Raw genomic sequence first — 56,957 nt, forward strand, 5'->3', positions numbered from 1 at the left:
GGCGGCGCATCGGGTATCCTTTCAACTGGGATAACCCGGATGTAACCCATGCAGGCGCAAGGTCAAAGAGCCTCAAGCGCATGTGCAAAGCGCGGCTCCGAAGAGCCGCGCGATGTTTTATTGATCCAAGAACGAGCGCAGCTTGCGCGACCGGCTCGGATGTTTGAGCTTGCGCAGCGCCTTGGCTTCGATCTGGCGGATACGTTCGCGGGTGACCGAGAACTGCTGGCCGACCTCTTCGAGCGTGTGGTCGGTGTTCATGCCGATGCCAAAACGCATCCGAAGAACACGCTCCTCGCGCGGGGTGAGCGACGACAGCACGCGGGTTGTGGTTTCCTTGAGGTTTTCTTGAATCGCGCTGTCCAAGGGCAGCACCGCGTTCTTGTCCTCAATGAAATCGCCCAGCTGGCTGTCTTCCTCGTCGCCAATCGGTGTCTCAAGGCTGATCGGCTCCTTGGCGATTTTCATCACCTTGCGGACCTTTTCGAGCGGCATTTGCAGCTTCTCGGCCAGTTCCTCGGGCGTCGGCTCGCGGCCGATCTCATGCAGCATCTGGCGACCGGTGCGAACCAGCTTGTTGATCGTCTCGATCATATGGACCGGAATACGGATAGTGCGTGCCTGATCCGCGATCGAGCGGGTGATCGCCTGACGGATCCACCACGTCGCATAGGTCGAGAACTTGTAACCGCGACGATACTCGAACTTATCCACGGCCTTCATCAAGCCGATGTTGCCTTCCTGAATGAGATCAAGGAATTGCAGACCACGGTTCGTGTATTTCTTGGCGATGGAGATGACGAGACGCAGGTTCGCTTCGACCATTTCCTTCTTGGCCTGACGGGCTTCTTTCTCGCCCTTCTGGACCTGCTGCACGATGCGGCGGAATTCAGAGATGTCGAGACCGACGTACTGCCCCACCTGCGCCATGTCGGCGCGCAGTTCTTCGACCTTGTCGCTGGAGCGTTCGATGAACATCTGCCAACCGCGACCGGACTTTTCGGACATCCGCTCCATCCAGTTGGGATCAAGCTCATAGCCCCGGTAGTTGTCGACGAATTCCTTGCGGTTGATACGCGCTTGGTCGGCAAGTTTTACCATTGCGCTGTCGATCTGCATGATACGGCGGTTGATGCCGTAAAGCTGGTCAATCAAGGCTTCGATACGGTTGTTGTGCAGGTGCAACTCATTGACCAAAAGCACGATCTCTGACCGCAGCTTTTGATACATCGCTTCTTGGTCTTTGGAGAAAGACCCGTCTTCGTTCAGCGTAGCCGAGATGCGGCTGTCCTGCATCGCGCTGAGCTTTTCGTAGTCATCTGCGATGATGTCGAGCGCCTCTAGCACCTGAGGCTTCAGCGCCGCTTCCATGGCCGCGAGGCTCATGTTGGCCTGTTCGTCCTCGTCATCATCATCGTCCGATGCGATCGGGTTGCCGTCAGCGTCGAGCTCGGTCTTACTCTCTTCGGATTTGCTCTCTGCACCTGCGGTGGGCGCGACAACGGGGGTGGTCTCCTCCTCGTCGCCCATCTGGGTGCCAAAGGTCGCCTCAAGGTCGATCACGTCGCGCAGCAGAATATCTTCGGACAGAAGTTCGTCGCGCCAGATGGTGATCGCTTGGAAGGTCAGCGGGCTTTCGCAAAGCCCCGCGATCATCGTGTTGCGACCCGCCTCGATGCGCTTGGCAATGGCGATCTCGCCCTCGCGGCTGAGCAGTTCAACGCTGCCCATTTCGCGCAGATACATGCGCACCGGATCATCAGTACGGTCGAGCTTTTCGGACGTGCCAGAGGACAGCGCCACATCGCGGTTGGATTCGGTCGTCGCGATCTCGGTCGAGCCTTTGTTCTCTTCCTCTTCGGCCTCTTCATCCTCAATAATGTTGATGCCCATTTCGGACAGCATCGACATCACGTCTTCGATTTGCTCGGAGCTGACCTGGTCAGGCGGCAGCACCGTGTTAAGCTGATCGTAAGTGATATAACCCTTTTCGCGGGCCTCACTGATCATCTTCTTTACCGCAGCTTGGCTCATATCGAGCGAGTGGCCTGCTTCGGAATCGTTGCTCTTTGCGTCTTCGTTCGTGTCTTTGGCGGCCATCTCATGCTCCTCCAGCGCGTTAGCGCGAATCATCCGCAGGTGATTCGGTTCTCCGAATCATGCGGGGTTCTGGGTGATTCTTAAACCCGATACCCTGCATTTTCAAAAAGTCGGGTCAAAAGGTTACGCAGATGCATCAACCGCGGCCTTTCGACTTATCATATCTAATCGTTCCCAGCAGCGCGTCGAGGGCGCTGCGTTCTTCGCGGCTCATGGTCATGCCATTGTCACCAAGGTCAAATTCGCCGCTCTCTTCTTTTGCGCTTCGGCTGGCCATGTCAGCAGCGCGAGCGGCTTCGCTCAGACGCCATGTCACACCTTCATCTGCCGGGCCACTCAGATCTTCAACCGCCTCGGCAATCTCTTCGTTCAACCCCCGCGCAGCGTCAAGCTTGGCCAGTTCCTCGGCCACGGTCATTCGGGTCATGTCCACGTCGCCGGGTTTGCGGATGCAGGGGGTGATGGCTACGTGGCGTTGCGCCTTCATGTTTTCAAGAGCCTCCCAGCCCAGGGAATAGGAAATCTGCTCGTTCAGCACCTCCGCTCCGGCATGGCCATAGCGCAGCAACAGATCGCGCAGGCGGGCGTGATCAAGGTCCGTGCAGGGCATGGCTTCCAGTCCCGTCTCAAAGGTCTCGACCAGTTCCGGGCAGTTGCACAGGGCCACAAGGATCACCGCTTCGCGCAGGTAGATGCCCACCTGATCGTCGCCCATCGCCACCAATGCGGAGGCTTTGGTGCTGGCGAGCGGGGCCTGCGACGCGCCCCAAGCCGGCTTGCCGCCCTTACCACCTTTGCCGCCGCCCCTGCCCCCTACGGGGCTAAAAGCAGCACGCGGCTTTTGCGGGCGGAAGAGTTCCCAGCGGAGGTCTTTGATCTCTTGCCCATAATGGCTGCGGATTGACGGGTCTCGGATCAGTTTAATCTTTTCACGCAGGGACTTGTCGAGTGCGGCCTTGCGCTCTGGGCTGTCGAACACCTTGCCTTCCGTCTCGCGCTGCCACAGCAGGCGCACCATGGGCAAGGCGCCGTCCAACAGCTTTTGCAACGCGCCAGCCCCTTGGGCGCGGAGCAGATCGTCGGGGTCTTGGCCCTCAGGCATCACCGCAAAACGCAGGCTTTGCCCCGCTTCCAGTAGCGGCAGAGCCAGATCGATAAGGCGCAGCGCAGCGCGTTGGCCTGCTGCGTCGCCATCCAGCGTGATGATCGGTTCGGGCGCGATCCGCCAGAGCATCTGCAATTGGTTTTCAGTGATGGCCGTACCCAGCGGCGCGACCGCCCCCTCAAACCCCGCGCCATGCAAAGCGATTACGTCCATATAGCCTTCGGCCACGATCAGCGGCTGGCCCCGCCCTGCGGCAGCGCGGGCGTGTTTAACGTTGTATAGGCTGCGCCCCTTGTCAAAAAGCTCGGTCTCAGGCGAGTTGAGGTATTTCGCCTTATCTTCCGGGTCCATCGCCCGGCCGCCAAAGGCAATCGCCCGGCCCCGCGCATCGCGGATCGGGAACATGATGCGCCCGCGAAAGGTGTCATAGGGCCGCCCGCCTTTGCTTGACGGTTTGGCCAGCCCCGCGCCAAAGATTAGCTCATCCGCCACCCCCTTGGCCTTGAGCGCGTCCCACAGCCCCTGCCAACTGTCGGGGGCAAAGCCGATCTCCCAATGCGCCTGCGCTTGGTCGGAGAGGCCGCGTTTTGCCAGATAGTCGCGTGCCGCGCCCGCCGCACCGGTGCGCAGTTGCAGGCGGAACCACTGCACCGCCTGTTCCATCACCTCGGCCAGTTGCGTGCGCTTGTCGGCTTTGGCCTGCGCGCGCGGGTCTTGCTTTGGCACCGGCATGCCGACTTCACGGGCGATGATCTCCACCGCCTCCATAAAGCTCACGTTCTCCGTCTCGCGCACGAAAGAGATCGCATCGCCCTTCGCGTGACAGCCAAAGCAGTAGTAAAACCCCTTGCGGTCATCGACGTGAAAGCTAGCAGATTTTTCCTGATGGAATGGGCACGGCGCCCACATGTCGCCCTTGCCCTGATTGGACTTTCGGTTGTCCCAAATGACCTTGCGCCCCACCACCTGAGACAGGCTGGCGCGGTCACGCAGTTCTTCTAAAAATCCAGGGGGCAGGCTCATGCCTTCATATACCGGGCGCGGCGGATCAGAGTCCAGTAGGGCCGCGCCTGACGAGCGTCAAAGCGCAGGCTGAACCGGGCCGGATGGCCGCCCGGTTCAGCGCATGCACGGGTCATTGTGCGAGGCACATTTCCTTCCACGCGGCAGCAAGATCGTTCTTTTTCACATCACGCATTTTCATCTGGTACACCCAAGGTGTCACCAGCGGGATCGCCGTGTTGTAATCCTTGGGCCATGTTGCTTTTGCCTCAACCGCGGCAGGGACCTGACGCTCCTTCACCCGGTCGAGCCGCGCCTGCTGCACGGCGGCCACCACAGCGGCCTGATGGGTGCAGCTTACCTCTTTCTTAGAGGCCGCCAGCGCCGGGCCCGAGACCGCCATGCTCATCGCGGCCAAGGCGGCGAAAGTGATCTTGTTCATATCATTGCTCCGTTGTTTACCAAACGGGGATTCGGGCCCCCGCCGAGCAACCTAGTGCGGCGATGCCAGTGCTTCCAGAGCGCGGCGCAATTCATGCGGCGCATTGGCGGTCAGCGTTGATGTGCGCAAAGAGACGAGCGCCGCACCACCTACCGCAACAGTAACGATCGGTGCGTGATTAAAGGCACCACCCCGCAAATGCGAAACGGGGGGCGCGTGGCCCCCCGGTCGATCTTTTACAAACCCTTGGCGCGGTAGCTTTCCGCCACCTTCCCGATCGACACCAGATAGGCCGCCGTGCGCAGGTCATCGACATCATCGCGGCTATGCCAGACATGGGACATGGCTTCATAGGCCGTGCTCATCGTGTCATCGAGCCCCGACCGCACCAGTTCCAACTCTCCGGCACCGCGCAGGTACTTCTCTTTGAAGTTCGGGCTTAGCGTCCAGCCCAAGCCCTTGTCCGCAGAAAGCCGCTCAAGCTCGTCCACCACCAACTGGTGGCGCGCTTCTTCGGCCCGGCGTTGCATACGGCCAAAGCGGATGTGGCTGAGGTTCTTGACCCACTCGAAGTAGGACACGGTCACACCGCCGGCGTTGGCATACATATCCGGCACGATCACGGTGCCTTTCTTGCGCAGCACCTCATCTGCACCGGCGGTCACGGGGCCGTTCGCGGCCTCGATGATCAACGGCGCTTGGACGCGCTCGGCATTGCTAAGGTTGATGACGCCTTCCAAAGCGGCGGGGATGAGGATGTCACATTCCGCTTCAAGCATTTTCGCGCCATCGGCTTCGAATGCCGCGTCGGCATAGCCTTTCACGGTGCCATGTTTCCCGATCCAGCTATGAACGGCTTCGACATTGAGCCCATCGGCGCTGTGCAGCGCACCGTCGCGTTCAATGATCGAGGTAATCTTGCAGCCGTCCTCTTCGCTCAGGAACTTGGCGGCGTGATAGCCCACATTGCCAAGACCCTGAATGATGACGCGCTTGCCTTCGAGCCCACCTTTCAGCCCAGCCTTTTCAAGCCCCTGAGTATCGCGGAAGAACGCCCGCAGCGCGTATTGCACACCCCGGCCTGTGGCTTCCGTACGGCCCTGAATGCCCCCGGCGTTGATCGGCTTGCCGGTCACACAGGCGACGCCGTTGATGTCGGTGGTGTTCATACGTTTGTACTGATCCGCGATCCACGCCATCTCGCGCTCGCTGGTGCCCATGTCGGGGGCGGGCACGTTTTGCGCGGGGTTGATCATATCGCGTTTGATCAGCTCATAGGCGAAACGCCGGGTGATCAGTTCAAGCTCATGCTCATCATAGTCGCGCGGGTCGATACACAGCCCGCCCTTGGAGCCGCCAAAGGGCGCGTCGACCAGCGCACATTTATAGGTCATCAGCGCCGCCAGCGCTTCAACCTCGTTCTGGTTCACGGCGGTGGAATAACGAATACCGCCCTTCACCGGCTCCATATGCTCCGAATGAACCGAGCGGTAGCCAGTGAACGTATGGATACGGCCCCGCAGGCGGACGCCGAAACGCACCGTATAGGTCGCGTTGCAGACGCGAATTTTCTCTTCGAGGCCAGGTGGCAAATCCATCAGCGCTACCGCGCGGTTGAACATCAGGTCCACACTATCGCGGAAACTCGGTTCATTGGCTGGATTCATCAGTCTTTCCTCCTTCTCTCGAGTCGCAATGCTCTTTTTTGGCACGACTCACCTGCTGCCTGCGGCATGCCGCGGCACACTAGGACGCCTCTATGAAAGGTGCGACCTATTTATTCGTTAATTTGCCAAAGATTCACGGCCCTTTTGCTTCCTATTCGAAGCAGCGGCCCAAACGTCTGCCCGGTGATCCCCCTAAGCCGCTCAGAATGCCCCGTTAAACGGCATAGCCTTCACCCGGAATCGCCCCGCTTGCGCCTAATTCTGGACACTTTCTGCAGCGAAAAACGTGCCAAGGCGAAATCCGCTCCCCCGCTTGGCCGATCCGCCGGCTAGGCCAGAAAGGTCAACGAAAATGACAAATGCACATTGCTCAGAGGCAAAGTCTCAGACCGCCCCGCAGGGCTTCTTGTACCGCTTTTTCTACAAAGAAGACGGCTCTATCACGATCTTCGCCGTTTTTCTGGTTCTTATCATGGTGCTTCTTGGCGGCGTCGGGGTCGACCTCATGCGCCACGAGCGCGAACGCTCAAAGGTGCAGGCCGTCGCCGACCGCGCGGTGCTGGCCGCTGCCGACCTTGATCAGACGCTCGACCCCGAAGAGGTGGCGCGCGATTATTTCAACAAGGCGGGCATGTCCGAGTATGTTTCTACTGTCGAAGTGGACGAAGGGCTTAACTACCGACGGGTCACCGTAGACGCATCGCGCGATCTCAACACCCTGTTCATGGACAATCTCGGCACAGATAAACTCTATGTGCCCGCGAAATCCACTGCCGAGGAAAAGATCAACAAGGTCGAAATTTCCATGGTGCTCGATATTTCCGGCTCCATGAGACATAACAGAAAAATCAACAACCTACACTCTGCCGGGGCCGTGTTCATCGATACGGTACTGAAGCCCGAAAACGAAGACCTGATCTCGGTCTCCGTGGTTCCCTATACCGCGCAGGTTAACGTGGGGCGCGATATTATGGATGAACTGAATGTCGATCGGCTGCACAGGTTTTCCTACTGCGTTGATTTCGACGACAGTGAGTTCGACGAAACGGCGATCAGCACCACGCGCAAATACGAGCATATGCAGCATTTCGAAGCGGGCTATAACTGGAATGGCAAAGAGTATGCCAACCAAAATCGTTACAACAATATCAGCAATCCCGGCTGCCCAAAGCGTAACTATGAAAAAGTCTATCCATTTTCGCAAAATGCCACCAAGCTGAAGAACCGCATCGCAAAACTTCAACCCCGTGCAAACACGTCGATCCATTTGGGATTGAAATGGGGCGTGGCGCTGCTTGACCCGTCCTTCCGGGCGATCAACCAAGCCATTGGCGGCGATCCGGCTTTCCAATCGCGGCCTGCGTCTTACAGCGACATCGATACCCTTAAAACGGTAATCTTGATGACGGACGGCATCAACGTGACGACCCGTCGCCTTGTTGCGGAAGCCTATTCTCAAAAGGACTACCGCCGTCATTGGAGCGACTTCCCGCTGTTCTATTGGCTCAATGAAAACGTCCGGTGGCAAGAGCGGCATAAATACTACTGGACCAAATACACCCCTACTCAGGCCGACAACCTGCTTGAAAACATCTGTGACGCAGCCAAAGCCAAGGGCATCGTGATCTGGTCCATCGGCTTTGAGGTCAACGAACATGGCGCCTCAGTGATGAAAGACTGCGCCTCGTCTGACAGCCATTTCTTCCGGGTCGAAGGGGTTGAGATCGTGGACGCCTTTGAAGCCATCGCCCGTCAGATCAATCAGTTGAGGCTGACCCAATGATACATGCCGCAGTCAAAGCCTGGCGCCGTTTTCGCGGTGCCGAAGACGGGTCGGTCATGCTGATCGAATTCGTCATCCTTGTGCCGCTGTTGTTCTCAGCGCTGATCATGTCCGTCGAGATGAGCGTCTACGCCATGCGCCATATGTTTCTGGATCGGGGTTTGGATATGACGGTGCGCCACATCCGGCTTAACACCAATACGCCCATGACCCATGCGCAGATCAAGGACATGATTTGCGAGACTTCGGGCTTTATCCAGAATTGCGATACCACCCTGCGGCTTGAGATGATCCGCATCAACCCGCGCAACTTTGCCGCATTTGATCAGGCCGCCGATTGCGTGGATACATCTGAAGATCCCAAACCGGTACGCGGTTGGACCCTTGGGGTGGAGCACGAGATGATGATGCTGCGCGCCTGTGTCGGGTTCGAGCCGCTCTTTCCCACCACCGGGCTCGGCTATGCGCTCGACAAAGACGGAGCGGGCCGCGTGGCGATGATTTCAACCGCTGCCTTCGTACAGGAGCCGAACTGATGCATCGTTTACTCACCGCCCTGACAAGGTTCTCCCGCCGCGAAGAGGGCAGCATCACACTGGAAACCGTGATCATCATGCCTGTGATCTTCTTTGCCTATCTGTCGATGTATTCGATCTTTGACGCCTACCGGATGTACAACCTTAACCAAACCGCCACCTATACCATCGGCGACGCAATCTCGCGCGAAACGCAGGCGATTGATCCTGACTACCTCGCCGGGATGCAGGGTCTGTTCGAGTACATGACCCGTGGCCAAGGCAAAACGGCCCTGCGCGTCACCTCGATATGGTATGACGAGCCCAATGATCGCTATCACGTTGATTGGTCGCAGGTCCGTGGCTGGGTGACGCCGCTCACAAGTTTTCAGGTGCGGAACTGGCACAATAAGCTGCCGGTCATGCCGAATAAGGAACGGGTGACTTTGGTAGAGACTTGGCGCGACTTCGACCCGTTGTTCAAAACCGGGCTAGAGCAGCGCGAAATCCACAATTTCGCATTCACACGCCCGCGCTATGCCCCGCGCACGGTCTGGTCTGACAGCTAAGGGCTGATGATCATCGCGCTTGACGCTCGGCCAACTGGGCCGAGATCACCTCAGCGATATATTTGGTTTCGCGTGCGGGCGTCATGCCCCCCACGCCGACCCGACGCCCCAACCGCCACCACAGGCCCAAACGCCAGCCGCGCGGTTGGGGCTTGCGGCTTTTCAATAAGAACCCGTTTGAGGGTTTCATCGCGAAATAGCCCATTTCAATGCGCTCAATCTCGTCCAGCCGCAGGATCACTGTGCCATCCGCATCGCGCAGCAGTTCAGACGTCAACTCGATCGAACTGCCGGTTGAGCGGCGCATGAGTTCGGCCAGCGCGAGAAAGGCGAGACCCAAAAGGATCAGGGCCACGCGCCAGCCCGCATCTACCGGCTGGGTGAGCGCCGCATGAAGCAAGACCACCCCAAGCCCCACCAAAGATACCAGCGCGATTGCACGGCGTCCGGTCGACGGCTTTGCCTGCGCGGGCAGGTCGCCTGTTATGGGGGTCTGGTCTTGCATGGGCGGGGTCCTTCTCGCGGGCAAGGCGCTGCATGGCCGCTGCCGTCAATGATGGCCTTTGCCCTAGCCTGATGCTTCCGCAAGGGCAAGCTGCCTGCGGATCAGGGGCTCTTATGTCGCCGCTCCTTGCCCCGCGTTTTCTTCTTCAACTGGTCTTCCAAAGCATCTGCATAGGCGCTGCGTTCCTCTGCCGACATCGCTCTCACCTCCGCCAGCCAAGCGGCATGGGCGGCGGCTTGCACGCTGGCGACGGCCTCGCTTTGAGTTGTCAGTACCGCTTGCGCCGCTGCCGGATCAAAGGGTTCCGCCCGCAGGGTCGCCAACATTTGCTCATAATGCGCACGCCGGGCTTGGCGGTCCAAATGCGGGCCTTGCCGCCCGGCGTGCATCTCGCGGTGCAACGCGCGGCGGCGCTCCTGGGGCAAAGCCTGCACATAGGGCGAAGCATAGCTGCGCAGACGAGGCAAAGTGTCTCGCCCCTGCCCCGGCCCGCCATGACGCCAAAGCGCGCCGCCGATGGCGCTCAGCACAAGCAGGTTCAGCGCCAGTGACAGGCCAAGCGCCCACCGCAGAATGCGCCTGTTGCGCGGGGTCTCGCTGGGTGTCACGTTAACTTTCCTCCATATCCCAACCATAGACGCTCATCAGCGCCCCGGTCTCGAACTCACTGCTGTCCGCGAGGCCAATCTCTCCGGATACGACCTGCCCGGCAAGATCAGGCAACTGCGCAGGCGGCGCGACCCCAAGCCAGACGCCAACCGCCGTGGCCGTTACCAAACCGCTAATCCCCGCGGCCCCGCCAAGCAATTGCCACAGGGCGCGGTGCCATGCGAGCGGCGCTGCGGGCATAAGGGCTGCCGCATCGGCAAGGATACGGGCCTGCAGATCAGGCGGAAGCGGCGCGGGTGTTGCCCGCGCGGCGGCAAAGAATTCCTCTAGCCCGTCTGTGTCAAAATCCGTCATCTTCAAACCCCAATGCGTCCCGCTGCGCCAAGAGCTGCGCTGCCAATGCCCTTTTGCCCCGCGCGGTCAGGCTTTCCACCGCTTCGATACCGACCTCAAAGATCTCTGCGATCTCGGGGTTGGTCAGCCCTTCGATATGGCGCAGCACCACCGCCTGCCGCTGCCGGTCAGGCAAGCTTTGTAATGCCTGCTGCAAGGCGTCCGCCCGCGCCGCCTGCTGCATCTTCTGCGCCGCCCCCGGTGTCGGATCGGCAGGCTCGGCCACCGCATCCAGCCCACCCGATACCGCCCCCGTGTTGCGCCGACGCAGCCGGTCGGTACACAGGTTCGCCACCACCCGGTAGAGCCATGTCGAGACCTTGGCCTCGCCCCTGCGCCAATCGGGGGCCTGCCGCCAGAGTCGCAACATCGCTTCTTGCGCCACATCCTCCGCCTCGGCCCGGTCGCCCAGCACGCGCAGGGCATGGCCGTGCAGGCGCGGTGCCAAACGGGCGGTCAACAACCGCGCGGCGGTGGCATCCCCGTTGGCGTAACGTTGCAACAACTCGGCATCCGCATCGCGCTGGTCGTCCGGCAAAATCTGCATCCCGTGTATGGCTAAGGCCCGGGCGCGCCAAGTCAAGCGCGCCCGGTCTTGGATCTATCCGATTTTGGATCAATCGCGCACAGGCTTGTCATGGCCTTTGCCGTGACGCTTGCCGTGGTGACGGGCGTCCTTGAACTCTTCGGCGCTGATGCTGCCGTTGCCATCCTTGTCCAAACGCTCAAACATCTTGGCCGGGTCATGACGCGCGGTCATTTCTTCGAGCGACAGTTTGCCATCGTCATTGGCATCCATACGCTTGATCATCTTCTCGCCGCCCCTGCGGGATTTCTTACCGTTTTTGCCATGGTGCTTGCCGCCCATCGCCTCCAACTCCGACACGTCAAGGCTGCCGTTGCCGTCCGCGTCGAAACGCTCCAACATCTTCGTGGCCCGTTCCGCGCGGCGGGTATCGCCTGCGGCCTTGAGTTCTTCGCCGGTGACAAAACCATCACCATCAGCGTCCATCTTGGCAAAACGCGCTTCTGCATGGGCCTGCATCTCGGCCTGTGTGATCTCGCCATTGCTGTCAGCGTCAAGACGCTCGAAAAGCCCCTTGCCATCGCCTTGCTGCGCCGTTGCCGCGACGGCACCGAACGCCAGCAAGCCTGTCAAAGCGGCGATCTTGATATTGGTACGAATGGTCATAGTGATACTCCACGTTTTTATAGCGATCGTCTCACGCTTTTGCGCCGCGATCACAGGGTCAAACGCGAACCCAGCGGAGTTCCGTCGCTCAATTCCGAAATTTCTCTGAAAAACTTTCCTGCCCCATCCGCCTGCGCGACATGGCGCCGCAACGGGGGCCTTGGGGCTTTCCTTTTATCCGGGTTGTCGCCATTTAAGAGCCAACCAGAGGATCGACCCATGTCTCAGACCCAGCCCATCTCTTCCGATATTGCAGACACAACTGACACAAACGAGCGCCCGCGCTGGCCTGCGATGCTGCGCGGTTGGCGGGGCAAATGTCCATCCTGTGGCGGCGGTCAGTTGCTGTATAGCTATCTTAAGGTCAACGACGACTGCGCGGTGTGCCGACAGGAATTTCACCATCACCGTGCCGATGACGGTCCGGCCTATTTGACCATTCTCTTCGTTGGTCACCTGCTGGCACCTGCTTTGCATGTCGCCTTTGTCGTCTGGCGGCCTGAGCCTTTGACCCTATTCACGATTTTTGCGGTTGGCTGCACGGCGCTGTCCCTCTACCTTCTGCCTAGATTGAAGGGAGCCTTGATCGGTTTTCAATGGGCCAAGAAGATGGGCGGCTTCGGACGCGCCACCTGATCGGCCTGCCCTTCGGCCCCTGACTGCCGGAGCATCGCCGCATGACCATCGACAAGACCAAAGTTCGCAACGCCGCCACGGTGATCGTGCTGCGTGACCGGCACGTAACGCCGCATATCCTGATGGGGCAACGCGGGGCCAAAGCGGCGTTTATGCCCAATAAATTCGTCTTTCCCGGTGGGGCTGTCGACGCCGGAGACGCGCAGGTGCCGCTTGCGGCTCCCGTCAACGAGCTATGCCACGGCAGGCTCTGCGACGACGCCGACCCCACGCTTGCCCATGCCATCGCCGTCGCAGCAGTCCGTGAGTTATGGGAAGAGACCGGGCTGGTGCTGGGCCGTAAAGGCGCATGGGAGGGCGAGGTGCCGCCCGACTGGAAGACCTTTGCCGCCACCGGCCATTTGCCCGACGCCTCGGCCCTGCAGTTCGTCTTTCGCGCACTGACCCCACCGGGCCGCCCGCGCCGTTTCGATGCGCGGTTCTTTCTGGTGGACGCCGATGACCTTGCCAGCGATCCCGATGATTTTGGCGCCGCTTGTGATGAGCTTTCGCATCTGCAATGGGTGCCGCTAAGCCGCGCCCGGTCTTTCGACATGCCCTTTATCACCGAAGTCGTGCTGGCCGAAGTCGCCGCTCGTGCGCGTGATACCAATCCGCCTACCTCAGTCCCGTTCTTCAAGAACAACGACGAGGAAAGCCTGTTCTTGCGCCTGCATGGCCGCCCGATGACCGGCTAGGTCACCAGCACCAGCATCACAATCGATCCGGCTAGCACCCCCATACCCGCCCATTCGCGGCTTGAGATCCGCTCGCGGAAAAACAGGGTTGAGGCCGCGACGCTCAGCATCAGCTCGACCTGCCCTAGCGCCTTCACATAGGCCGCGTTTTGCAGGGTGAAGGCGATGAACCAGCACAGCGACCCACCCATAGATGTCAGCCCGATCCAGACCGCCACCCGCCGCGCTGCCCATACCCGGCGCATCTGCCCCGGCTCGCGCAGGCGCAGCCAAACGGCCATGATCAGCGTCTGCATCACCACCACTGCCGCCAATGTCACGCCCGCACGCAACAGCGGGTCGTCGGAGGTCACTGCAAGCGACGCGCCACGGTAGCAGACCGCAGAAATGGAAAACAGAAAGCCCGATGCGATCCCCAACCCCGCCGCCCGGTTGCGCAGATCGGCCAAGCGCAGGCCCTTCGCTTCGGCCCCGCCTGACAATAGCAGCAGCCCCACAACCCCAAGCGCAATCGCGGCAAAGCCCAGAGCGGAGACGCCTTCGCCCAAGACGATCCAGCCCATCAGCACGGTCTGGATAACTTCCGTCTTTTTGAAAGTGATGCCCACCGCGAAATTGCGCTGCTTGAACAAAAGCACCACGCAGACCGTCGCCATGATCTGCGCCGTGCCGCCCAAGAGACCATAGAGCCAAAAACCCGGCGTAAGCCGTGGCAGCGCCTGTCCGCTAACGCTCAGATAGATCGGCAGCAGCACGATGACGAAGGGGGCGGAATAGAGAAACCGCGAGAACGTTGCCCCGCCTGCCGAGAGCCTGTCGGTCGCCAGATGCTTTTGCAGCATGAAGCGCCCGGTTTGAAACACAGCGGCAGCAAGGGTGACGAGGATCCAAAGATCGGGTGCGAAAAGACTGTCCATATCCGCCTATAGGCCGAAGTCCTGCAAAGACGCCAGTTCCTTAGCCGCCTAACGTCTGACTTGCAGCGCGCCTATATCATAGCCGTTGAAGTCCAAAATCTCCCGCGCCGCCGCAATACGGTCTGCGCCGCCGGTCATCTGCCGGTCAAGAATCCAGCCATAGCGCCCGTCCGGCGCGCCAACCACCGCGGTCCGGAACCCTTCGTCAACCCAAAGCACCCAAAGCGCGCGTTCGGCCCCGTCCGCCGCCGCGCGGAGCGTATAGCGTCCCGGTCCCTGTTCTGTCGCCTCCCATTGGTCGCGCCGATCCGAACAGGTCCCGGCGGCGTCGCATGACTGTCGATGCTCCACAAAGGTCGGCCCCTGTGGCGCGAAACTGACCGCGCGGAGGTCGCCGTCGCCCGGAAAGGCCGCACGAACCTGCCAGTCGCCGGCAAAACGCGCCGCATCATAGCGGCTCGTTGCACCGATCAAGACTTCGGGGTCACGAAACCCCGCCTCCGGTGGGGGCGTGGCGCTATTACAAGCGACCAATCCGCCAAGCAAGAACGCGGCCAGCGTCAGCCGGGCGTTTTGCCGCCACAACCGCCCCATCAAAAGGGCATCGGGTGGGCTTTATGCACCCTGTCGAGATCGGTCATGACCTCATCGCTCAATGTCAATTCCGCCGCGCCCAGCGCAACCTCCAACTGCTCAAGACTGGTCGCCCCAAAGATGACTGACCCCATGAAGGGCCGTGTGTCGCACCACGCGAGCGCCATCTGTACGGGGTTCAAGCCATGTTTCTCGGCTACTTCGAGATAGGCCGCCACCGCGTCAAACGCACGCGTGGTGACGCGGCCGCCAAGGTCTTCATTGATCGAGAGGCGCGAGCCTTGCGGCACCTTGCCACCCTGATACTTGCCCGAGAGCAACCCAGTCGCCAGCGGTGAAAAGGCCAGCATATCAATCTGTTCATTGATGCAAGTCTCTGCCACATCGGTATCGGCCAAACGGCACATTAGCGAATATTCGTTCTGCACCGAAATCGGGCGCGGCCCTCCAGTGCGCTCGGCCACAGCGGCCCATTGTGTCAGCCCCCAAGCGCTTTCGTTGCTCAAACCGAAGGCTCGGATGGTGCCACGCTCGACCTCGCGTTGCAGCGCTCCGAGCGCGTCTTCCATATGCGCGATGGTCTCGGCGCGGTTCTGCCCGGACGGATCAAACTCCCAGTTCTTGCGGAACATATAGCTGCCCCGGTTGGGCCAGTGGAATTGGTAAAGGTCGATGTAATCTGTCTGCAACCGCTTGAGCGATCCCTCGATCGCTTCGGGGATGGTTTTAGAAGATATTGGTGCACCGTTGCGGGCATGCTGCATCCCTTCGCCGGAATGTTTGCTGGCCAGCACCACCTCATCGCGGCGTTTGCCGCGGGCAAACCATTGACCGATGATCTCTTCGCTCCGGCCCACGGTTTCGGCGCTGATGGGGTTTACCGGATACATCTCGGCGGTGTCGATAAAGTTGATCCCAGCCGCCAGCGCGCGGTCGATCTGCGCATGACCTTCTTCGGCCGTGTTTTGGGTGCCCCATGTCATGGAACCTAAACAGAAATGCGAGACTTCGATGTCGCTGCTGCCAAGTTTCTTCATCTTCATGCCCGGGTTCCTTGCTTGTGATTTGTCCGCAACCTAGCCGCCTGCTGCGCCTTCGCAAGGGCAATCGCCAGCCACTCTTTGCCCAGTCTGCGCAAAAGAGCGGATCACCTGTATTCGCACTTCCGTTCGTCCTGCAATCGGACCAATGTGCGCTCATGCGTTTGCTCATTTCCTTTGCTGCATTGTTCTTTTCGGTCATCCTTCTGCAACTCTCTACCGGAGGGGTCGGGCCGCTGGATGTCCTGTCTGGCCTGCAACTCAATTTCTCGCGGCAAGAGATCGGGATGCTGGGTTCGGCGCATTTTCTGGGCTTTTTCGTCGGCAGCTGGTGGGCCCCTCGGCTGATGGGCAACGTCGGCCACAGCCGCGCTTTTGCCGCCTTTACCGCTGCCGGGGCCATTGGGCTGATGGCGCATATGATGGTGGTAGACCCCTATGCCTGGGCGCTGATGCGGGTCGCCTCGGGGATGTGCGTGGCAGGCTGCTACACGGTGATCGAAGCATGGATGCAAGCCAAGGTCACCAACGAGTCGCGGGGCCGGACGATGGGCGTCTACCGCGTGGTGGATATGAGCGGTTCTTTGGCGGCACAGTTGATCGTCGGGGTCTTGGCCCCTGCTTCTTATGTCTCCTACAACCTGCTCGCCATCGGCTGCTGCGCCGCCCTCTTGCCGCTGACGCTGACCAGAGTCCGGCCACCAGAAACCCCTAGCCAGCCACGCCTGCGCCCCCGACTGGCCTTTGACCGCTCCCCCCTCGCGGCGGCGGGCGTCGTTGTGGCCGCGGTCTCCAGTGCGTCTTTTCGGATGGTCGGGCCGATCTACGGCGAAGAGGTCGGACTTACCGCCACGCAGATCGCTTGGTTCCTTGCAGCCTTTGTGCTGGGCGGGGCGCTGGCGCAATACCCCATGGGCATGTTGGCGGATAAATACGACCGCCGCTGGGTGCTAATCTGGCTGTCTGTGGCGGCGATGGGCGGCTGCGCTGTGACGGTTATGGCCGCTGAATATGGCACAGCGGGGATCATGCTCTCGGCGGGGCTGTTCGGCGCCACCACCTTTCCGATCTATTCGGTCTCTGCGGCCCATGCGCATGATTTTGCAAGCTCGGACGAGCGTGTCGAACTCTCGGCAGCGCTGATGTTTTTCTTTGCCCTGGGCGCGATTGGGGCGCCCTATCTGGCGTCGGTGTTGATAGAGAGCTTCGGCGCGGCGGCCTTGTTTGCGATGATTGCGGTGGCCCATGGTGTGCTGGTGATCTTTGGCCTCGCCCGGATGCGCGCGCGCCCGACACGCACAGAACGCACGCCCTACGTCTATGCGCCCCGCACGACCTTTCTCATCGGGCGGCTATTGGGCCGCGCGCGGGACCGCAAATAGACTAACCCCGTCTTTTGCTGGCAACAGCGCAGCCCTTGCGATATGGCTGCGCCAAGCACCGGGAATATAGATATGACACGTCACCTCATCACCTCCGCGATCCCCTATATCAATGGGATCAAACATCTGGGCAACCTCGTAGGCAGTCAGCTGCCTGCCGACCTCTACGCGCGGTATCAGCGTGGCCGGGGGCATGAGGTTCTGTTCCTTTGCGCCACCGATGAACATGGCACCCCCGCCGAACTGGCCGCTGCCAAGGCGGGCAAACCGGTTGAGGAATATTGCGCCGAGATGTATGCCGTGCAGGCTCGGATTGCTGAAGGCTTCGGCCTGTCATTCGACCACTTTGGCCGATCCTCCAGCCCGCAAAACCACAAGCTGACACAGCATTTCGCAGGGGCGCTGGCCGATCAGGGGCTGATCGAAGAAGTCTTGCAGCGCCAAATTTACTCCCCCACCGATGGCCGCTTTCTGCCGGATCGTTATGTCGAAGGCACCTGTCCCAACTGCGGGTTCGAGGATGCGCGCGGCGATCAATGTGACAATTGCACCAAGCAGCTTGACCCCGAAGACCTGATCAACCCGCGCTCGACCATCTCTGGTGCCACCGATCTGGAAATGCGCGAGACCAAGCATCTTTTCCTGCGGCAGAGCAAGCTGAAGGATGAGTTGGACGCGTGGATCGACAGCAAGACCGATTGGCCCGTGTTGACCACCTCCATCGCCAAGAAGTGGCTGCATGACGGAGACGGGCTACAAGACCGTGGCATCACCCGCGACCTCAGTTGGGGCGTTCCGGTAAAACGCGGCGATCAGGATTGGCCGGGGATGGAAGGCAAGGTCTTCTACGTTTGGTTCGACGCGCCCATCGAATACATCGCCTGTGCGCAGGAATGGGTCGATGCGGGCAAAGGCACCGACTGGGAAAGCTGGTGGCGCACCGACAAAGGGGCGGACAATGTGCGCTATACCCAATTCATGGGCAAGGACAACGTCCCCTTCCATACGCTAAGTTTTCCCGCCACGATCAAAGGTTCCGGCGAGCCGTGGAAGCTGGTGGATTACATTAAATCTTTCAACTACCTGACCTATGACGGCGGGCAGTTCTCCACCTCGCGCGGGCGTGGCGTGTTCATGGATCAGGCATTGGAAATCCTGCCAGCGGACTATTGGCGCTGGTGGCTGCTGAGCCACGCGCCGGAGACATCGGATGCTGAGTTCACATGGGAGAACTTCCAAGCCTCAGTGAACAAGGACTTGGCCGATGTGCTGGGCAACTTCATCAGCCGGATCACCAAATTCTGCCGGTCCAAATTTGGCGAAGCGGTCCCGGACGCCGGAGAATATGGCGAAGCAGAAGAGGCGCTGATCGCTGACATCACCGCCCGCGTCGCCCGATATGAATCCCTGATGGATGCAATGGAAGTGCGCAAATCCGCCGCCGAATTGCGTGGCATTTGGGCTGCGGGCAACGAATACCTGCAAGCGCAGGCACCTTGGACCACCTTCAAGACGGACCCCGATAAGGCCGCGGCTCAAGTCCGCTTGGCTTTGAACCTGATCCCCCTCTATGCAGTGCTATCTGCCCCCTTCATCCCCACAGCTGCGGCGTCCATGCTTGACGCGATGAAGGTTGCAGAGATGCCTTGGCCCGATGATGTCCCCGCCGCTTTGGGCAAACTGCCCGCCGGCCATGGCTTTGAGGTGCCAGAGGTGCTTTTCGCAAAGATTAGTGATGAAGACTGCGAAGCGTGGTCCGAGCGTTTCGCGGGCAAGCGCGACTAAGCGTTTAAGCCGGCGGTCTGCATTGTGTGTTTACAATGCGGACCGCTGTTTCGTTCGTTTTGATCGGCCCTGCGTGCGTGGCAGTCCGGCATAGCTTGCTAGAATTCCTCCCACCCATCAGTCTCCGCTTCCGTCTTGCGGGCCAAGGCCGCGCTGCCATTGGTAACAGGCGCACTCACCGATCTGGGCATTACCTTCTGTGCCGCCGTTGAGGCGGACGCGAGTGGCACGATTGATGTTGCGGGTTCCTTCGACAGGCGAAACCGCGCGACAGCGTGCGCCAGCGCATCGGCCTCACCCGTCAGCGCGTGGCTGGCGGCGGTAGTTTCTTCAAACATGGCTGCGTTCTGCTGGGTCACATGGTCCAGCTCCGTGACCGCGCTGTTGATCTCTGCCAAGCCGCTGGCCTGCTCGCGTGCCGAGGCGGCAATCGCCGAAACACGGTCAGAGATTTCAGAGACCGAGGTTACAATCGCGTTTAACGCCGCACCGGTACGATCCACAAGGTCGACGCCCTGCTTCACTTGATCCCCCGAAGAAGAGATAAGCGTATTGATCTCGCGCGCCGCATCCGAGGAGCGCTGTGCCAAGGCGCGCACCTCTGTCGCAACCACGGCGAACCCGCGTCCTGCCTCCCCTGCGCGGGCTGCCTCGACCCCGGCGTTGAGAGCCAAAAGGTTGGTCTGGAAGGCAATATCGTCAATCACGCTGGTGATTTTTGAGATTTCTTGTGACGACGTTTTGATCCCGCCCATCGCGTCGATGGCTTGCCGCGCCACATCGCCGCCTTGTTCTGCGTTTTTCTGTGCTTCGGCAGACATCGTGCTGGCGTCATCGGCCCCGGCAGCGGCCGAGCGGACGGAGGCGGTGAGTTCATCCAGCGCGGCGGCGGTCTCCTCCAATGTGGCGGCCTGTTTCTCTGTGCGGCGCGACAGATCATCTGCCGCCGAGGTGATTTCTGTCGTTTCGCTGCGGATCGAATCTGCGTTCTGCATCACCGCGCCGATCGCCTCGCGCAGGGATTGCACCGTTGCATTAAAATCGGAGCGGAGTTTTTCGTAGGCTGGTGGAAAGCTGTGGTTGATATCACTGTGCAGGTCACCCTCCGCCAGATTGTTGAGCGCCACGCCAAGATCTTCGACGACGCTTTTCTGCTCAATCGCCACATGGCTGCGCTCAGCCTCTGCCGCGCGCATGCGGGCGTCCGCTTCGGTCACGTCTGCCCCAAGAAACAAGATGCTTTGCACTGCGCCATCCGGCCCTATCACCGGGGTGAAGCTGCCCTCAATAATCCTTGCGCCAGCCTCATGAGGATGCATTTCAAAACGCCCATGCACAGGTGCGCCCTCTCGGACAGAGCGCAGCACGGCGGCGATGGGCTGGTGATCGGTCAGATTGTCCCCAAAGAGTTGACTGATCTCCTGCCCGATCAAGCAATCGCCAAGCCCATTGGTCACGCCGCAGGCGATATCATTCGCTTCGCGGACATGCCCCGCCGCGTCAAACTCAACCCGAATCTGGTTACTATCAATCGTGTTGATCAGAACCGCGTTGCGCTGCTTCGGTCCAATCGGCCCATTCAACCACGGCGCCGATAACGTGACCGTTTGCATCGCTGGCTTGATTGATTTTAATACTAACCACCCGGTCGCCGATACGCGCAGACATCTCCGTCTGGCGACTTGCGGAAAGGTCTGACAAATCCACCTCAAGCCCGCTAAAGCCGTTCAAATCCGCGCCAATCATGGCGTCAGGCTTGATCCCCGGCCAAATTGTCGTCAGGTCTGGCATGAGGCTTTGCAACAGGCTTTGGCACGCGGGGTTAATAAAGATGACCTTCCCAGATTCATCTACCATCATCATAGAGGCCGATGACCCCACGAATGCGGCCCCCCTAAAAGCAGATTCGACGGCGACGGCACTGGCTTCTGACAAAGAGTTTCTAAACTCGTCAAGACGTTGCGCCATTTGGCCAATCTCATCCCGCCGGCCGGTATGAGGGATAGGCCTGTCATAATTTCCCTTTGCAATCTGTGTCATGGCGTTGCGCAAACGCAGCATCGGACGGGTCAAACGGCGCAGCAGGTAATAGCCGGTTACAATCAGCGCGATGACCAGCACGCCGAGCGCCGTCAGGGAGGTTTGTGCCTTCTCCGCAATCAAGGCTGCCGCCCGGAACTTATCCGTCCAGCCGGTGACGACCGCGCCAACGACGGTGCCTTCGCCACCAAAGGTCACGGGCAGCGCCACGGACATCCCGTCTGGGCCTACTGCAACTTGCCCAGTCTCCAACGCCTGTTCGGATAGAGCCAGCGCCCTGTCCTGATCCAGCCCTGTTGAAGAAGTGACAAACATCGGCGCCCCATCGCGGGTCGTGACCATCGCGCCCAACGCATCACGCCCCGCCGCTGCCATGACACCGCTTACGATCTGATCCACCGCGTCGGTGTTGCCGAATTTTACCGAGCCTCCCATCTGCATCGCTAAAAGCCGGGTCACCTCCTCCGCTCGGTCGGTGATCTGGTTCTGCAACTCCCCCCGGTGCGCGAAGAAATGCATCCCCTCGACAATCGTGACGACAAGGATAACGCAGACCGCCACCATAAAGGTGGTCTTGAAAAACAGGCTTCGCAGCGGATTGACCCGCCCGGTGTCAGTATCTGTCAGCGCCATTATGGTTCCTTAACGTTTCCCGCCCCCGACCGGGCAATCTGCCGAGGCTTAAAACATCAGGTCTTACGGCCTGATTAACAGCCCCCAAGGCACACCGAACCCACAGCGCCACAACCGCTCCTAAAAACTTGCGCATTTGTTTCAATGACGCGCCAAATTCTCGCCATATTCGGCCTGCAAAAGAGCAATTCCTGAATAACTTAATAAGATTACAATATGCTCCGGGTTGCCCATACTATCCATTCCGACCACGATCTGGGGCTTGTTTTGCTCGCCGGTCTTCTTTGCACTTTCGGCAGTTGGGTGGTTTCCCGTCTCTACCGTCATGCTTTGGAGCGCCCGCGCGCACAGGCGATGTCTTGGTATTTCTTAACCGCCATGACCGCAGGGGTGACGATCTGGTGCACCCACTTTATCGCGATTCTCGCCTATCAACTCGACGCTCCGGCAAGTTTCCATCTGTCCCTCACCTTCGCCTCTTTGATCATCGCGATCTTGGGATCGACAGTGGGCATCGTGGTCGCTGGCACAAGCGGCGGCGGGTTTCGCATGGCGCTTGGTGGGGTGATCTTTGGCCTCGCCATCTCTGCCATGCATTACACCGGCATGGTCGCCTACCGGGTACAGGGGGTCATCAGCTGGGACCTGTTCTACCTCTTTTTGTCAGTGGTGTTTGCCACGACGCTTTCTGTCGCGGCCCTTTATCTTGCATGTCGCGGCGGGCGTTTCAGTGCGCTCAAGATGACGGGCATGATGACCGCAGCCATTCTTGCGTTGCACTTCACCGGGATGGCCGCGTTTCAGGTCACACCGCTGAAGGTAAACAGCACCTATGACAATCCAGCCGAATACACGCTGATCGCCCTGATCGTGGCAGGCACTGCGCTGATCATCGTATTGGCCGCGCTCTTTAGCCATTTCGTTGAAAACCGGACCCGCAACGAAAGCATCGAAGAACTGCGGAAAGCCCGCGATGCGGCCGAAAGCGCCAGCCGGGCAAAATCGGAATTCATGAGCGTGCTAAGCCATGAACTACGCACCCCCCTGACCATCGTTATCGGCTATGCCACGTTCATGGCAAAATTGAAAAATCACACTTCGTCTAAAATTGGTCCTGACGAGATTATTTCCGCGAAGCATTTCGAAAATATCGGCGATCAGGCCGAACTTTATGGTGAGCGCATTAAATCGGCGGGCGGGCATTTACTGTCTATTATCAATGACATTCTCGACTACACCAGCATGGAACTGAACAACCTCGCGCTGAACAAAGCCCCCTTCTCTGCCCGTACGCTATTGGATGAGGTGGCCGATCAGTTCCAAGGTATGGCCCGCGAAAAGGGTGCCACATTGCATGTGCAGTCGCCAGACCTCACACTCATCGCTGACCGGAGCCGGAGCCTTCAGATCCTCATCAATCTTGTGGGCAACGCGCTGAAATTTTCCAAAGCGACCGAGATCCACCTGCGCGGGCGCGCTGTCACAGACGGATTCTGTTTTGAGGTCGCGGACAACGGCAGCGGCATCGCGCCGCAGAACCTAGAGCGTATTTTTGACGCTTTCACCCAAGTCGAAGACGCCGAAGACCGCGCCGAGGGCGGCACGGGGCTGGGTCTTGCGATCTGCAAAAAACTGGCCCTTGGGCATGGCGGTGACATCACGGTAGAGAGCACGCTCGGCCGGGGGACGACCTTTACCGTCATGTTCCCCAGCCCGATAGCCGAGGCGAAAGCACCAGTTTTGTCAGCGGCAGCCTAAATGGTCGATAGATGGGATGGTGCGGGCGGTGGGACTCGAACCCACACGGGGCTACGCCCCAACAGATTTTAAGTCTGGTATGTCTACCATTCCATCACGCCCGCATCGTGGCGCACAATACCCATCACGGGCGCGGTGTAAATGGCAGATTGCTGTGCGTTACCGCCGGTTTGAGAGTTAGGTCGTCTCTGCCAGCATGGTCTCTTTCACCGCCTCCATCGCCACATAGGTCGAGGTGCTGGCCACATGCGGCAGGGCCGAGATCGTCTCTCCCAGAAAGCGACGATACTCTGACATATTCCGGGTGCGCACCTTGAGCAGATAGTCAAAATGACTCGCGATCATATGGGCTTGTTCGATCTCAGGCACCTTGGCAACGGCACGGTTAAAGGCGCGCAACGCTGCTTCACGCGTGTCGTTCAAACGCACTTCGACAAAGGCCACGTGATCCAGCCCCAGCCGGATCGGGTCCAGCAATGCGCGGTAGCCAAGGATCACACCCCCCTCTTCAAGCCGGCGCAAGCGAGCTTGGGTAGGCGATTTTGACAGACCGATGCGGCGGGCAAGGTCGGTGATGCTGATGCGCCCGTCCTCGGCCAAGACCGACAGAATCGCGCGATCGAAACGGTCAAGCGTCAAAAGGTCATTCGACATGTTCTCGTGTAAACTCCGGTACAATTGACTTCACGCACCCAGATCATCGGGCGATCTTCCCGCAGACAATGGTATATCATAGGCCAAACATCAACTGGAGCCTGACATGCCTCTCGATCACGCCAAAGCCCTGCGTCACACGATTGATGCCCGCACCTATGCTGACCCCGACCCGCTTCTGGCGGAATTGATCGAGACCGCAAATCTATCTCCCGAAGACCGCGCGGCGATCAGCGCCGACGCCGCAGGGCTGGTGCGCGACATTCGCGGCACCTCAGCGCCCGGCATGATGGAAGTCTTCCTCGCGGAATATGGGCTTAGCACGGACGAAGGCGTAGCGCTGATGTGTTTGGCCGAGGCGCTGCTGCGCGTGCCGGACGCCGAGACCATCGACGCGCTGATCGAAGACAAGATCGCCCCCTCCGACTGGGGCCGCCACATGGGCCACTCGACTTCCAGCCTTGTGAACGCTTCCACTTGGGCGCTGATGCTGACAGGCCGCGTGCTTGACGACGACCAGCCCGGCCCCGTCCGACACCTGCGTGCAGCGATCAAACGTCTGGGTGAGCCGGTCATCCGCACCGCCGTGAGCCGCGCCATGCGCGAAATGGGCCGCCAGTTCGTGCTGGGCGAAGACATTCAGGCCGCGATGAAACGCGCAAAGGGGATGGAGAAAAAGGGCTTTACCTATAGCTATGACATGCTCGGCGAAGCGGCCCGGACCGAAGCCGATGCCAAACGCTACCACCTGAGCTATTCGCGCGCGATCTCGGCCATTGCCGATGCCTGCACCCATGAGGACATCCGCAAGAACCCCGGCATCTCGGTCAAACTTTCGGCCCTGCACCCACGCTATGAATTGGCCCAAGAAGCCGCCGTGATGCGCGATCTGGTGCCGCGTCTGCGCGCTTTGGCGCTGCTGGCGAAATCGGCGGGCATGGGGCTTAACATCGACGCCGAGGAAGCCGACCGTCTGGCTCTTTCCCTCGAAGTGATCGACACGGTTATGGCCGAACCTGCGCTGGCAGGCTGGGATGGTTTCGGCGTGGTCGTGCAAGCCTACGGCCCCCGCGCTGGCACGGTGATCGACACGCTTTATGACATGGCCACACGCCACAATCGCCGCATCATGGTGCGTCTGGTCAAAGGCGCCTATTGGGACACCGAGATCAAGCAGGCGCAGGTCGAAGGCATCGACGGTTTCCCGGTTTTCACCCGCAAGGCTGCCACGGACGTGAGCTACATTGCGAACGCCCGCAAACTGCTGAACATGACCGACCGGATCTATCCGCAGTTCGCCACCCACAACGCCCATACCGTCGCCGCTGTGCTGCATATGGCCGACGACCCCGAGGCCTATGAATTCCAGCGCCTGCATGGCATGGGCGAGACGCTGCATGACATCGTGATGCAGAAACACCGCACCCGCTGCCGCATCTATGCCCCCGTGGGCGCGCACCGCGATCTGCTGGCCTATCTGGTGCGCCGCCTGTTGGAAAACGGGGCGAACTCTAGCTTCGTGAACCAGATCGTTGACGAGGACGTGCCGCCAGAGGTCGTGGCCGCCGATCCCTTTGACCAATTGCAAGACAGCGCGCCGACGATCCCCAAGGGGCCGGAGGTCTTCCAGCCGCAACGCGCCAACGCAAAGGGCTTTGACCTAGCACATAGCCCCACGCTCGCCGCCATCGAAGAGGCCCGCCAGCCCTTTGCGGAGGCGACGTGGGAAGCCGCCCCGATCCTTGCGGGGGACGCAGCGCCCGAAGCGGCAGTGGAAGTGATCAACCCCACCGGCGGCACCTCCCCCGGCACGGTGCAACCGGCGTCAAAGGCCGATGTTGCCACGGCGCTCGACAATGCCGCCCCTTGGGACGCGCCGCTGGACACCCGCCGCGCGACCCTGCTGCGCGCCGCCGATATGTTGGAGGACCGCTACGGCGAGATTTTCGCCATTCTCGCCCGTGAGGCCGGCAAGCAGTTGCCCGACTGCGTGGCCGAGCTACGCGAAGCGGTCGACTTCCTGCGCTACTACGCGAGCCAAGCCACCAACACCCCGCCCGCGGGCATCTTTACCTGCATCTCGCCGTGGAACTTCCCGCTGGCGATCTTCTGCGGGCAGGTCACGGCGGCACTCGCAGCGGGCAATGCCGTGCTGGCCAAACCAGCAGAGCAGACCCCGCTGATCGCCAAACTTGCGGTCGAAGTGCTGCACGAAGCGGGCGTCCCCCGCACGGCCCTGCAACTGCTGCCTGGCACTGGCGAGGTCGGCGCGGCGCTGACCGGCGATGCCCGCGTGAACGGCGTGGCCTTCACCGGCTCCACCGCCACCGCCCTGCGCATCCGCGCCAATATGGCCGAACACTGCGCCCCCGGCACCCCGCTGATCGCCGAGACGGGCGGCCTGAACGCCATGATCGTTGACAGCACCGCCCTGCCCGAACAGGCCGTGCAGGCCATTGTCGAAAGCGCTTTTCAATCGGCAGGCCAACGCTGTTCCGCCGTGCGCTGCCTCTATGTGCAAGAGGATATCGCCGACGACCTGATCCGCATGTTGACCGGGGCGATGCAGGCGCTGAACATCGGTGACCCCTGGCATCTGTCCACGGATGTAGGCCCGGTAATCGATGAAGCCGCGCGCAAAACCATTCTGGACCATATTGAGACCGCCCGCGCCAAAGGCCGTGTCATCGCGGAACTCAAGGCGCCCGAAGGCGGCACCTTTGTGGGCCCAGCGATCCTGCGGGTGGACAGCATTGCCGATATGAAGCGCGAGATTTTCGGCCCTGTGCTGCATGTCGCGACCTTCAAGAGCCATGAGCTCGACGCGGTGATCGACGCCATCAACGCCACCGGCTATGGCCTGACCTTTGGCCTGCACACCCGCATTGACGACCGGGTGCAGCATGTCTCGGAGCGGATCGAGGCGGGCAACATCTACGTCAACCGCAACCAGATCGGCGCGATTGTCGGCAGCCAACCCTTTGGCGGCGAAGGGCTGTCCGGCACGGGGCCAAAGGCAGGCGGGCCGAACTATCTGCCGCGTTTCAGCGCGCCAGATCATCAGGACAGCGCCGGCACATGGGAGGCCGCGCAAAGCCAACTCCCCGCCCTGCCCGCGCATCAACCAACCGTGCTGGAAACCCAGTCGATGCCCGGCCCCACGGGCGAGAGCAACCGCCTGTCGACCCTGCCACGCCCCGCGCTCTTGTGCATGGGACCGGGGGCAGAGACGGCTGCCGCGCAGGCCAAGGCGGTGCGGGCCTTGGGCGGCGTCGCAGTCGAGGCGACAGGCCAGATTAACCCCGATCTGCTCACCTCCGGTCCGGCCTATGGCGGTGTACTCTGGTGGGGGGACGACGCCACTGCGCGCAAGATCGACCAAGCACTGGCACAGCGCGAGGGGGCGATCATCCCACTGCTGCGCGGCCTGCCTGATACCGCGCGTGTCCGGGCGGAGCGGCATGTCTGTGTTGACACCACCGCCTCTGGCGGCAATGCACAGCTCTTGGGGATGATGGCCTAAAACGGCACGCACAACCGGAGGAGCGCCATGCTAACGAACAGCGACATTCAAGACCTGACGCAGTTTCGCAGGGCGCTCCATCAATACCCCGAAGTCTCGGGCGAGGAGTCCGAGACCGCCCGCACCATCGCGGCGGAACTGGAAAAACTCGGCCCCAGACGTATCCTGACGGGTCTGGGCGGGCATGGGGTTGCAGCAGTCTTTGACAGCGGCACCCCCGGCCCCACCGTCCTGTTCCGCGCCGAGTTGGACGGGCTGCCGATCCCCGAAGACCATGACATTCCTTGGGCGTCCAAAGTGTCGGGCAAAAGCCATGTCTGCGGCCATGACGGCCATATGACCATGCTGTTGGCCCTGGGCCGTATGATCTCGCGCCGCCCGGTCGCTCAAGGGCGTGTGGTGTTGATGTTCCAGCCAGCAGAGGAAGACGGCAGCGGCGCCAAAGCGGTCGTGGCGGACCCGGCCTATGCTGAGATCGCCGCCGATTGGGCCTTTGCCATTCATGTCGAGCCGGGCCAGCCCTTTGGCCATGTTTCCTCCGGTCCGGGGCTGATCAACTGCGCGTCAATGGGCATGGCGATCACGCTGACCGGCAAAACCGCCCATGCCGCCGACCCCGACGATGGCACCTCGCCCGCGCTAGCGGTGGCGCAACTGCTCCCGGCGGTCGACGCGCTTGGGGCGGGTGGAACACTGGATGATGATTTCAGGCTGGTGACGCTGACCCACGCACGCATTGGCGAGCCGAGTTTTGGCATCGCCCCCGGCGAGGCGGTGATCTATGCCACCCTGCGCAGCGCTCACGACACCGGACTGGCCGAGATCGAAGCGGACCTGCGCGCTCTGGTGGATGACGTCGCAGCTGCGCATGGGCTGAAGCACAGCCTCGAGATCTTTGACCATTTCGCAGCCTCTATCAACGCGCCGGAAGCCTATGAGGTCGCCCGCACTGCGATGAACGCTCTGGGGGTCTCAAATGGCGCTGAAGGCGTACCGATGCGCGCTTCTGAAGATTTCGGCGTCTTTGGTCAGACCGCAAAGGCGGCCATGCTCTGCCTCGGGCCGGGCAAGGACTACGCCGCGCTGCACAACCCGGACTACGATTTCCCCGATGACCTGATCCCCATCGGCGCGGGCATTTTCGAGCGGATCGCGCGGGATTTGCTCGGCACCGCTTGACATGCGCCAGCGTCAGCGCAGCTAAGACGCACGCAACTGCGCGTCTTGACCACGCGCAGGACTTGGCAAAGGGTGGCCGGCATGTTCCCGATCCGCGATCATAACCCCTCGGGCCGCACGCCCTATGTCACCTATGCGTTGATGGCGCTGAATATTGGCGTGTTTTTGTCCTACGTGGGGCTGATGGCCGACGATCAGGCGCTTGGGATGTTTTACTACACCTATGCGCTGCTGCCAGCTCGGCTAAGCCTCGGCGAAGGTTATGGCGGGCTGCTCACCTCTATGTTCCTGCATGGCGGCTGGATGCATTTGGCGGGTAACATGTTGTTTCTGTATATCTTTGGGGACAACGTCGAAGATGAGATGGGCCATATCCCCTATCTGCTCTTTTACCTCGCTTGCGGCATTGCGGCGGGGCTTGGCCAAGTCATCACCGAGCCGCTCTCTTGGGTGCCGATGGTCGGTGCCTCGGGCGCTATCGCCGGGGTGATGGGCGGCTATCTGCTGCTGTTTCCCCGCGCCAAGGTCGATATTCTGGTGATCTTCATCGTGTTTTTCCGCATCTTTCCGATCCCGGCTTGGATCATGCTGGGGCTGTGGTTTGCACTGCAATTCATCGGCGGGATCGGGGCCACGCCCGGCAGCGGCGGCGTGGCCTATTGGGCGCATGCCGGAGGGTTCATCGCCGGTCTGGTGCTGACCCTGCCAGTCTGGCTGCGCCGGGGTGGTTTTGCCTTCTGGTCGCGCACCCATGGCCATCCACCCCATGCCTCCGCTCAATATGACGTGATCGAGAGCCGCATTCCGAAAGTGAGACGCAAATGACCGAAACCTCTGAAACCCGTCGCGCCTCTTGCCACTGCGGCGCCGTGGTGATCGAAGCGCTGCTGCCACAGGGACTGGCCTCCGCTTCGCGCTGCACCTGCTCTTTCTGCCGCCGCCGCGCTGCGGCCACGGTAACGGCTATCGCCAGCAAGGTGACCGTGCTCAAAGGGGCCGATAACCTGACGCTCTACACTTGGGGCACCCACACAGCGCAGCATTACTTTTGCAAGACCTGCGGGATTTACACCCACCACCAGCGCCGCTCCAACCCCGAAGAATGTGGCGTGAACCTTGGCGCGCTTGAAGGGGTACACCCATGGGAGCTAGAGCCGCTGCCTTATAGCGATGGGATCAACCACCCCTCTGACCGGAACTGAACACTAAGAACTCGAAATCGCACCCTGAGCGCGGGCCAGAATGCCCGGGCGTGTGGTCTGGGCTGTGCGGGTGGCAACGCTCTCGTGGATGCGCTCAGAAGGGTCCGCCCCCACCACACGGCGACGGCGCGACATGAGGATGCGCCCATGCCCGCGCCACTGGCCGACAGAGGGCGCGGTTGGGTCTTGCGGAAAGCGATGCGTCCAGCCAAGCGGCAGCGGCAACCCGCTCTCATTCATGCGCAACAGCAGCCAGACCAGCGGAATGTTAGACAAGGGCCGCGCGGCATGATGCCCGCTCAACTGCCCACCAACGTCACCATGGGTGCCTGAGAACCAGACCTGCTCCAACCGCCCGGTATAGCCTTCGGGCGTGGTCCACATCACCGGACCATAGGCGACCCGATTTTCGTTCAAGGCCAGCGCCTGAAATCCGTTTTTGACGATCAGGCTCAGATCGTGGTTGTGAAAGGCGTGGCGCGGATAGGACAACCGCCACAGAAACGGCGCGTTGATGCCCAAGGATTTGACCGTATCCCACGCGCCAATCGCTTCGATCTGAACCTCAGGATGGCAGTTGGCCTCGGCAAAAGCGCGACCGGCGTCGCTGAGTGTTTGGGCCTCATAGTAGCGGTACACATCACGAATGTTACGCTCTGTCGCAGCATCAGCACGCAGCAGGCCCACACGGTCGATCACCCCGGCGAGCGAGCGCACCGCATAGGCGCCGCGCGAATAGCCCATCAGGTAAATCTGATCCCCCGGACGGTAGCGCGAGGCAAGATAGCCATAGGCCCGGCGGATTTGCCGGTTAATCCCGCGCCCCATGATCACATCCCGCGCGCTACGCCAATCGCGCCATTGCAGACCGGGCTCATAATAGATCGACAACGCGCTGCCCATCTCGCGGCAAAGGCCATAGGCAAGGCCCGCGTTGGTCTCCTCCCCCGGTGCCAGCGACGACATCGTCCCATCCAGAATGATAACATGGGTGACCGCCCCCCGACGGGGGCCGAAATCTGTCTCAGGTCGCCGCCAAAGCCGCCCGAACAGCCGCCGAAAAAGGCTCTCACTCCGCTGCGATTGCGTCACCTTGCAGCATCTCCCAAACCCGGTGCGGCGTGAAAGGCATGTCTGCCTGTCTTACGCCCTGTTCCCACAGCGCATCCTGCACCGCATTCGATACCGCCGCGAGCGCCCCCACGGTCCCCGCTTCGCCGCAGCCTTTCATCCCCATCGGGTTGGCCGTAGACGGCACCGGCTCGGAGGTGAAAGAGATCATCGGCAAGTCCGCCGCCCGCGGCATGGCGTAATCCATGAAAGTGGCGGTCAGAAGCTGGCCGTCTTCATCATAGACCACCCGTTCCTGCACCGCCTGCCCGACACCCTGGGCCACCCCGCCATGCACCTGACCTTCGGCCAGTATGGGGTTGATAAGGTTGCCAAAATCATCCACCACCGTGTAGCGGTCCAGCGTCACGACGCCGGTCTCGGGGTCGATCACCACCTCGGCCACATGCGCGCCATTGGGGTAACTGCGCCCCGGTAAGGTGCTGCGCTCGTGATGGCTCAGCAGATCGTGGCGCCCTTTGGCGCGGGCCATCTCGGCCACTTCCAACATGGTCGGCGTCAGGTTCGAGCCTTCTGCGCGGAAGCGTTCATCGTCAAAGGAGATCTCTGCGGCATCGACGCCCATTTCCTCGGCCAGAAAGCCCGCAAACACTTCCGTGATCTTGGCCACGGTAGCCAGCGTCGCATTGCTCTGCGTGGTGACCGAGCGCGAGCCGCCGGTGCCGCCGCCTTTCTTTATCAGATCACTGTCCCCCTGCACGACACGGATGCGATCCGCAGGAATACCGGTTTGGTCCGACAGGAACTGCGCATAGACCGTTTCATGGCCCTGCCCATTGCTCTGGGTGCCGACATAGATCGTCACGCTGCCGTCCTCCTCAAAAACCACTTTTGCACCTTCCGCAGGATCACCCAAAATGCTTTCGATATAGTAACACAGCCCCTGCCCACGCAGCAGACCGCGCTTGGCATCGGCCTCGCGTCGCGCGGTGAAACCATCGCGGTCAGCTTCTTGCGCGGCGCGGTTTAGCAGGCGGGAAAAATCCCCCACATCGTAACGCTCCCCCGTGGCAGTGGTATAGGGAAACTGATCCGGCTTAATAAAGTTGATCCGCCGCAACTCCCACGGATCCACGCCCAACTCCCGCGCGGCGCGGTCCATCAGCCGTTCAAGCACATAGATCGCCTCAGGCCGCCCGGCTCCGCGATAGGCATCGACCTGCACGGTGTTGGTGTAAAAGCCTTCGACATGCAGATAGGTGTCTTGGACATCATAAACGCCCATCAACACCTTGGAGAACAGTTGCGACTGGATCGGCTGGCCGAACTGGCTGTTATAGGCACCAAGGTTGCAGCGCGTGTCGACGCGGTAGGCGGTGATCTTGTGGTTTTCGTCAAAGGCGAACTCGGCCCAAGACACCAGATCGCGCCCGCCGTTATCGGTGAGCATCGCCTCTGTGCGCTCCGACATCCAGCGCACCGGGCGGCCCAGCGTCCGTGCGGCTTGGGCCACGCAGAAATATTCCGGATAGGTCATCGCCTTCATGCCAAAACCGCCGCCGACATCGGGGTTGGTCACGCGCACGTCGTCCTCTGTCAGCCCAAAGGCTTTGACGAAAAACCCCTTATGCGCCCAGACGCCCTGCCCGCCCAAAGCCACATGCAGCCGCCCATCGGTCCATTCCGCATAGCAGCCCCGCGGCTCCATCGAGTTGACGATGATCCGGTTGTCGCCCACCTCCAGCTTCACACGATGCGCAGCTTTGGCAAAGGCAGCCTCGACCGCCGCCTCGTCACCCATGCCCCAGTCAAAGGCGCGGTTGTCCGGCGCTTCGGCGTGCAGAGGCGCGCCGCCCGGTGCGAGGTCCATCTTCGCGGGCAGGTCATCGGCGTCGAAGAGGATCAACTCTGCCGCATCGCGGGCCTGTTGCAGGGTTTCTGCCACGATCAGCGCCACCGGCTCGCCCACATAGCGCACCCGGTCCTTGGCCAGCATCGGGCGCAGCGGTTTGGCGCCTTTGCTGCCGTCGCGGTTTTCGACCACTGTGCCGGGCAGCGCGATATTCACCCCTGCTGTTTCGAGATCGGCACAGGTCAGCACGGCATGCACGCCCTCTGCCGTACGCGCCTCGTTCACGTCCAACTCGGTGATCAGCCCATGCGCCACCGGAGCGCGGAAAAAGAGACCGTGCAGCGCGTCCGGCGGGGCGATGTCATCCACATAGCGCCCCTGTCCGGTCAGAAACCGCTGGTCCTCCACCCGTTTGACCGGCTGGCTCCTCCCGAACTTCTCCATCTGACGCTGCCCTCGTTGCCTGCACTGCTTTTAATCAACAGTAGCGAGCAGCGTGTCAGTGTCCAGAGCCACTCCCGCCTAGGAGGTGGAAGTGTAGCATCACAACCCTGAAACCAGTTCGACCCGCGCCACCCCGTAACCGTTAAAGGCCGTGGACATGGCAATCGAATAGGCCCCCATGCCGCCGAACAAAAGGTAGTCGCCGGTCTGCGTGTCTTCGGGCAGTGGCAGCCCATCGGGCAACCGGTCCAGAGAGTCGCAGGTGGGGCCAAAGACGATGCGCGGGGTCCGGGTTTTATGGCGCAGCGCCCCATCTGGACCCACCACATCAATCAAGCCAGAGAGGCCCATATCCCGCAGATCGGCCAAGCCACCATAGATCCCGTCATTGAGAAATACCGTTTCGCCCTCGGCCCGCATCCCCTTGATCCGCGCGGCCAAGACAGCGGCATCTGCCACCATCGCGCGCCCCGGTTCGCAGAGCAGCGTTGGTGCTCCCTCGCCAAAGGTCTCCACCAAAGCCACCTTTACGGCTGCGAACACCGCCCCATGATCCGGCGCGTCAAACCCTCGGTCGACAGCAAAGCCACCGCCGATGTTCAGACGATTAATCGAAACATCCGCCGCCCGCAAAATACCTGCGGCAGCACGCACATATTGCGCCCAAGCCTGCGGGTCATTGCATTGTGTGCCGGGATGGAAACACAGCGATGGGGTAAAGCCAATCTTGACCACTTCGCGCAGCAGTTCTGCCGCCAGATCGGGCGCCGCGCCGAATTTCGCACCGAAATCATAGGCCGCACCCTTTACCGGCAGCGCAAAGCGCACCGCGACCTCGGCGCTGCGCGGCACATCGGCCAGTTTCGCCAGTTCCGAGAAGTCATCGACAGACCAGCTCGCCACACCCTCTTTGATCCCCGCAGCCACCTCCTCGGTCGAGCGCACGGGGTTGTTGTAATGCAGCACTGCCTGTGGGCAGACCGCCCGCACCGCCGCCATCTCTGCCGGAGAGGCGACATCAAAAGTCGTGATCCCCGCCGCGACGAGGTTCGACAGCACTTCAACCCGGTCATTGGCCTTGACCGCATAGGTCACCAGCCCATTGAACTCCGCCTGAAACCGCCGTGCCGTAGCTTGCAGCACCGAAGGCGCAAGAAAGAGCACCGGCGCATCGGGGCTATGTTTCGCCAGAAAGGCGGCGGGTGTGTCGGACAGGGGGGCGGTGTGCTGCATCGGAACCTCAGGTTTTTGCTTTTCTCTAGCAAATCACCATTCTTGGTCGATTCATCGTGGCAGACGGCCTATTGTGATGGAAACTTTCGGCAGAGTGACGATATGACAGCACAAATCGACGAAACTGATCGCGCCCTGATTGCGGCTTTGCAAGGCAATGCCCGCCAGCCCATCGCCGATCTCGCCCGCAAACTCGGCCTTGCTCGCACGACAGTTCAGGCCCGGTTGGAGCGGTTAGAACGCAGCGGCGCTATCGCAGGCTATACGCTCCGTCTTGGCGAGGCTGCCCGCGCCCCACTTCACGCCACCGCCTTGGTGAACATCGAACTCCGTGCCGGCCCCGCCGTGCTCGCCCGTCTGCGCAGCCTGCCCGGGGTGCAGGTGGTCCACACCACCTCGGGCCGCTTTGACCTGCTGGTACAGATCGCCGCACAGACCACGCATGAGTTGGACGAAACCCTCGACCGCATTGGCGAGACGCGGGGGGTGAAAGGCAGCGAAAGCCTCATTCATCTGAGCACTAAGATCGACCGGCGCGGCTAAGCCCTGCCCGCTAAGCCATAGGTCTTTCCCTCGCCGCGCCAGCCCGTTAAACGGGGCGCAACAAAAGGGATCATGACCATGGCACTCGAAAAGACCTTCAACGCCGCCGAGGCGGAAAGCCGCATCTACGCCGATTGGGAGACCAAGGGCGCGTTCAAAGCAGGCGCGAATGCGCAGCGGGATGAGCATTTCTCGGTGATGATCCCGCCGCCGAATGTCACCGGCTCGCTGCACATGGGCCATGCCTTTAACAACACGTTGCAGGACATTCTGGTGCGCTGGCACCGGATGCAGGGTTTCGACACGCTTTGGCAGCCCGGCCAAGACCACGCGGGCATCGCCACGCAGATGGTGGTGGAGCGAGAATTGGCCGCCACCGGCCAGCCGGGCCGTCGCGAGTTGGGCCGCGAGGCTTTCACCGCCAAGGTCTGGGAGCAAAAGCAGAAATCCGGCGGTACGATCATTGACCAGCTGCGCCGCTTGGGCGCGTCTTGCGACTGGTCGCGCAACGCTTTCACTATGTCCGGCGCACCCGGTGCGCCCGCGGGCGAAGAGGGCAATTTCCACGATGCCGTCATCAAGGTTTTCGTGGATATGTATAACAAAGGCCTGATCTACCGCGGCAAGCGGCTGGTCAACTGGGACCCGCATTTCGAGACCGCGATCTCTGACCTTGAGGTCGAGAGCACCGAAGTCGACGGCCACATGTGGCACTTCAAGTATCCGCTGGCGGGGGGTGAGACCTATACCTACGTCGAGAAGGACGAAGACGGCAACGTGCTGTTTGAGGAGACCCGCGACTATATCTCCATCGCCACAACGCGGCCTGAAACCATGCTCGGCGATGGCGCGGTGGCAGTTCACCCATCGGATGAGCGTTACGCCTCAATCGTCGGAAAACTCTGTGAAATTCCCGTTGGCCCGAAAGAGCAGCGCCGTCTGATCCCGATCATCACCGACGAATACCCGGATAAGAACTTCGGCTCGGGCGCGGTAAAGATCACCGGCGCACATGACTTCAACGACTACGGCGTCGCCAAGCGCAACGGCATCCCGCTCTACGCGCTGATGGACACCCAAGGGAAGATGCGCGCCGATGGTCTGCCCTACGATGAGGCCGCCGCCCGCGCGCAGGCCATCGCCGAGGGATCGGAAGCCGCTCCCGAAGACGCGACCGAGATCAACCTCGTCCCCGACGCCTACCGAGGCCTCGACCGTTTCGAAGCCCGCAAACGCGTGGTCGAAGACGTGACCGCCGAGGGTCTCGCTGTGATGACCGAGGCGACCGACCCCCGCCTTGGCCGCGCCGCCAAGAAAGCCCCCGTCGAGCCCGGTGAAGGCGGCGAGATGCGCACCGAGGAAGAGAACCTCGTGCCGCTGGTGGAAGCCAAGAAGATCATGCAGCCCTTCGGCGACCGCTCAAAGGTGGTGATCGAGCCGATGCTGACCGACCAATGGTTTGTTGCCACCGACAAGATCGTGCAGCCCGCTATCGACGCCGTGCGTTCTGGCGAAGTCACGATCCTGCCCGAGCAGGACCGCAAAGTGTACTTCCACTGGCTGGAGAACATCGAGCCTTGGTGCATTTCGCGCCAGCTCTGGTGGGGGCATCAGATCCCGGTGTGGTTCGACGACGAGGGCAACGAATATTGCGCACCGACCGAGGCCGAGGCGCAGGCCATGGCGCCGGGCAAGACCCTGCGCCGCGATCCCGACGTGCTCGACACATGGTTCTCCTCCGGCCTTTGGCCCATCGGCACGCTCGGCTGGCCTGAGCAGACGGCGGAGCTTCAGAAATACTTCCCCACCTCCGTGCTGGTCACCGGCTTCGATATTATCTTCTTCTGGGTCGCCCGGATGATGATGATGCAATACGCCGTGGTCGATCAGAAACCCTTCGACACCGTCTATGTCCACGCGCTGGTGCGCGATGAGAAGGGCAAGAAGATGTCGAAGTCCCTGGGCAACGTGCTCGACCCGCTGGAGTTGATCGACGATTACGGCGCAGATGCTGTGCGTTTTACGCTGACCTCAATGGCAGCGATGGGGCGCGACCTGAAGCTCTCGACGCAGCGCATCGCGGGCTATCGCAACTTCGGCACCAAGCTTTGGAACGCCCACCGCTTTGCCGAGATGAACAACGTCTTCGACAGCATGCCTGCGACGATGCCGCAGCCACAAGCCACGCTGAACAAATGGATCGTGGGTGAGACCGCCCGCATCCGCGAAGAAGTGGACGCGGCCCTCGGCAACTTCCGTTTCAACGATGCGGCCAATGCGCTTTACGCATTTGTCTGGGGCAAGGTCTGCGACTGGTATGTGGAACTCTCCAAGCCGCTGTTGCAGGACGACGCGCCGGAGGCCGAAGAGACCCGCGCAACGATGGCTTGGGTGCTAGAGCAATGTCTGGTGCTGCTGCACCCGATCATGCCCTTCATCACCGAAGAGTTGTGGCAAACCGCCGCCAAGCGCGACGAGTTGCTCGCCCTGACCGATTGGCCGACCTATACGACCGCCGACTTGCTGGACGCAGAGGCGGACCGCGAGTTGAACTGGGTGATTGGTCTGATCGAAAGCATCCGCTCCGCGCGTCAGCAGATGCATGTGCCAGCGGGGCTGAAGGTGCCGATGCTGGTGACCGAGATGGACGAGGCCGCGCAGGGCGCATGGGACCGCAACGAGGTGATGATCAAACGCCTTGCGCGGGTCGAGAGCCTTGAGCGGACCGAGAGCTTCCCTAAAGGTACGGTTTCTATTGCCGCACCGGGGGCGAGCTTTGGCCTGCCGCTGGCGGGTCTGATCGACATCGATGCCGAGAAAGCCCGTCTGCAAAAGTCGCTCGACAAGCTGGGCAAGGAGATCGGCGGGCTGAAGGGGCGGTTGAACAACCCCAAATTCGCGGCGTCGGCTCCGGAAGAGGTTGTGGCCGAAGCGCAGGCGAACCTTGCGGCCCGTCAGGAAGAGGCAGACCAGTTGCAGGCGGCTTTGGACCGACTGGCTGAACTGGGCTGAGATTCCCGGCGTGGTGGTTTAGCCGCCATGCCAAACACGCCACGCGAGCAGGGCAGCGCCAGACCGCGGGATGGTGCTGTCAACGATGCAGTGAGGCAGTTTATTTCTGCCGCGCAAACGCCGCTTTCACAGGACGTCACTTCGACTGCAAAAGCGTCAGCCCATCCGGGCGGTCTGGCGCTGCCGGTGGCCTTACGGCCTTAATTCCGGGCTGTTGCGCGCAGTGCAAACGCTGCGCAAGCCAAGCGAGGCCAGACCGCAGGATGGCGCTCTACCGATCTTAGTTTGCCTATTTATCTCTGCTGGACATTTGAACGGTCCGCAGGACAACACCCAATAGCAAAAGCGCCAGCCCATCCGGGCGGTCGGGCGCTGCCAGCGGCCTTACGGCCTTACGGCCTTGAAGCCGGGCTGTTGCGCACAGTGCAAACGCTGCGCAAACCTGCCCTATTTAAACACCGCAGGCCGCTTGCCAAACTCCGCTGCGATCACTTCCATCTGCTCGGGCTTGCCCAGCAGCGCCGCCTGTTCGCGCGACTCGGCCTCAAGCACTTCCGCATCCGACGCCCCTGATTCCGCAAACCCGATCAACCGCTTCGCCGTCTTCACCGCATTCGGCCCCTTGCCCGCGATCACCCGCGCCAAGTCGAGCGCCGCCGCCTGCGGATCATCAGCGACTTCGGTCACCAACCCCCAACGCTCCGCCTGCGCGGCATCCACCGGGGCCGCCGTATAGGTCAACCGCCGCAGCACATCCGAGCGCACCAAACGCGGCAGCAGCACCATACCGCCCATATCCGGCACAATGCCCCATTTCATCTCCATCACTGCGAGCTTCGTATCAGGTGCGGCAATCCGAATATCCGCCCCAAGCGCCAGTTGCATCCCGGCGCCAAAAACCACCCCGTGCAGCGCCGCGATCACCGGGATTTCCAAACGGTGCCAGACCATCGACACTTCCTGCCATTTGTTCGTCGTCCCCTCGCCATGAGTGCGCGGCATGATCAGCGCATCGATGTCTTGCCCCAGCATCCCCGAGAGCCCGCCGATATCGATGCCCGCGCAAAACGCCTTGCCCTCGCCCAACAGTACAACCACCCGCGCATCCGATGCTGCAACCTCCTGCCCTGCCGCAATGATGGCTTCGATCATCTCATCATCGACCGCGTTCATCTTGTCGGCGCGGGTGAGGGTCACATGGGCGATATGGTCTTCGATCCGAACTTGAACGCGGGACATGGTGGTTCTCCTAACTGTTTGGCGCAGTTCACCGCAGATCGCCGCAGCGCGCCAGCAAAACGTCGCGGCAGGGGGCCAAGCTCTTGCCCCGCCCCGCTGCCGCGCCTACACCTAGCGCATGACAGATATACGCCTGACTCCGCTCGCCCAAAGCCTCCCTGCGAATGTCCCCTTTGTCGGACCCGAAGCACAGGAGCGCGCTACGGGCCGTCCGTTCAAAGCGCGGCTTGGCGCCAATGAGAACATCTTTGGCCCCTCACCCCGCGCCATCGCCGCGATGGCAGAGACCGAGATGTGGAAATACGGCGATTCTGAGAGCGTGGACCTCCGCGCGGCTTTGGCGGAGCTGCACGGCATCCGTCCTGAAAACATCATCGTCGGCGAAGGGATCGACGGGCTTTTGGGCTACCTCGTGCGCTTGCTGGTGGGCGAAGGTGACGCGTTGGTCACCTCTGAGGGCGCCTATCCGACCTTCAACTACCATGTGACAGGCTTTGGCGGCGAACTGCATAAGGTACCTTACCGCGACGATCACGAAGACCCCTCTGCTCTCTTCGCTAAGGCGGCGGAGGTTGATGCCAAGATCGTCTATCTGGCAAATCCTGACAACCCAATGGGGACATGGCATGAAGCCGGTGCGCTTGAACAGGCGCTGGATAATTTGCCGACGCGCAGCCTGTTGCTGTTGGATGAGGCCTATATCGAATGCGCCCCCGACGGCACCGCGCCCGAGATTTCAGCGGATGATCCGCGCGTGATCCGGATGCGGACCTTTTCCAAAGCCTATGGCCTCGCCGGTGCGCGGATCGGCTATGCGATTGCGGCGCCTGAGTTGATTACGGCATTTCACAAGGTCCGCAATCACTTTGGCCTGAACCGCGCCGCACAGGCAGGTGCGCTGGCAGCGGTGCAGGATCAGGACTACCTGCGCCAAGTGCAGCGCCAGATTGCGCAGGCCCGCGAGCGCATCACCCAAATCGCGGCAGAGAACGGTCTGACCGCCTTGCCCTCCGCGACGAATTTCGTGGCGATTGATTGCGGGCGGGATGGTGCCTTTGCCAAAGCGGTATTGGAAGCGCTGGTGGCGCGGGGCATCTTTGTGCGGATGCCCTTTGCGGCGCCGCAAAACCGCTGTATCCGCGTCAGCTGCGGCAGGCCCGAAGACCTCGACCACTTTGCCGCAGCATTGCCCGAGGCGCTGGCGGAGGCGCGGCGCGTTTAACCTTTGCCACCGATCACCTCGGCGGCGGCGGCAAGCGCGCCTGCGCCGTGGTCAATCTTCAGCGCAGTCATCGCCGCTTCAATCCCTCCCAACAGCCCCATGATCATATGGCCGTTGACATGACCCATATGGCCGATGCGAAAAAACCCATGCCACGCGGGATCGCCCTTTTCGGCCATACCGAGCCCGATACCAAGCGTAAGCCCAAGGTTGTCCTGAACCCAATTGCGCAGTTCAGTGGCTTGGGGCGCCTGCAACCGCAGGGCGGTGACCGCATGGCTGCGCAGGTCGCGCTCTTGCACGTTTAGCCGCAGACTGCCTTGCGCCTCCCACGCTTCGCTCGCGGCCCAGATCGCCCGCGCCAGCGTTGCATGGCGCTGCCAGACCTGATCAATCCCCTCCTCCTTGATCATGTCCAACGCAGCACGCAGCCCATAGAGGTGATGCGTCGGCGCTGTGCCACCATGTAGCTGGTAGAATTCTTCGGGATGCGCGCGCGGCGTCCAATCCCAATAGCGGCTCACCCGTGGGAGCCGCGCCCGCGCCGCCTCGGCTCGGTCGTTAAAATAGACAAAAGCCATGCCGGGCGGCACCATAAGCCCCTTTTGCGCGGCGGTTACCATGACATCAACGCCCCATAGGTCCATCTCAAAGCGCTCACAGCCCAGAGAGGCGATGCAATCGACCATCAACAGCGCCGGATGATCGCAGGCATCCACGCAAGCACGCAGGGCGGCGATGTCATTGCGCACGGAGGTGGAAGTGTCCACCTGCACCGCCATGACCGCTTTGATCTTGTGGTCCGGGTCGGCCCGCAGACGGTCGTTGACCTGCTCAAGATCAATGGACGTTGCACGGCCAAAATCCATCACCTCTACCTCGGCCCCAAGCCCGGTGGCCATCTCCCCCCAGCCGATGCCGAACCGCCCGGTGGCGAGCACGAGCACCTGATCACCGGGGGCCAGAACGTTGCTCAACGCAGCCTCCCACGCGCCGTGACCGTTGCTGATGTACATCGCGACGTGATGTTTGGTGCGGGCGATATGCTTCAGATCAGCGATCAACCCCGGCATCATATCAACCAGCTCGCCCTCATAGATATTGGGCGCCGGACGGTGCATCGCGCTTAGCACAGCTTCGGGGATGACAGAGGGGCCGGGGATCGCGAGATAGGAACGGCCTTGGGCCAATTTGTGGTGTGTGGTCATAGGATTAGAGGCCATTCGTTTATTGCGCGACCAGGCTGCGGTCGGCGTCACCTTACTGCGCGGGCTTTATGGGTCAATCCCCGCAGAACGCTCCGCCAAGGGGCACAAAAGGGGAAGGGTAAGCGCCGTGGCACGCCTGCCGCGCGGCCAGCTTCGCCATGACAGTTGCTTGCCCTGCCCCCCGTGCTCCCCTACACCTTACCCGATTGCCCAAAAGGACCACGGCGGGATGAATGATGAAAGCTACACCTCCGCGCAACTGATGCGCTGGCTCTGGCGGGACTATCTGAAAAAGCACACCGGCATCATGATCGTGGCGGTGTTTTTCATGATCGTCGAAGGCTCCACCCTGGGCGTGCTCGCCAAATTGATGGAGCCGATGTTTGACCGGGTTTTTGTCGGCGGTGACCGGGGCGCTTTGGTCTGGGTCGGGCTGGTGCTGGTCGGTATCTTTGCACTGCGCGCTTTAGCGACAGTGGTGCAAAAGGTGCTGCTGACCCGTGTGGCACAGCGCACGGCAGCAGACCTGCGCATTGACCTGCTGGACCAGATGATGCGCCAAGACGGCGCCTTTCACCAAAGCCACCCGCCTGGCTTTCTGGTGCAACGGGTGCAATCGGATGTGAACGCGGTGAGCGACGTTTGGCGTGCAGTCATTACCGGCGCGGGGCGCGATCTGGTGGGGCTGGTGATCCTGATGGGCGTGGCCATTGCGATTGATCCCATCTGGGCGCTGCTGGCGATGATCGGCGTGCCGCTGATGATCCTGCCTGCGGCGATTGCGCAGCGCTTCGTCCGCGCCCGCTCGCGCGAGGCACGTGATCTGGGGGCCAGCCTGTCCACGCGGTTGGACGAAGTGTTTCATGGTATCGTGCAGATCAAACTCAACGCGCTGGAAGCCTATCAGGCGCGGCAATACCGCGAATTGACCCGCACCTTCATCCGCACCGAAGTCCGCGCTGCCTTTGGCAACTCCGCGATCCCGGCAATGATCGATATCATGTCGGGCATCGGCTTCATGGCGGTCATCGTCTATGGTGGGTCCGAAATCATCGCGGGGAACAAGACCATCGGTGAGTTCATGACCTTCTTCACCGCGCTTGGCTTTATGTTCTCGCCGCTGCGCCGATTGGGCGCGATCAGCGGCCTGTGGCAGATGGCTGCCGCAGCACTTGAGCGGATCAAGGAACTGCTCGACGCGCCCTTGCGCTTGCGCAGCCCGGCCCAGCCTGTCCCTGCCCCCACCGGGCCACCTGACGTTGTGTTGAAAGATGTCTCTCTGTCCTATGGCGGCACTAAGGTGCTGGATGCGCTGAACCTGACCGCCAAAGCGGGCGAGACCACTGCGCTGGTTGGTGCCTCGGGCGCCGGTAAATCAACGATTTTCAACCTGCTCACCCGGTTGGTCGATCCGCAGTCCGGACAGGTGCAAATCGGTGGCACCGACACCAATGCCATGACGCTGAACGATCTGCGCGGCATGTTCTCGGTCGTCACGCAAGAAGCGCTGCTGTTTGACGAATCCCTGCGCGAGAACATTATCCTGGGCCGCACAGATGTCAGCGACGAAGACCTGCAACAGGTCTTGCAAGACGCGCATGTGGCCGATTTCCTGCCGCAGTTGGATAAAGGGCTCGACACCCGCGTTGGCCCCCGCGGCTCTGCCCTGTCGGGCGGTCAGCGGCAACGCGTGGTCATAGCCCGCGCCCTGCTACGCGATACACCCATTCTGTTGCTGGACGAGGCAACGAGCGCGCTTGATGCTCAGTCCGAACAGGTCGTGCAGGATGCGCTGGACCGTCTTGCCAAAGGGCGCACAACAATTGTCATTGCCCATCGGCTGTCGACCATTCGCAGCGCCGATAAGATTGTGGTGATGGACCGGGGTCAGGTGAAAGACGAAGGCACACACGACGAGTTAATGGCCCGCGGCGGCATCTATGCGGACCTCTACCGCTTGCAATTCCGCGATGGCAAAACAGTGACCGACACTCGCGGTCTTGGCGCGGGCCGGGCAAAGGCGCGGCGCAAGGAAGCGCAACAGCCCAATTTGCTGCAACGGCTTGGCGCGGCACTGTTTGGCTAAGGCTCAGGCTTTGCGGTAGGCTTCGGCCAGCTTGGCAGGCGGCACGCCCATCATGTAGCGGATCAAAGTCCAAAGGTTGCGCCCACCCCGGCGCAGCCAGCCTTGACGGCGGTATTTTTCAGCACTCGTTACGGCCACAGCCTGAAGCGCGCGCAACCGCCCACGCAGAGCACCGGCCAGCGCCACATCCTCCATCAGCGGCTGATCGGAATAGCCGCCAACCGCTTCATAAAGCGCACGCGACAGCAGCAGCCCCTGATCTCCATAGGGCAGCCCCATACGGCTGCGCAGGTTGGCCCAGCTTGCCACAACGCGTGCTGCCACACCGCCGTGGTCAAAGCGCAGGTGAAACCACCCCGCTGCCGCAGTGTGATGCGCCATATGGCTCTGCACCGCCGCCGCCCAACCGGGGGCCAGCACCGTATCCGCATGAAGAACCAACAGCCAGTCGCCCTGTGCCACCGCACAGCCCCGGCGCAACTGCCCACCGCGCGAAGGCGCCCCAATCACCACTTCGGCCCCCCAGCCTTCGGCCAATTGCCCGGTCCCGTCCTGTGACCCACCGTCGCTGATGATGACCTCGCGGATCAGATCGGCCTGCACCCCCTCGACCAAAGCGCCAAGACAGGCGGGCAAGACTTTTGCCGCGTCAAGCGTGGGAATGACAACAGAGATCGGCGCGCGCATGGTTGCCCCTTTTGGATGGGTTTGACAGGCTATATGTCATGGCCAGCAATCAAAGGACACCCGCATGACCAAGCGCCGCATTCTGCGCCTGACAGGCCCCGACACCCGCGACTTCCTGCAAGGGATCGTGACCAATGACGTGAGCAAACTGGACCAAGGTCCGGTCTATGCCGCCCTCCTGACCCCGCAGGGGAAATATATGGCGGATTTCTTTCTGATTACGGACGGTGACGCTGTGCTGCTGGACGTGGACGACAGCCTTGGCGACATGCTCGCGCAACGCCTGATGATGTACAAACTGCGGGCCAAGGTGACGATCGAACCCACTGATCTGCACCTGCACCGAGGCACCGGCCCCGCGCCAGACGATGCCGTGATCGACCCGCGTCACCCCGAAATGGGCTGGCGGGCCTACCGCGACACGCCGCAGAGCGAGGACCCGACCGATTGGGTCGCGCTGCGCGTGGCGCATTTGATCCCTGAGACTGGCATTGAATTGACACCGGATACTTTCATCCTAGAAGCCGGGTTTGACCGGATCAACGGGCTGGATTTTCGCAAAGGGTGCTATGTCGGCCAAGAGGTCACCGCGCGGATGAAACACAAGACCGAGTTGCGCAAAGGGCTCACGCGGGTTGATATCACCGGTGAAGCGCCCGCCGGCACTCCGATCACCGCTGAGGGCAAACCGGCAGGCACGCTCTTCACCCAATCGGGTGGCCAAGCGCTGGCGCATTTACGTTTTGACCGCGCGAAAGGGCCGATGCAGGCCGATGAGGCGCAGATCACATGGCCCGGCCCCGCGGTCTGAGGCAACCAGAAACGAAAAAGCCCCGGCAAAACCGGGGCTCATCAATCTTACGCAGCATGACGTCGCGTCAAGCGCGTTCGACATATTCCATGGTTTCGGTGTTCACGACAATGGCTTCATCCGGCCCGACGAAGGGGGGCACGGAGATCTTTACACCGTTTTCCAAGATGGCAGGTTTGAAAGAATTTGCCGCTGTCTGACCTTTTACAACCGGCTCAGTCTCGGCAATATTGCAGACGACTTTCTGCGGCAGACGGGCGTTCAACGCCTCGGCCTCGTGGTACTCCACCACGATCATCATACCGTCCTGCAGGAAGGGGCGCGTGTCGCCTAAAAGCTCGGCGTTAAGCTGCACCTGCTCATAGGTCTCGGTATCCATCACAACCAGCATACCATCGTCTTCATACAGAAATTGCTGGTCTTTTTGCTCCAACCGCACACGCTCGACCTTATCGGCAGAGCGGAAACGTTCGTTCAATTTGGAGCCGTTGCGCAGGTTGCGCAGCTCGACCTGAGCAAAAGCGCCGCCCTTGCCGGGCTTGACGTGATCGACCTTCACCGCCGCCCAGAGGCCACCGTTGTGTTCAAGGACGTTTCCGGGGCGGATCTCGTTTCCGTTAATCTTGGGCATGTGACAAAACCACGACATAAGGTTGATGATAAGATGTCCGGTTCTATATCGGGAGGGATGGTTCCCTGCAAGCAGGCGATATCCGGACGTCGCTGCGACAACTAGATATGCGCATGTTGCATGGGTGGTATGCTAAATAGTGGTATCCGAATCACGAGATATCCGTCATAAGGAGCGCCAAGCCCGAATGACAAGAGCAAGAATAATCGAAAGGACGACGAGATGAAAGATTTCGTTGATGGCACCGCTTTCAACAACGAGCAAGGCAACCGCGCACGTAAGCTCTTTGCTGCTGTGGTTCTCGCTGCTTTGGATGACGCTATTGCCGACGACAAGAAATATGGCAACGGCCCAGAACAGATCGCCCGCTGGGCCCGTTCGCGCGATGGCCGCGAAGTGCTGAGCTGTGCCGGGATCGACCCCAACGAGCGGGTCGTCGAAGGTCTGATGGAATTTGTTGGCAAAGGCGTGCGGACCTCCGTCGCCCTGTCGCGTGAAGAATCCGAGCGCCGCAATGCCGCGCTTCAGGCTGAAGCCGCCTAAACCTATCCGCCAAACGGCGCAATTGACGCAGCCTTCGGGCTGCGTTTTTTTGTGTCTCATGCTTGGCCACAAAGGGCGGTGTTGCCCTTCCCCCTCGCGGTGATTTGCGCCAGTTTGCGCCAAACCATGCAAGGGCCGCCGCAGATGACCAAAGCCATTATGATCCAAGGCACCGGCAGCAATGTCGGCAAATCCATGATCGTGGCCGGTCTGCTGCGGGCCGCGGCCCGGCGCGGCCTGCGGGTGCGCCCATTTAAACCGCAGAACATGTCCAACAACGCCGCCGTGACCGAAGACGGGGGTGAGATTGGCCGTGCGCAGGCGCTCCAAGCCCGTGCCGCAGGGGTGGCCCCTCATACCGACATGAACCCCGTGCTGCTAAAGCCACAGAGCAGCACCGGCGCGCAGGTTGTCGTGCATGGCCAAGTGATCGGCCAGCAGGAAGCACATGAGTTTGGCCGCAGCAAAGCCAGCCTGATGCCCACCGTGCTGCACGCTTTTCACCGTTTGGCCGAAGACTGCGACCTCATCGTAGTCGAAGGCGCAGGCTCACCCGCAGAAACCAACCTGCGCGCGGGCGATATCGCCAATATGGGCTTCGCCCGCGCCGCTGGCGTTCCGGTCATTCTGATGGGCGACATCGACCGCGGCGGCGTGATCGCCCAAATCGTCGGCACCCGAGCGGTGCTGGAACCTGCCGACAACGCCCTGATCCGCGGCTTTGCGGTGAACAAATTTCGCGGCGACCGCAGCCTTTTCGACGCAGGCCGCGACGATATCGCCCAGCGCACCGGCTGGCCCTGCCTTGGCGTGGTGCCGTGGTTTGACGCCGCCCACCGTCTGCCCGCCGAAGACGTGATGGACCTGCCCGCCCGCGCCCGCTCAGGCGGGCAAGGCTGCGTCATCGCGGTGCCGCAGTTGCCCCGCATTGCCAATTTCGACGATCTTGATCCGCTATCTGCCGAACCGGGCGTCGACCTGCGCATGATCTCCCCCGGCACGCCTCTGCCAGCAGAGGCTGATCTTGTGCTGCTCGTTGGCTCAAAATCTACCATTGCCGACCTCGACGCCTTCCGCGCAGAAGGCTGGGACATTGATCTTGCCGCACATATTCGTCGCGGGGGCCATGTGTTGGGACTATGCGGCGGCTATCAGATGCTCGGCCAGACCATTACCGACCCCATGGGTATCGAAGGGCCAGCCGGTAAGGTTGCCGGTCTTGGACATCTGAACGTAGAGACCACGATGGCCCCGCAAAAACACCTATCGCAGAAAACTGGCGTGCATCTCGCCAGTGGCACTGCTCTGACGGGCTATGAAATTCACATCGGCGAAACCACCGGCCCGGACTGCGCCCGCGCATGGCTTACCTTCGATGACCTGCCCGAAGGTGCCACTTCAGCGTCAGGCGGGGTGCAGGGCTGTTATATGCATGGGATTTTTAGCTCTGACGCCTTTCGCCGCGCCTATCTCAGCACTCTTGGCGTGACCTCATCGCTGGACTTTGAAAGCGGTGTGGAAGAGACCCTGGACGCGCTGGCCGATCATGTCGAAGCCTATATGGATGTCGACCTGTTCCTCTCCCTTGCGGCAGAGGTCGAGGCTGGAGAGCGGAGGGCCCTCCAGCCCAATGTTTAAAATTCGACGACCGCGCGGATCGATTCACCTTTGTGCATCAGTTCGAACCCTTCGTTGATCTGATCCAGCGTCAGTTTATGGGTGATCATCGGGTCAATCTCGATTTTGCCGTTCATGTACCAATCGACGATCTTAGGCACATCCGTCCGCCCCTTGGCCCCGCCAAAGGCGGTCCCACGCCAAACGCGCCCGGTGACGAGTTGGAAGGGCCGCGTTGAAATCTCCGCCCCCGCTGGTGCGACACCAATGATGATGCTCTCACCCCAGCCTTTATGCGCACATTCCAGCGCGTCGCGCATGACCTTGGTGTTGCCTGTCGCGTCAAAGGAGTAATCCGCGCCGCCCTTGGTCAGTTCAACCAAATGCGCCACCAAATCGCCCTCGACCTTCGATGGGTTCACGAAATCAGTCATGCCGAAATACTTGCCCGCTTCGGCCTTGTCGTCATTAAGGTCAACACCAACGATCTGATCCGCCCCGGCCAGCCGCAGCCCTTGGATGACGTTCAGCCCGATGCCGCCCAAGCCAAAGACCACACAGCGTGCGCCGAGCTCGACCTTGGCCGTGTTGATCACCGCGCCGATGCCTGTGGTGACACCGCAACCGATATAGCAAATCTTATCAAAAGGCGCATCCTTGCGGACTTTGGCCAAAGCAATCTCTGGCACCACGGTGTGGTTGGCAAAGGTCGAGCAGCCCATATAGTGGTGGATCGGCGTGCCATCGAGCATCGAAAACCGTGTCGTGCCATCGGGCAGCAGACCTTGGCCTTGGGTTACGCGGATTTTTTGGCAGAGGTTGGTCTTGCCACTCAGACAATATTCACACTCCCGACATTCCGGCGTGTAAAGCGGGATCACATGATCGCCCGGCTCCAGCGTCGTCACCCCCTCGCCCACTTCCAGCACGACGCCCGCGCCTTCGTGGCCGAGGATCGCGGGGAAGATGCCTTCGGGATCATCACCAGAACGGGTGAACTCATCGGTGTGGCACAGGCCGGTGGCTTTGATCTCGACCAAGACCTCGCCCCGTTTCGGCCCTTCGAGGTTCACCTCCATGATTTCAAGCGGTTTACCGGCTTCAACGGCGACGGCGGCACGGGTTTTCATCATGGGGAATCTCCTATTAGACGTTTGTCACGTCCCTATATGCGCCCCCATCCGCGCAAATGTCCAATTCCGACCAAGGCTGAGCAAAAGACGGCCCCAGCGTTCATCCAGCAATTGGCGCATCGGATTTTATCTGCCGCAGGATCACATTGGTCGTGGCAGAATTCACCGCCGGGTGCAGGAAGAGAAAGCTTTCAAGAAAAGCGTTATAGGCTTCGATATCGCGGCACAGGATGCGCAGGTGATAGTCGGCCTGCCCGGTGGTGGCAAAACATTCCGTCACCTCCTTGCGGGTCTGGATCGCGCTGATGAAACTCGCCAAAGCTGCCGCATCATGGCGGGTAAGATGGACATGAACCATCGCTTCAAACCTCAGCCCCATCGCTTTGGGATCGACAATCGCCGCATAGCGTTTGATCACCCCCGCCTGCTCCAGCGCTTTCACCCGCCGCCAGCAGGCGGAGGCTGAAATGTTCAGCTTTTCGGCCAGTTGCGCGTTGGGCAGGCGGGAATCCTGTTGAAGCAAGGTGACAAGCTGACGGTCTGTCGCGTCTAAGGTTGTCATAGAAATATTCTTTCACATTTTTCGTACTGAGCGGAAAACCTATTCAAAATATCGCCCATCCGCCAGACAGAAAGGAGCGAAAAACCACGGCTTTTGCTCTATACTTCCATACGGAGGAGTCCCCAAATGACAGAACAGCCGCGCGAATTTACCACTTATAAACTCGATGACCGCTATGACCTGACCGAAGGCCGCGTCTTTCTGACCGGGACACAGGCCTTGGTGCGGATCATGCTGGATCAGGCCCGCCGGGATCGGGAGGCGGGGCTCAAGACCGCTGGCTTTGTCTCAGGCTATCGCGGCTCGCCCCTGGGCGGGCTCGACCTTGAATACTGGCGCATCAAAGACCGCGTGGAAAAGGCGGGCGTAAAATTCCTACCCGCCGTGAACGAAGACCTCGGCGCCACCGCAGTGTTAGGTGCGCAGCAGGCACATCTTGACCCCCATGCAGAGGTCGAAGGCGTCTTTTCCATGTGGTACGGCAAAGGGCCGGGGGTGGACCGCTCAGGCGATGCGCTGAAACACGGCAATGCCTATGGCTCCGCGCCCAAGGGCGGTGTGCTCGTGGTGGCGGGGGATGACCATGGTTGTGTGTCGTCCTCTATGCCGCATCAATCTGATGTGGCCTTCATGTCGTGGTTCATGCCGACGCTGAACCCGGCTTCGGTGGCTGAATATCAGGCCTTTGGCGAATACGGCATCGCGCTTTCGCGTTTTTCTGGCACTTGGGTCGGCTTCAAAGCGATCTCAGAGACTGTCGAAAGCGGCGCATCGGTAGAACTGACCCCGGACCGGGTGTTTAACCAGCCCGACTATACCGCCCCGCCCGGCGGGCTGCATGTGCGTCTGGGCGACCTGCCCTCGCCCGAGATTGAAACGCGCATTCATCATAAGCTGGAAGCTGTGCAAGCCTTTCTCCGCGCGAACCCGATCGACCGGCATATCTATGACACACAGAATGCCAATTTCGGTATCGTCACCACGGGCAAAGGCCATCTCGACACGATGGAGGCGCTGCGCCTGCTGGGTCTGGGCGAAGCGAAATGTCGCGAACTCGGCATCGACATCTACAAGATCGGCATGGTCTGGCCGCTGGCGGTGGATGACGCGCTGGACTTTGTGAAGGGCAAGCGCGAAGTCCTTGTGATCGAAGAGAAACGTGGCATCATTGAAAGCCAATTTAAGGAAGCGTTCTACGACTGGCCCGGCTCCAAACCCGCACGGATGGTCGGCAAGCATGACGAGAACCTGCAGGAGTTGGTGCCGTGGACGGGTGAACTCTCACCGCTGAAACTCGCGCCCATCATCGCGGCCCGTCTGCATGCTTTTTTCCCCGAAGAGAACCTCGTCGAAAAAGCCCGCGCGTTAACCAACCAACCGCCGATCTTGCTTAACGTCGAAGGGGCCACCCGCACCCCTTACTTCTGTTCCGGCTGTCCGCATAACTCGTCCACCAAACTGCCCGAAGGGTCCAAGGCCAACTCTGGTATCGGCTGTCACGTCATGGCGTCCTGGATGGACCGGGACACTGCAGGCTTTGCCCAGATGGGCGGCGAAGGGGTGCCGTGGATCGCGACCTCAATGTTCAACGGCAACAAACATGTCTTCCAGAACTTGGGCGAAGGCACGTGGTATCACTCAGGCTCACTGGCCATCCGCCAAGCGGTCGCGGCCAAGACGAATATTACCTACAAAATCCTCTACAATGACGCGGTCGCTATGACCGGCGGTCAGCCAGTAGATGGCCCGGTGTCCGTCGCGGCCATTGCGCAGGCCTGCCGGGCGGAAGGGGTCAAACGGATCGCGCTGGTCTCGGACCGGCCCGAATTGCTGGCCAAAGCAGACTTCCCCGCCGAGACCAGTTTCGACCACCGCCGCGATCTGGACCGTGTGCAGCGCGAGCTGCGCGAGATCCCCGGCGTCACCGTGCTGATATATGAACAGACCTGCGCCACTGAAAAGCGCCGCAAGCGCAAACGCGGGCTGATGGATGACCCAAAGAAATTCGTGATGATCAACGATCTGGTCTGCGAAGGCTGCGGCGACTGTTCGTTGGAATCCAACTGCCTCAGTGTCGAGCCAAAGAAGACCGAGTTCGGAACCAAGCGGCAGATCAACCAATCGACCTGCAACAAAGATTACTCCTGTCTTAACGGCTTCTGCCCCTCCTTCGTTACGATCGAAGGCGGCAGCCGTCGCAAACGCTCGGGCGCGGGGCTGGATGTGGCGGGGCTTTCGGCGCAATTGTCGATGCCCGAATTGCCCAAGCTCGACCAACCCTTCAACCTGCTGGTGACCGGCGTTGGCGGCACCGGCGTGGTCACCGTGGGCGCGCTTATCACGATGGCAGCCCATCTCGAAGGTTTGGGTTCCAGCGTGCTCGATTTCACCGGCTTTGCACAAAAGTTCGGCACCGTGCTCGGCTATGTCCGCCTCGCCCAGCGGCCCGAAGACGTGCATCAAGTGCGCATCGATCAAGCCGCCGCCGACGCGGTGATCGGCTGCGATATGGTCGTTAGTTCCGCGCCGAAAGCCTCGGCTCACTACCGCCGCGGCACCCGCATGGTGCTGAACCGCGCGGAGATGCCCACTGGCGATCTGGTGCTGAACCGCGATGCTGATTTGCGCATCGACGACCGTGAGGCGGTGATCGCGCAGGCGGTGGGGGCTGAGAACCTCAGCGCCTTTGACGCCAACCGCATGGCCGAAGTGCTGATGGGGGATGCTGTTTTTGCCAATGTGATGATGCTGGGTTTCGCATGGCAAAAGGGGCTGGTGCCGGTGTCGCTTACAGCACTTGAACAAGCGATTGAGTTGAACGGCGTCGTGCCAGACAAAAACCGCGCCGCCTTTGGCTTTGGTCGCGTCATGGCTGAAAACCCCGAAGCGATTGAGAAGCACCTTGCCCCTGAACCGGCGGTTGATGAGGCGGTCGAGAGCCTGATCGCGCGGCGGATGGCGTTTCTCACCGACTACCAAAACGCGGCCTATGCGGAGCGCTACAAGTCACAGTTGGATCGGCTTGCAGCAAGCCTGCCTCCGCGGTCGGATGACCTGCTGCGGGCGGCCGCCAAATCGCTGTTCAAACTTATGGCCTATAAGGATGAATACGAGGTTGCCCGCCTGCACCGCCAAAGCGGGTTCGAGGAACGCATCGCCGACACTTTTGAGGGCGACTACAAGGTGCATTACCACCTCGCCCCGCCGGCATGGCCTACTGGTAAAGATGGCCGGGGACGGCCCAACAAACGCAAGTTCGGCCCGCGGATGGGTCGCGCCTTTGACCTGTTGGCCGCGATGAAACCCCTGCGCGGCACATGGGCTGACCCTTTCAGCTATGGCGCGGACCGCAAGCTCGAAGTGGCGCTGATCGAATGGTACGAAGGCGTGATGCAGGCCGCGCCCGCCCTGCCCCATGACACGGCGCTTGAGGTGCTCAGCGCACCGATGGAAATCCGTGGTTATGGTCCTGTCAAAGAAGCCGCTGCTGAAAAGGTACAGGCAGAGGTCGCCGCGAAACTCCCCTAAAACACGGTACAAACACCCAAACCGCTCGGCCTCAAGGTCGGGCGGGCGCGCTTCTGGTCATGACAGCGCCTTAAAGTCACACAAACAGCACCTTCCCGCCCAGATTGAACAATCGCGGCCACATGACCCCACGTTGTCCTTGGCAAAGACGCGTGAAACTGCTGCCCTTACCCCAATTAAAGATACGCATTCGTACATAACCGCCCGCCACAAGCGGGTTATTGCCACTTGTACGCGGAAGACACGGAATGGAGAGCCGCGCCGCCGAAAGATGCAGTATCGTCACAATTTCGCCGAGTTTATCCGCGTAAATGTAAACAAGTTGTAAACACATTCCCTGGCTGCCCGTCCGCCCCAACGAAACAGGTGCTGAACATGAAAATCCTTGCTGTCGACGACGATCCCTTTATCCGCGAACTGCTGCCGATCGTTTTCCGCGAGGCCGAATATCCCCATCTGACCATCGCCGATTCCGGCGCCGCAGCCCTTGCCCTGCTGAACGAAAGCAAAGAGCCTTTTGACTGTCTGCTGCTCGACATCGAAATGCCGGAAATGGATGGCATCACCCTGTGTCGCAAAGTGCGCGCCCTGAAGGACTACCAGAACACACCTATCCTTATGGTGACGCTACGCTCAGATGCCGCCTCTATTGAACGGGCCTTTGCTGCGGGCGCGAATGACTACGTCACCAAACCTTTCGACGTCAAAGATATAGCAACGCGGGTGCATGTGGCCGAACGGATGTTGGAGAACACCGAAAAAGCGCCGCGTCTTGATCTGAACGCCCTTGCGGATGATGCAGCGCCCGGTGTGCATGAATTCCGCCTCGAAGATCCCGTCCATATCTACGGGGTCGAGCAACTGGTTCTGCCCTTCTCGCTGGGCAATTACCTCAGCCAGCTCTCGCGCCAGCACCTTGATATCTGTCAGGTTTTTGCCACCAAGATCGAAGGCATTGAAGATATCTATGCCAATAGCACCAGCAGCGAATTCGCCCGTACAATCGCCGCAGCGGCGTCGAGCATTGCCAAGGTTGTCGACTGCCCGCAACTGCTGATGACCCATAACGGCTGTGGGACGATCCTAAGCATCGTAACCGGCGACAGCCTGCCCGGCTGGCCAGAGATCGAAGGCATGATCCAAGAAGAATTAGACGCGGTAGATTTGCGTCACAGCGATGGCCGCAATATGCCGGTCACCCTCTCGGTTGGCGGGCCGATCCAGCCCAATGCCAGCCGCACTCAGCGCGTGCGCAAGACCTTTGACCGCGCGATCCGCCGGGTGGCATCACGTCAAAAGGTCAAACCAGAGGCCGTTTCGCTGCGCAGACCTGCTGTGTCCGCGGCCCACTAAGCAGCGGGACGCGCGAAAGCGCGTTCCATCTCGCGTTAATTGATTGGAAACTGCGCCAGACAGCGCACGGCGTTTCGGCGGTAATCTTCCAGCGTATCCGGCACCGACCGACGGTCGCGCATGACCTCCATCGCCGCGCGTTTCTGCGCCCAGGTGCCTGTCACATGCCGGTCGAGGATACGCACCGTGATGCCCAGCATCACTTGCTTTTCACCCTCTCCGACCAAGCCCGCCCCCGATAGCGCCACCGCCGTCAAGGCCAGCGTGTTGGCACAGCGCAAGGCCGCCGCCTCAGAGCCTTCATAGATCCGGCTCTCCGCCGATGCGCCCAGCGGGACCAGCGCCAAAATCAACGTTCCGCAAAGGGCGGCAATGCGCACCCTAAAAGACCTTAAAGGTCATCGTGGTGAGGGAGCGCTCAATACCTTCAATGTCCAACAGATTGTCGTTGATATAGACGCCAACGTCTTCCCCTTTGGGGATATAGAGCTTCATCAGCAGGTCATATTCACCGGAGGTCGAGTAAAGCTCAGAGTGGATCTCGCGCAGAGCGATGTCCTCGGCCACGCTATAGGTCGTGCCGGGGCGGCAGCGGATCTGGATGAATACGCAGGTGGTCATGTCGCGCCTCTTTCTGGGATACGCCACAAGCTGACATATGGACCCCGCGCCCGCAATCCCCGATCTCTGGGCGCCCATCAGTCTGCGATCCCCCGCTTGGGCTTGGCGCGGCGCGCCGCCCTGCTATAAGGGCGCAGCAATAGCCTCCCGGAGACGCCCCATGCGCCGCAGCACCCTGACCCGCACCACCGCCGAAACCGATGTCACCGTGGAGATCAATCTCGACGGTAGCGGCAGCTATGACAATGAAACCGGCGTCGGGTTCTTCGATCACATGCTCGATCAACTGTCGCGTCACTCGCTGATCGACATCAAAGTGCGGGCCAAAGGCGATCTGCATATCGACGATCACCACACGGTCGAAGATGTTGGCATCACGCTGGGCCAAGCGCTGACCGAAGCACTTGGCGACAAACGCGGCATCCGGCGCTACGGGTCCTGTCTGCTCGCCATGGACGACGCACAGATCCGCTGCGCGCTCGACCTCTCCGCACGTCCTTTCCTGATCTGGAACGTCGATTTCCCGTCCAGCAGCATCGGCAAATTTGACACTGAACTGGTGCGCGAGTTTTTCCAAGCGCTGAGCACACACGGCGGCATCACCCTGCATGTCGACGCGCTGCACGGGTTCAACAGCCACCACATCGCCGAAGCAGCTTTCAAATCCGTCGCCCGCGCCCTGCGCGAAGCGGTCGAGACCGACCCCCGCAAGGCCGACGCCATCCCCTCGACCAAAGGCGCGCTGTGATCCGATGCTAACCGCAATTATCGACTACGAATCCGGCAATCTGCACTCGGCGCATAAGGCATTCGAACGCATGGCCCGCGAAAGCGGCGCAGGTGATGTTATCGTTACAGCTGACGCCGATGTCGTCTCCCGCGCCGACCGTCTCGTGCTTCCTGGTGATGGTGCTTTCCCGGCCTGTATGGCTGCACTTAAAGGCGCAGGTGGTCTTTATGACGCGATGGTCGAAGCCGTCGAAGAGAAAGGCCGCCCCTTCCTTGGCATCTGCGTGGGCATGCAACTTATGGCAAGCATGGGCCGCGAATACCAAGACACCCCCGGCTTGGGCTGGATCGACGGCGAGGTAACACAAATCACCCCGGCCGACCCCAAACTCAAAGTGCCACATATGGGCTGGAACGATCTGGTGATCGATCATGATCACGCCGTTTTCGCCGGACTGGAAACAGGCGATCACACCTATTTCGTCCATAGCTACCACATGGCCGTATCAGACCCCGCAGAACGTCTGGCGCATGTCGATTACGGCGGTGAAGTCACAGCGGTCATTGGCCGCGACACGATGTTGGGCATGCAGTTCCATCCCGAGAAAAGCCAAACCACCGGGTTGCGGCTGATCTCCAACTTTCTAACCTGGACGCCCTAGCGAGCGCTCCGCCCGCTGCACCGTCGGACGGTATTTAAGAAAGGATAAAGGGAAGAAGATGCCTTATCTTCATCCTTTTACAAATACCGCTGCGCTGCGCCTGCCGCCCTCAAAACGCAAAGAAGGCGCGGAAGATTTCACCCGCGCCCTCTCGCTTTCGTGGCTTTAAACGCGCGCTAATTAACGCGCACCCATGTCTGCTTGGAAC

At 60.9% G+C, this 56,957-nt stretch carries 52 protein-coding genes and 1 tRNA gene (2 of these 53 running past the window's edge); 23 read left to right on the plus strand and 30 right to left on the minus strand.

All coding sequences use genetic code 11. The features are described from left to right. The 5 genes from HTT03_RS05845 to HTT03_RS05865 all read right to left on the minus strand — a co-directional run. Positions 1 to 10 carry the 5' portion of a hypothetical protein gene (locus HTT03_RS05845; protein WP_174858898.1) on the minus strand. Its footprint begins 401 nt before the window's first position, so the window shows 10 of its 411 coding nt (coding positions 1-10); it begins with the start codon at positions 8 to 10; the stop codon falls past the left edge of the window. Between the two features lie 107 nt (positions 11 to 117). Further along, complete coding sequence (rpoD, locus tag HTT03_RS05850) at positions 118 to 2,100, minus strand: RNA polymerase sigma factor RpoD (protein ID WP_174858899.1); 1,983 nt, start codon at positions 2,098 to 2,100, stop codon at positions 118 to 120. Between the two features lie 136 nt (positions 2,101 to 2,236). Beyond that, positions 2,237 to 4,228, minus strand: coding sequence for a DNA primase (gene dnaG, locus HTT03_RS05855; protein WP_174858900.1), 1,992 nt, complete (start codon positions 4,226 to 4,228; stop codon positions 2,237 to 2,239). Between the two features lie 112 nt (positions 4,229 to 4,340). Then, positions 4,341 to 4,649, minus strand: a complete 309-nt coding sequence (locus HTT03_RS05860) for a hypothetical protein (RefSeq protein WP_174858901.1) — start codon at positions 4,647 to 4,649, stop codon at positions 4,341 to 4,343. Between the two features lie 236 nt (positions 4,650 to 4,885). Continuing rightward, positions 4,886 to 6,316: a Glu/Leu/Phe/Val family dehydrogenase gene (locus HTT03_RS05865; protein ID WP_174858902.1), complete on the minus strand. Its 1,431-nt coding sequence runs from the start codon at positions 6,314 to 6,316 to the stop codon at positions 4,886 to 4,888. Positions 6,317 to 6,668: 352 nt separating this feature from the next. Between HTT03_RS05865 and HTT03_RS05870 the strand changes: the two genes are divergently transcribed. Genes HTT03_RS05870 through HTT03_RS05880 form a run of 3 tightly spaced genes read left to right on the plus strand, consistent with a single transcriptional unit; the run spans position 6,669 to position 9,183 of the window. Next, a complete protein-coding gene (locus tag HTT03_RS05870; RefSeq protein ID WP_174858903.1) occupies positions 6,669 to 8,099 on the plus strand; it encodes a TadE/TadG family type IV pilus assembly protein in 1,431 nt (476 codons plus the stop codon). After that, complete coding sequence (locus HTT03_RS05875; protein ID WP_174858904.1) at positions 8,096 to 8,635, plus strand: TadE/TadG family type IV pilus assembly protein; 540 nt, start codon at positions 8,096 to 8,098, stop codon at positions 8,633 to 8,635. The genes HTT03_RS05870 and HTT03_RS05875 overlap by 4 nt, the downstream gene beginning before the upstream one ends. Further along, positions 8,635 to 9,183, plus strand: coding sequence for a TadE/TadG family type IV pilus assembly protein (locus HTT03_RS05880; protein ID WP_174858905.1), 549 nt, complete (start codon positions 8,635 to 8,637; stop codon positions 9,181 to 9,183). The genes HTT03_RS05875 and HTT03_RS05880 overlap by 1 nt, the downstream gene beginning before the upstream one ends. Positions 9,184 to 9,193: 10 nt before the next feature. On the opposite strand, the gene HTT03_RS05885 is transcribed toward HTT03_RS05880, so the two are convergent. From HTT03_RS05885 to HTT03_RS05905, 5 genes are all read right to left on the minus strand, one after another. Further along, positions 9,194 to 9,688 carry a hypothetical protein gene (locus tag HTT03_RS05885; protein WP_174858906.1) on the minus strand — a complete coding sequence of 165 codons (495 nt, stop codon included), beginning with the start codon at positions 9,686 to 9,688 and terminating at the stop codon, positions 9,194 to 9,196. A 101-nt stretch (positions 9,689 to 9,789) separates the two neighbouring features. Beyond that, positions 9,790 to 10,296 carry a periplasmic heavy metal sensor gene (locus tag HTT03_RS05890; RefSeq protein WP_343035706.1) on the minus strand — a complete coding sequence of 169 codons (507 nt, stop codon included), beginning with the start codon at positions 10,294 to 10,296 and terminating at the stop codon, positions 9,790 to 9,792. Position 10,297: 1 nt separating this feature from the next. Further along, positions 10,298 to 10,651: a hypothetical protein gene (locus tag HTT03_RS05895; protein WP_174858908.1), complete on the minus strand. Its 354-nt coding sequence runs from the start codon at positions 10,649 to 10,651 to the stop codon at positions 10,298 to 10,300. Beyond that, a complete protein-coding gene (locus HTT03_RS05900) occupies positions 10,638 to 11,237 on the minus strand; it encodes an RNA polymerase sigma factor (protein WP_174858909.1) in 600 nt (199 codons plus the stop codon). Before HTT03_RS05900 ends, HTT03_RS05895 begins: the two co-directional genes overlap by 14 nt. Positions 11,238 to 11,306: 69 nt before the next feature. After that, complete coding sequence (locus HTT03_RS05905; protein WP_174858910.1) at positions 11,307 to 11,882, minus strand: EF-hand domain-containing protein; 576 nt, start codon at positions 11,880 to 11,882, stop codon at positions 11,307 to 11,309. 219 nt (positions 11,883 to 12,101) lie between these two features. On the opposite strand from HTT03_RS05905, the gene HTT03_RS05910 reads away from it, so the two are divergent. Continuing rightward, positions 12,102 to 12,518, plus strand: coding sequence for a DUF983 domain-containing protein (locus HTT03_RS05910; protein WP_174858911.1), 417 nt, complete (start codon positions 12,102 to 12,104; stop codon positions 12,516 to 12,518). Between the two features lie 41 nt (positions 12,519 to 12,559). Continuing rightward, positions 12,560 to 13,255: an NUDIX hydrolase gene (locus HTT03_RS05915; RefSeq protein ID WP_174858912.1), complete on the plus strand. Its 696-nt coding sequence runs from the start codon at positions 12,560 to 12,562 to the stop codon at positions 13,253 to 13,255. Here the strand turns inward: HTT03_RS05915 and HTT03_RS05920 are convergent. From HTT03_RS05920 to HTT03_RS05930, 3 genes are read right to left on the minus strand one after another with little or no spacing between them, the layout of a single operon-like run. Beyond that, positions 13,252 to 14,172, minus strand: a complete 921-nt coding sequence (locus HTT03_RS05920; protein ID WP_174858913.1) for a DMT family transporter — start codon at positions 14,170 to 14,172, stop codon at positions 13,252 to 13,254. The genes HTT03_RS05915 and HTT03_RS05920 overlap by 4 nt on opposite strands. Before the next feature lie 48 nt (positions 14,173 to 14,220). After that, positions 14,221 to 14,766 carry a lipocalin family protein gene (locus HTT03_RS05925; RefSeq protein ID WP_174858914.1) on the minus strand — a complete coding sequence of 182 codons (546 nt, stop codon included), beginning with the start codon at positions 14,764 to 14,766 and terminating at the stop codon, positions 14,221 to 14,223. Continuing rightward, positions 14,766 to 15,809 (minus strand): aldo/keto reductase, encoded by a 1,044-nt coding sequence (locus HTT03_RS05930; RefSeq protein WP_174858915.1) that lies wholly within the window; start codon positions 15,807 to 15,809, stop codon positions 14,766 to 14,768. Before HTT03_RS05930 ends, HTT03_RS05925 begins: the two co-directional genes overlap by 1 nt. Before the next feature lie 155 nt (positions 15,810 to 15,964). Between HTT03_RS05930 and HTT03_RS05935 the strand changes: the two genes are divergently transcribed. Next, positions 15,965 to 17,188 (plus strand): MFS transporter, encoded by a 1,224-nt coding sequence (locus HTT03_RS05935; protein WP_174858916.1) that lies wholly within the window; start codon positions 15,965 to 15,967, stop codon positions 17,186 to 17,188. Between the two features lie 72 nt (positions 17,189 to 17,260). Further along, on the plus strand, positions 17,261 to 18,973 hold the full coding sequence (metG, locus tag HTT03_RS05940) for a methionine--tRNA ligase (protein WP_174858917.1): 1,713 nt from the start codon (positions 17,261 to 17,263) through the stop codon (positions 18,971 to 18,973). Between the two features lie 98 nt (positions 18,974 to 19,071). On the opposite strand, the gene HTT03_RS05945 is transcribed toward metG, so the two are convergent. From HTT03_RS05945 to HTT03_RS18660, 3 genes are all read right to left on the minus strand, one after another. Next, the gene (locus HTT03_RS05945; protein WP_174858918.1) at positions 19,072 to 20,586 is read right to left on the minus strand and encodes a methyl-accepting chemotaxis protein; all 1,515 of its coding nucleotides are present in this window, start codon (positions 20,584 to 20,586) and stop codon (positions 19,072 to 19,074) included. Further along, positions 20,501 to 21,646: a HAMP domain-containing protein gene (locus HTT03_RS05950; RefSeq protein WP_174858919.1), complete on the minus strand. Its 1,146-nt coding sequence runs from the start codon at positions 21,644 to 21,646 to the stop codon at positions 20,501 to 20,503. Before HTT03_RS05950 ends, HTT03_RS05945 begins: the two co-directional genes overlap by 86 nt. 141 nt (positions 21,647 to 21,787) lie before the next feature. Further along, complete coding sequence (locus HTT03_RS18660; protein WP_246253354.1) at positions 21,788 to 21,973, minus strand: hypothetical protein; 186 nt, start codon at positions 21,971 to 21,973, stop codon at positions 21,788 to 21,790. A gap of 27 nt (positions 21,974 to 22,000) precedes the next feature. Between HTT03_RS18660 and HTT03_RS05955 the strand changes: the two genes are divergently transcribed. Further along, complete coding sequence (locus tag HTT03_RS05955; protein WP_246253355.1) at positions 22,001 to 23,404, plus strand: sensor histidine kinase; 1,404 nt, start codon at positions 22,001 to 22,003, stop codon at positions 23,402 to 23,404. A 17-nt stretch (positions 23,405 to 23,421) separates the two neighbouring features. Here HTT03_RS05955 and HTT03_RS05960 read toward each other — a convergent pair. Continuing rightward, positions 23,422 to 23,508: transfer RNA gene (locus HTT03_RS05960), tRNA-Leu, on the minus strand. A 73-nt stretch (positions 23,509 to 23,581) separates the two neighbouring features. Continuing rightward, positions 23,582 to 24,058, minus strand: coding sequence for an Lrp/AsnC family transcriptional regulator (locus HTT03_RS05965; RefSeq protein WP_174858921.1), 477 nt, complete (start codon positions 24,056 to 24,058; stop codon positions 23,582 to 23,584). A 106-nt stretch (positions 24,059 to 24,164) separates the two neighbouring features. On the opposite strand from HTT03_RS05965, the gene putA reads away from it, so the two are divergent. From putA to HTT03_RS05985, 4 genes are all read left to right on the plus strand, one after another. Continuing rightward, complete coding sequence (gene putA / locus HTT03_RS05970) at positions 24,165 to 27,581, plus strand: bifunctional proline dehydrogenase/L-glutamate gamma-semialdehyde dehydrogenase PutA (protein WP_174858922.1); 3,417 nt, start codon at positions 24,165 to 24,167, stop codon at positions 27,579 to 27,581. A gap of 27 nt (positions 27,582 to 27,608) precedes the next feature. Continuing rightward, positions 27,609 to 28,760 (plus strand): amidohydrolase, encoded by a 1,152-nt coding sequence (locus HTT03_RS05975; protein WP_174858923.1) that lies wholly within the window; start codon positions 27,609 to 27,611, stop codon positions 28,758 to 28,760. A gap of 81 nt (positions 28,761 to 28,841) precedes the next feature. Further along, positions 28,842 to 29,585 (plus strand): rhomboid family intramembrane serine protease, encoded by a 744-nt coding sequence (locus tag HTT03_RS05980; protein ID WP_174858924.1) that lies wholly within the window; start codon positions 28,842 to 28,844, stop codon positions 29,583 to 29,585. Continuing rightward, positions 29,582 to 29,962 (plus strand): GFA family protein, encoded by a 381-nt coding sequence (locus HTT03_RS05985; RefSeq protein ID WP_174858925.1) that lies wholly within the window; start codon positions 29,582 to 29,584, stop codon positions 29,960 to 29,962. Before HTT03_RS05980 ends, HTT03_RS05985 begins: the two co-directional genes overlap by 4 nt. Positions 29,963 to 29,965: 3 nt before the next feature. Here the strand turns inward: HTT03_RS05985 and HTT03_RS05990 are convergent, their stop codons facing one another. The 3 genes from HTT03_RS05990 to HTT03_RS06000 form a co-directional block, all read right to left on the minus strand. Continuing rightward, positions 29,966 to 31,015, minus strand: coding sequence for a DUF2235 domain-containing protein (locus HTT03_RS05990; protein WP_174859003.1), 1,050 nt, complete (start codon positions 31,013 to 31,015; stop codon positions 29,966 to 29,968). A gap of 16 nt (positions 31,016 to 31,031) precedes the next feature. Next, complete coding sequence (locus tag HTT03_RS05995; RefSeq protein ID WP_174858926.1) at positions 31,032 to 33,329, minus strand: xanthine dehydrogenase family protein molybdopterin-binding subunit; 2,298 nt, start codon at positions 33,327 to 33,329, stop codon at positions 31,032 to 31,034. A gap of 99 nt (positions 33,330 to 33,428) precedes the next feature. Next, positions 33,429 to 34,562 (minus strand): type III PLP-dependent enzyme, encoded by a 1,134-nt coding sequence (locus tag HTT03_RS06000; RefSeq protein ID WP_174858927.1) that lies wholly within the window; start codon positions 34,560 to 34,562, stop codon positions 33,429 to 33,431. Positions 34,563 to 34,664: 102 nt separating this feature from the next. On the opposite strand from HTT03_RS06000, the gene HTT03_RS06005 reads away from it, so the two are divergent. Further along, positions 34,665 to 35,105 (plus strand): Lrp/AsnC family transcriptional regulator, encoded by a 441-nt coding sequence (locus tag HTT03_RS06005; protein ID WP_174858928.1) that lies wholly within the window; start codon positions 34,665 to 34,667, stop codon positions 35,103 to 35,105. A 78-nt stretch (positions 35,106 to 35,183) separates the two neighbouring features. After that, positions 35,184 to 38,117 carry a valine--tRNA ligase gene (locus HTT03_RS06010; protein ID WP_174858929.1) on the plus strand — a complete coding sequence of 978 codons (2,934 nt, stop codon included), beginning with the start codon at positions 35,184 to 35,186 and terminating at the stop codon, positions 38,115 to 38,117. A gap of 447 nt (positions 38,118 to 38,564) precedes the next feature. Here the strand turns inward: HTT03_RS06010 and HTT03_RS06015 are convergent, their stop codons facing one another. Continuing rightward, complete coding sequence (locus HTT03_RS06015; RefSeq protein ID WP_174858930.1) at positions 38,565 to 39,356, minus strand: crotonase/enoyl-CoA hydratase family protein; 792 nt, start codon at positions 39,354 to 39,356, stop codon at positions 38,565 to 38,567. Positions 39,357 to 39,474: 118 nt separating this feature from the next. Here HTT03_RS06015 and HTT03_RS06020 point away from each other — a divergent pair, with 118 nt between their 5' ends. Beyond that, positions 39,475 to 40,578 (plus strand): pyridoxal phosphate-dependent aminotransferase, encoded by a 1,104-nt coding sequence (locus HTT03_RS06020; protein WP_174858931.1) that lies wholly within the window; start codon positions 39,475 to 39,477, stop codon positions 40,576 to 40,578. On the opposite strand, the gene HTT03_RS06025 is transcribed toward HTT03_RS06020, so the two are convergent. Further along, a complete protein-coding gene (locus HTT03_RS06025; RefSeq protein ID WP_174858932.1) occupies positions 40,575 to 41,786 on the minus strand; it encodes a pyridoxal-phosphate-dependent aminotransferase family protein in 1,212 nt (403 codons plus the stop codon). The two genes, HTT03_RS06020 and HTT03_RS06025, sit on opposite strands and share 4 nt — an antisense overlap. Positions 41,787 to 42,015: 229 nt before the next feature. Between HTT03_RS06025 and HTT03_RS06030 the strand changes: the two genes are divergently transcribed. Continuing rightward, on the plus strand, positions 42,016 to 43,872 hold the full coding sequence (locus HTT03_RS06030) for an ABC transporter ATP-binding protein (RefSeq protein ID WP_174858933.1): 1,857 nt from the start codon (positions 42,016 to 42,018) through the stop codon (positions 43,870 to 43,872). A 3-nt stretch (positions 43,873 to 43,875) separates the two neighbouring features. Here HTT03_RS06030 and HTT03_RS06035 read toward each other — a convergent pair whose 3' ends face one another. After that, positions 43,876 to 44,559: a TIGR04283 family arsenosugar biosynthesis glycosyltransferase gene (locus HTT03_RS06035; protein WP_174858934.1), complete on the minus strand. Its 684-nt coding sequence runs from the start codon at positions 44,557 to 44,559 to the stop codon at positions 43,876 to 43,878. Between the two features lie 64 nt (positions 44,560 to 44,623). Between HTT03_RS06035 and ygfZ the strand changes: the two genes are divergently transcribed. Then, positions 44,624 to 45,370, plus strand: a complete 747-nt coding sequence (gene ygfZ / locus HTT03_RS06040; RefSeq protein WP_174858935.1) for a CAF17-like 4Fe-4S cluster assembly/insertion protein YgfZ — start codon at positions 44,624 to 44,626, stop codon at positions 45,368 to 45,370. Positions 45,371 to 45,437: 67 nt separating this feature from the next. Here ygfZ and efp read toward each other — a convergent pair whose 3' ends face one another. After that, complete coding sequence (gene efp, locus HTT03_RS06045) at positions 45,438 to 46,001, minus strand: elongation factor P (protein WP_174858936.1); 564 nt, start codon at positions 45,999 to 46,001, stop codon at positions 45,438 to 45,440. A 222-nt stretch (positions 46,002 to 46,223) separates the two neighbouring features. Here efp and HTT03_RS06050 point away from each other — a divergent pair, with 222 nt between their 5' ends. Then, the gene (locus HTT03_RS06050; RefSeq protein ID WP_007120494.1) at positions 46,224 to 46,544 is read left to right on the plus strand and encodes a DUF6280 family protein; all 321 of its coding nucleotides are present in this window, start codon (positions 46,224 to 46,226) and stop codon (positions 46,542 to 46,544) included. Positions 46,545 to 46,688: 144 nt separating this feature from the next. Beyond that, positions 46,689 to 48,182, plus strand: a complete 1,494-nt coding sequence (locus HTT03_RS06055; RefSeq protein ID WP_174858937.1) for a cobyric acid synthase — start codon at positions 46,689 to 46,691, stop codon at positions 48,180 to 48,182. On the opposite strand, the gene HTT03_RS06060 is transcribed toward HTT03_RS06055, so the two are convergent. Continuing rightward, positions 48,179 to 49,291 (minus strand): S-(hydroxymethyl)glutathione dehydrogenase/class III alcohol dehydrogenase, encoded by a 1,113-nt coding sequence (locus HTT03_RS06060; RefSeq protein WP_174859004.1) that lies wholly within the window; start codon positions 49,289 to 49,291, stop codon positions 48,179 to 48,181. The genes HTT03_RS06055 and HTT03_RS06060 overlap by 4 nt on opposite strands. Before the next feature lie 103 nt (positions 49,292 to 49,394). Further along, positions 49,395 to 49,856 carry an Lrp/AsnC family transcriptional regulator gene (locus tag HTT03_RS06065; protein WP_174858938.1) on the minus strand — a complete coding sequence of 154 codons (462 nt, stop codon included), beginning with the start codon at positions 49,854 to 49,856 and terminating at the stop codon, positions 49,395 to 49,397. A 126-nt stretch (positions 49,857 to 49,982) separates the two neighbouring features. Between HTT03_RS06065 and HTT03_RS06070 the strand changes: the two genes are divergently transcribed. Next, positions 49,983 to 53,384 carry an indolepyruvate ferredoxin oxidoreductase family protein gene (locus tag HTT03_RS06070; RefSeq protein ID WP_174858939.1) on the plus strand — a complete coding sequence of 1,134 codons (3,402 nt, stop codon included), beginning with the start codon at positions 49,983 to 49,985 and terminating at the stop codon, positions 53,382 to 53,384. Between the two features lie 375 nt (positions 53,385 to 53,759). After that, a complete protein-coding gene (locus HTT03_RS06075; protein ID WP_174858940.1) occupies positions 53,760 to 54,737 on the plus strand; it encodes a response regulator in 978 nt (325 codons plus the stop codon). Positions 54,738 to 54,772: 35 nt separating this feature from the next. Here HTT03_RS06075 and HTT03_RS06080 read toward each other — a convergent pair whose 3' ends face one another. Further along, on the minus strand, positions 54,773 to 55,117 hold the full coding sequence (locus HTT03_RS06080; RefSeq protein ID WP_343035707.1) for a hypothetical protein: 345 nt from the start codon (positions 55,115 to 55,117) through the stop codon (positions 54,773 to 54,775). Between the two features lies 1 nt (position 55,118). Continuing rightward, a complete protein-coding gene (locus tag HTT03_RS06085) occupies positions 55,119 to 55,358 on the minus strand; it encodes an Lrp/AsnC ligand binding domain-containing protein (RefSeq protein ID WP_174858941.1) in 240 nt (79 codons plus the stop codon). 160 nt (positions 55,359 to 55,518) lie between these two features. Here HTT03_RS06085 and hisB point away from each other — a divergent pair, with 160 nt between their 5' ends. Further along, entirely contained in the window at positions 55,519 to 56,106 is a 588-nt protein-coding gene (gene hisB / locus HTT03_RS06090; protein ID WP_174858942.1) for an imidazoleglycerol-phosphate dehydratase HisB, read from the plus strand. Positions 56,107 to 56,110: 4 nt separating this feature from the next. Next, the gene (gene hisH / locus HTT03_RS06095) at positions 56,111 to 56,749 is read left to right on the plus strand and encodes an imidazole glycerol phosphate synthase subunit HisH (RefSeq protein WP_174858943.1); all 639 of its coding nucleotides are present in this window, start codon (positions 56,111 to 56,113) and stop codon (positions 56,747 to 56,749) included. A gap of 176 nt (positions 56,750 to 56,925) precedes the next feature. Here hisH and HTT03_RS06100 read toward each other — a convergent pair whose 3' ends face one another. Continuing rightward, positions 56,926 to 56,957: the end of a DUF2147 domain-containing protein gene (locus tag HTT03_RS06100; RefSeq protein WP_174858944.1), read on the minus strand. It continues 358 nt past the right edge of the window; the window shows 32 of its 390 coding nt (coding positions 359-390); its start codon lies beyond the right edge, outside the window; it ends in the stop codon at positions 56,926 to 56,928.

This window comes from Sulfitobacter maritimus (assembly GCF_013346665.1).
Lineage (GTDB): Bacteria > Pseudomonadota > Alphaproteobacteria > Rhodobacterales > Rhodobacteraceae > Sulfitobacter > Sulfitobacter maritimus.

Coding starts and splice junctions, on each gene's coding strand:
- rpoD (WP_174858899.1), bottom strand. CDS start 2,100: ATGGCCGCCAAAGACACGAACGAAGACGCAAAGAGCAACGATTCCGAA.
- dnaG (WP_174858900.1), bottom strand. CDS start 4,228: ATGAGCCTGCCCCCTGGATTTTTAGAAGAACTGCGTGACCGCGCCAGC.
- HTT03_RS05860 (WP_174858901.1), bottom strand. CDS start 4,649: ATGAACAAGATCACTTTCGCCGCCTTGGCCGCGATGAGCATGGCGGTC.
- HTT03_RS05865 (WP_174858902.1), bottom strand. CDS start 6,316: ATGAATCCAGCCAATGAACCGAGTTTCCGCGATAGTGTGGACCTGATG.
- HTT03_RS05870 (WP_174858903.1), top strand. CDS start 6,669: ATGACAAATGCACATTGCTCAGAGGCAAAGTCTCAGACCGCCCCGCAG.
- HTT03_RS05875 (WP_174858904.1), top strand. CDS start 8,096: ATGATACATGCCGCAGTCAAAGCCTGGCGCCGTTTTCGCGGTGCCGAA.
- HTT03_RS05880 (WP_174858905.1), top strand. CDS start 8,635: ATGCATCGTTTACTCACCGCCCTGACAAGGTTCTCCCGCCGCGAAGAG.
- HTT03_RS05885 (WP_174858906.1), bottom strand. CDS start 9,688: ATGCAAGACCAGACCCCCATAACAGGCGACCTGCCCGCGCAGGCAAAG.
- HTT03_RS05895 (WP_174858908.1), bottom strand. CDS start 10,651: ATGACGGATTTTGACACAGACGGGCTAGAGGAATTCTTTGCCGCCGCG.
- HTT03_RS05900 (WP_174858909.1), bottom strand. CDS start 11,237: ATGCAGATTTTGCCGGACGACCAGCGCGATGCGGATGCCGAGTTGTTG.
- HTT03_RS05905 (WP_174858910.1), bottom strand. CDS start 11,882: ATGACCATTCGTACCAATATCAAGATCGCCGCTTTGACAGGCTTGCTG.
- HTT03_RS05910 (WP_174858911.1), top strand. CDS start 12,102: ATGTCTCAGACCCAGCCCATCTCTTCCGATATTGCAGACACAACTGAC.
- HTT03_RS05915 (WP_174858912.1), top strand. CDS start 12,560: ATGACCATCGACAAGACCAAAGTTCGCAACGCCGCCACGGTGATCGTG.
- HTT03_RS05920 (WP_174858913.1), bottom strand. CDS start 14,172: ATGGACAGTCTTTTCGCACCCGATCTTTGGATCCTCGTCACCCTTGCT.
- HTT03_RS05925 (WP_174858914.1), bottom strand. CDS start 14,766: ATGGGGCGGTTGTGGCGGCAAAACGCCCGGCTGACGCTGGCCGCGTTC.
- HTT03_RS05930 (WP_174858915.1), bottom strand. CDS start 15,809: ATGAAGATGAAGAAACTTGGCAGCAGCGACATCGAAGTCTCGCATTTC.
- HTT03_RS05935 (WP_174858916.1), top strand. CDS start 15,965: ATGCGTTTGCTCATTTCCTTTGCTGCATTGTTCTTTTCGGTCATCCTT.
- metG (WP_174858917.1), top strand. CDS start 17,261: ATGACACGTCACCTCATCACCTCCGCGATCCCCTATATCAATGGGATC.
- HTT03_RS05945 (WP_174858918.1), bottom strand. CDS start 20,586: ATGCAAACGGTCACGTTATCGGCGCCGTGGTTGAATGGGCCGATTGGA.
- HTT03_RS05950 (WP_174858919.1), bottom strand. CDS start 21,646: ATGGCGCTGACAGATACTGACACCGGGCGGGTCAATCCGCTGCGAAGC.
- HTT03_RS18660 (WP_246253354.1), bottom strand. CDS start 21,973: ATGACGGTAGAGACGGGAAACCACCCAACTGCCGAAAGTGCAAAGAAG.
- HTT03_RS05955 (WP_246253355.1), top strand. CDS start 22,001: ATGTCTTGGTATTTCTTAACCGCCATGACCGCAGGGGTGACGATCTGG.
- HTT03_RS05965 (WP_174858921.1), bottom strand. CDS start 24,058: ATGTCGAATGACCTTTTGACGCTTGACCGTTTCGATCGCGCGATTCTG.
- putA (WP_174858922.1), top strand. CDS start 24,165: ATGCCTCTCGATCACGCCAAAGCCCTGCGTCACACGATTGATGCCCGC.
- HTT03_RS05975 (WP_174858923.1), top strand. CDS start 27,609: ATGCTAACGAACAGCGACATTCAAGACCTGACGCAGTTTCGCAGGGCG.
- HTT03_RS05980 (WP_174858924.1), top strand. CDS start 28,842: ATGTTCCCGATCCGCGATCATAACCCCTCGGGCCGCACGCCCTATGTC.
- HTT03_RS05985 (WP_174858925.1), top strand. CDS start 29,582: ATGACCGAAACCTCTGAAACCCGTCGCGCCTCTTGCCACTGCGGCGCC.
- HTT03_RS05995 (WP_174858926.1), bottom strand. CDS start 33,329: ATGGAGAAGTTCGGGAGGAGCCAGCCGGTCAAACGGGTGGAGGACCAG.
- HTT03_RS06000 (WP_174858927.1), bottom strand. CDS start 34,562: ATGCAGCACACCGCCCCCCTGTCCGACACACCCGCCGCCTTTCTGGCG.
- HTT03_RS06005 (WP_174858928.1), top strand. CDS start 34,665: ATGACAGCACAAATCGACGAAACTGATCGCGCCCTGATTGCGGCTTTG.
- HTT03_RS06010 (WP_174858929.1), top strand. CDS start 35,184: ATGGCACTCGAAAAGACCTTCAACGCCGCCGAGGCGGAAAGCCGCATC.
- HTT03_RS06015 (WP_174858930.1), bottom strand. CDS start 39,356: ATGTCCCGCGTTCAAGTTCGGATCGAAGACCATATCGCCCATGTGACC.
- HTT03_RS06020 (WP_174858931.1), top strand. CDS start 39,475: ATGACAGATATACGCCTGACTCCGCTCGCCCAAAGCCTCCCTGCGAAT.
- HTT03_RS06025 (WP_174858932.1), bottom strand. CDS start 41,786: ATGACCACACACCACAAATTGGCCCAAGGCCGTTCCTATCTCGCGATC.
- HTT03_RS06030 (WP_174858933.1), top strand. CDS start 42,016: ATGAATGATGAAAGCTACACCTCCGCGCAACTGATGCGCTGGCTCTGG.
- HTT03_RS06035 (WP_174858934.1), bottom strand. CDS start 44,559: ATGCGCGCGCCGATCTCTGTTGTCATTCCCACGCTTGACGCGGCAAAA.
- ygfZ (WP_174858935.1), top strand. CDS start 44,624: ATGACCAAGCGCCGCATTCTGCGCCTGACAGGCCCCGACACCCGCGAC.
- efp (WP_174858936.1), bottom strand. CDS start 46,001: ATGCCCAAGATTAACGGAAACGAGATCCGCCCCGGAAACGTCCTTGAA.
- HTT03_RS06050 (WP_007120494.1), top strand. CDS start 46,224: ATGAAAGATTTCGTTGATGGCACCGCTTTCAACAACGAGCAAGGCAAC.
- HTT03_RS06055 (WP_174858937.1), top strand. CDS start 46,689: ATGACCAAAGCCATTATGATCCAAGGCACCGGCAGCAATGTCGGCAAA.
- HTT03_RS06060 (WP_174859004.1), bottom strand. CDS start 49,291: ATGAAAACCCGTGCCGCCGTCGCCGTTGAAGCCGGTAAACCGCTTGAA.
- HTT03_RS06065 (WP_174858938.1), bottom strand. CDS start 49,856: ATGACAACCTTAGACGCGACAGACCGTCAGCTTGTCACCTTGCTTCAA.
- HTT03_RS06070 (WP_174858939.1), top strand. CDS start 49,983: ATGACAGAACAGCCGCGCGAATTTACCACTTATAAACTCGATGACCGC.
- HTT03_RS06075 (WP_174858940.1), top strand. CDS start 53,760: ATGAAAATCCTTGCTGTCGACGACGATCCCTTTATCCGCGAACTGCTG.
- HTT03_RS06085 (WP_174858941.1), bottom strand. CDS start 55,358: ATGACCACCTGCGTATTCATCCAGATCCGCTGCCGCCCCGGCACGACC.
- hisB (WP_174858942.1), top strand. CDS start 55,519: ATGCGCCGCAGCACCCTGACCCGCACCACCGCCGAAACCGATGTCACC.
- hisH (WP_174858943.1), top strand. CDS start 56,111: ATGCTAACCGCAATTATCGACTACGAATCCGGCAATCTGCACTCGGCG.